At 63.9% G+C, this 57671-nt stretch carries 50 protein-coding genes and 1 pseudogene (1 of these 51 running past the window's edge); 23 read left to right on the top strand and 28 right to left on the bottom strand.

Annotated features, from left to right (window positions below; all coding sequences use genetic code 11):
* Positions 1–257, top strand: a pseudogene (locus DNK49_RS15350) (hypothetical protein); the annotation flags it as partial.
* A 311-nt stretch (positions 258–568) separates the two neighbouring features.
* Here DNK49_RS15350 and DNK49_RS15355 read toward each other — a convergent pair.
* Both DNK49_RS15355 and DNK49_RS15360 read right to left on the bottom strand, forming a co-directional pair.
* The gene (locus DNK49_RS15355; protein ID WP_211170918.1) at positions 569–1891 is read right to left on the bottom strand and encodes a heavy metal sensor histidine kinase; all 1323 of its coding nucleotides are present in this window, start codon (positions 1889–1891) and stop codon (positions 569–571) included.
* 20 nt (positions 1892–1911) lie between these two features.
* Positions 1912–2598 (bottom strand): heavy metal response regulator transcription factor, encoded by a 687-nt coding sequence (locus tag DNK49_RS15360; protein ID WP_110526702.1) that lies wholly within the window; start codon positions 2596–2598, stop codon positions 1912–1914.
* A 142-nt stretch (positions 2599–2740) separates the two neighbouring features.
* Between DNK49_RS15360 and DNK49_RS15365 the strand changes: the two genes are divergently transcribed.
* From DNK49_RS15365 to DNK49_RS15395, 7 genes are all read left to right on the top strand, one after another.
* Positions 2741–3079: a DUF4148 domain-containing protein gene (locus tag DNK49_RS15365; protein WP_110526451.1), complete on the top strand. Its 339-nt coding sequence runs from the start codon at positions 2741–2743 to the stop codon at positions 3077–3079.
* A gap of 95 nt (positions 3080–3174) precedes the next feature.
* Positions 3175–3480, top strand: coding sequence for a hypothetical protein (locus DNK49_RS15370; protein WP_165843345.1), 306 nt, complete (start codon positions 3175–3177; stop codon positions 3478–3480).
* 128 nt (positions 3481–3608) lie between these two features.
* Entirely contained in the window at positions 3609–4877 is a 1269-nt protein-coding gene (locus DNK49_RS15375; RefSeq protein ID WP_110526457.1) for a TolC family protein, read from the top strand.
* A 17-nt stretch (positions 4878–4894) separates the two neighbouring features.
* On the top strand, positions 4895–5461 hold the full coding sequence (locus DNK49_RS15380; protein ID WP_110526460.1) for a hypothetical protein: 567 nt from the start codon (positions 4895–4897) through the stop codon (positions 5459–5461).
* Positions 5458–6570, top strand: coding sequence for an efflux RND transporter periplasmic adaptor subunit (locus DNK49_RS15385; protein WP_110526463.1), 1113 nt, complete (start codon positions 5458–5460; stop codon positions 6568–6570). The genes DNK49_RS15380 and DNK49_RS15385 overlap by 4 nt, the downstream gene beginning before the upstream one ends.
* A gap of 15 nt (positions 6571–6585) precedes the next feature.
* Positions 6586–9705, top strand: a complete 3120-nt coding sequence (locus DNK49_RS15390; RefSeq protein ID WP_110526466.1) for an efflux RND transporter permease subunit — start codon at positions 6586–6588, stop codon at positions 9703–9705.
* A 51-nt stretch (positions 9706–9756) separates the two neighbouring features.
* On the top strand, positions 9757–10143 hold the full coding sequence (locus DNK49_RS15395; protein ID WP_110526469.1) for a hypothetical protein: 387 nt from the start codon (positions 9757–9759) through the stop codon (positions 10141–10143).
* A gap of 230 nt (positions 10144–10373) precedes the next feature.
* Here DNK49_RS15395 and DNK49_RS15405 read toward each other — a convergent pair whose 3' ends face one another.
* Positions 10374–10628, bottom strand: coding sequence for a type II toxin-antitoxin system Phd/YefM family antitoxin (locus DNK49_RS15405; protein WP_110526472.1), 255 nt, complete (start codon positions 10626–10628; stop codon positions 10374–10376).
* A 277-nt stretch (positions 10629–10905) separates the two neighbouring features.
* On the opposite strand from DNK49_RS15405, the gene DNK49_RS15410 reads away from it, so the two are divergent.
* The 4 genes from DNK49_RS15410 to DNK49_RS15425 all read left to right on the top strand — a co-directional run bounded on the left by DNK49_RS15410 (position 10906) and on the right by DNK49_RS15425 (position 18191).
* On the top strand, positions 10906–14778 hold the full coding sequence (locus DNK49_RS15410; protein WP_110526476.1) for a DUF3427 domain-containing protein: 3873 nt from the start codon (positions 10906–10908) through the stop codon (positions 14776–14778).
* Between the two features lie 204 nt (positions 14779–14982).
* Entirely contained in the window at positions 14983–16518 is a 1536-nt protein-coding gene (locus tag DNK49_RS15415) for a cryptochrome/deoxyribodipyrimidine photo-lyase family protein (RefSeq protein WP_110526479.1), read from the top strand.
* A gap of 6 nt (positions 16519–16524) precedes the next feature.
* Positions 16525–16668 (top strand): DUF2256 domain-containing protein, encoded by a 144-nt coding sequence (locus DNK49_RS15420; protein ID WP_211164087.1) that lies wholly within the window; start codon positions 16525–16527, stop codon positions 16666–16668.
* The gene (locus DNK49_RS15425; protein ID WP_110526485.1) at positions 16665–18191 is read left to right on the top strand and encodes a cryptochrome/photolyase family protein; all 1527 of its coding nucleotides are present in this window, start codon (positions 16665–16667) and stop codon (positions 18189–18191) included. Before DNK49_RS15420 ends, DNK49_RS15425 begins: the two co-directional genes overlap by 4 nt.
* Before the next feature lie 9 nt (positions 18192–18200).
* Here the strand turns inward: DNK49_RS15425 and DNK49_RS15430 are convergent, their stop codons facing one another.
* Complete coding sequence (locus tag DNK49_RS15430; RefSeq protein WP_110526488.1) at positions 18201–19067, bottom strand: tRNA nucleotidyltransferase; 867 nt, start codon at positions 19065–19067, stop codon at positions 18201–18203.
* 239 nt (positions 19068–19306) lie between these two features.
* Between DNK49_RS15430 and bfr (DNK49_RS15435) the strand changes: the two genes are divergently transcribed.
* Positions 19307–19792 carry a bacterioferritin gene (bfr, locus tag DNK49_RS15435; RefSeq protein ID WP_110526704.1) on the top strand — a complete coding sequence of 162 codons (486 nt, stop codon included), beginning with the start codon at positions 19307–19309 and terminating at the stop codon, positions 19790–19792.
* 10 nt (positions 19793–19802) lie between these two features.
* Positions 19803–20285, top strand: a complete 483-nt coding sequence (bfr, locus tag DNK49_RS15440; protein WP_110526491.1) for a bacterioferritin — start codon at positions 19803–19805, stop codon at positions 20283–20285.
* A gap of 184 nt (positions 20286–20469) precedes the next feature.
* Here the strand turns inward: bfr (DNK49_RS15440) and DNK49_RS15445 are convergent, their stop codons facing one another.
* From DNK49_RS15445 to DNK49_RS15515, 15 genes are all read right to left on the bottom strand, one after another.
* Positions 20470–21000, bottom strand: a complete 531-nt coding sequence (locus DNK49_RS15445; protein ID WP_110526494.1) for a DUF2946 family protein — start codon at positions 20998–21000, stop codon at positions 20470–20472.
* 71 nt (positions 21001–21071) lie between these two features.
* Positions 21072–22001 (bottom strand): electron transfer flavoprotein subunit alpha/FixB family protein, encoded by a 930-nt coding sequence (locus tag DNK49_RS15450; protein WP_110526497.1) that lies wholly within the window; start codon positions 21999–22001, stop codon positions 21072–21074.
* 2 nt (positions 22002–22003) lie between these two features.
* Positions 22004–22753 carry an electron transfer flavoprotein subunit beta/FixA family protein gene (locus tag DNK49_RS15455; protein ID WP_110526499.1) on the bottom strand — a complete coding sequence of 250 codons (750 nt, stop codon included), beginning with the start codon at positions 22751–22753 and terminating at the stop codon, positions 22004–22006.
* Positions 22754–22822: 69 nt separating this feature from the next.
* On the bottom strand, positions 22823–23599 hold the full coding sequence (locus DNK49_RS15460; RefSeq protein WP_110526502.1) for a ferredoxin--NADP reductase: 777 nt from the start codon (positions 23597–23599) through the stop codon (positions 22823–22825).
* Positions 23600–23617: 18 nt separating this feature from the next.
* Positions 23618–23926, bottom strand: coding sequence for a DUF971 domain-containing protein (locus DNK49_RS15465; protein WP_110526505.1), 309 nt, complete (start codon positions 23924–23926; stop codon positions 23618–23620).
* On the bottom strand, positions 23926–24792 hold the full coding sequence (locus DNK49_RS15470) for an ABC transporter ATP-binding protein (RefSeq protein WP_110526509.1): 867 nt from the start codon (positions 24790–24792) through the stop codon (positions 23926–23928). Before DNK49_RS15470 ends, DNK49_RS15465 begins: the two co-directional genes overlap by 1 nt.
* Positions 24789–25766, bottom strand: a complete 978-nt coding sequence (locus tag DNK49_RS15475; protein WP_207807002.1) for an ABC transporter permease — start codon at positions 25764–25766, stop codon at positions 24789–24791. Before DNK49_RS15475 ends, DNK49_RS15470 begins: the two co-directional genes overlap by 4 nt.
* Positions 25767–25787: 21 nt before the next feature.
* On the bottom strand, positions 25788–27233 hold the full coding sequence (locus DNK49_RS15480) for an ABC transporter substrate-binding protein (RefSeq protein ID WP_110526515.1): 1446 nt from the start codon (positions 27231–27233) through the stop codon (positions 25788–25790).
* A 93-nt stretch (positions 27234–27326) separates the two neighbouring features.
* Positions 27327–27662, bottom strand: coding sequence for a ferredoxin FdxA (gene fdxA, locus DNK49_RS15485; protein ID WP_110526518.1), 336 nt, complete (start codon positions 27660–27662; stop codon positions 27327–27329).
* 10 nt (positions 27663–27672) lie between these two features.
* Positions 27673–28620 (bottom strand): HEAT repeat domain-containing protein, encoded by a 948-nt coding sequence (locus DNK49_RS15490; RefSeq protein WP_110526521.1) that lies wholly within the window; start codon positions 28618–28620, stop codon positions 27673–27675.
* Between the two features lie 10 nt (positions 28621–28630).
* Positions 28631–28864: a 4Fe-4S dicluster domain-containing protein gene (locus DNK49_RS15495; RefSeq protein ID WP_110526524.1), complete on the bottom strand. Its 234-nt coding sequence runs from the start codon at positions 28862–28864 to the stop codon at positions 28631–28633.
* Between the two features lie 38 nt (positions 28865–28902).
* Positions 28903–30633: a fumarate reductase/succinate dehydrogenase flavoprotein subunit gene (locus tag DNK49_RS15500; protein WP_110526527.1), complete on the bottom strand. Its 1731-nt coding sequence runs from the start codon at positions 30631–30633 to the stop codon at positions 28903–28905.
* 88 nt (positions 30634–30721) lie between these two features.
* Positions 30722–31501 carry a GntR family transcriptional regulator gene (locus tag DNK49_RS15505; protein WP_110526530.1) on the bottom strand — a complete coding sequence of 260 codons (780 nt, stop codon included), beginning with the start codon at positions 31499–31501 and terminating at the stop codon, positions 30722–30724.
* Positions 31502–31697: 196 nt separating this feature from the next.
* Positions 31698–32531 (bottom strand): sulfite exporter TauE/SafE family protein, encoded by an 834-nt coding sequence (locus tag DNK49_RS15510; RefSeq protein ID WP_110526533.1) that lies wholly within the window; start codon positions 32529–32531, stop codon positions 31698–31700.
* A 213-nt stretch (positions 32532–32744) separates the two neighbouring features.
* Complete coding sequence (locus DNK49_RS15515; RefSeq protein ID WP_110526535.1) at positions 32745–33743, bottom strand: YeiH family protein; 999 nt, start codon at positions 33741–33743, stop codon at positions 32745–32747.
* 105 nt (positions 33744–33848) lie between these two features.
* Here DNK49_RS15515 and DNK49_RS15520 point away from each other — a divergent pair, with 105 nt between their 5' ends.
* Positions 33849–34748: a LysR substrate-binding domain-containing protein gene (locus tag DNK49_RS15520; RefSeq protein WP_110526536.1), complete on the top strand. Its 900-nt coding sequence runs from the start codon at positions 33849–33851 to the stop codon at positions 34746–34748.
* A gap of 16 nt (positions 34749–34764) precedes the next feature.
* Here DNK49_RS15520 and DNK49_RS15525 read toward each other — a convergent pair whose 3' ends face one another.
* The 5 genes from DNK49_RS15525 to DNK49_RS15545 form a co-directional block, all read right to left on the bottom strand.
* A complete protein-coding gene (locus DNK49_RS15525; RefSeq protein ID WP_110526538.1) occupies positions 34765–36105 on the bottom strand; it encodes a sigma-54-dependent transcriptional regulator in 1341 nt (446 codons plus the stop codon).
* Positions 36105–37922 carry a sensor histidine kinase gene (locus tag DNK49_RS15530; RefSeq protein WP_165843346.1) on the bottom strand — a complete coding sequence of 606 codons (1818 nt, stop codon included), beginning with the start codon at positions 37920–37922 and terminating at the stop codon, positions 36105–36107. Before DNK49_RS15530 ends, DNK49_RS15525 begins: the two co-directional genes overlap by 1 nt.
* Positions 37912–38295 (bottom strand): DUF1850 domain-containing protein, encoded by a 384-nt coding sequence (locus DNK49_RS15535; protein WP_110526542.1) that lies wholly within the window; start codon positions 38293–38295, stop codon positions 37912–37914. Before DNK49_RS15535 ends, DNK49_RS15530 begins: the two co-directional genes overlap by 11 nt.
* A 5-nt stretch (positions 38296–38300) precedes the next feature.
* Entirely contained in the window at positions 38301–40334 is a 2034-nt protein-coding gene (locus DNK49_RS15540; RefSeq protein WP_110526545.1) for a TRAP transporter permease, read from the bottom strand.
* Positions 40335–40443: 109 nt separating this feature from the next.
* The gene (locus DNK49_RS15545) at positions 40444–41394 is read right to left on the bottom strand and encodes a TAXI family TRAP transporter solute-binding subunit (RefSeq protein WP_110526547.1); all 951 of its coding nucleotides are present in this window, start codon (positions 41392–41394) and stop codon (positions 40444–40446) included.
* A 291-nt stretch (positions 41395–41685) separates the two neighbouring features.
* Here DNK49_RS15545 and DNK49_RS15550 point away from each other — a divergent pair, with 291 nt between their 5' ends.
* A complete protein-coding gene (locus DNK49_RS15550) occupies positions 41686–42822 on the top strand; it encodes an NAD(P)/FAD-dependent oxidoreductase (protein WP_279386427.1) in 1137 nt (378 codons plus the stop codon).
* A 97-nt stretch (positions 42823–42919) separates the two neighbouring features.
* Here the strand turns inward: DNK49_RS15550 and DNK49_RS15555 are convergent, their stop codons facing one another.
* The gene (locus DNK49_RS15555; protein WP_110526550.1) at positions 42920–44143 is read right to left on the bottom strand and encodes a CaiB/BaiF CoA transferase family protein; all 1224 of its coding nucleotides are present in this window, start codon (positions 44141–44143) and stop codon (positions 42920–42922) included.
* A gap of 15 nt (positions 44144–44158) precedes the next feature.
* On the bottom strand, positions 44159–45346 hold the full coding sequence (locus tag DNK49_RS15560) for an acyl-CoA dehydrogenase (RefSeq protein ID WP_110526552.1): 1188 nt from the start codon (positions 45344–45346) through the stop codon (positions 44159–44161).
* Positions 45347–45481: 135 nt separating this feature from the next.
* Here DNK49_RS15560 and DNK49_RS15565 point away from each other — a divergent pair, with 135 nt between their 5' ends.
* A complete protein-coding gene (locus tag DNK49_RS15565) occupies positions 45482–46375 on the top strand; it encodes a LysR family transcriptional regulator (RefSeq protein WP_110526554.1) in 894 nt (297 codons plus the stop codon).
* Between the two features lie 11 nt (positions 46376–46386).
* Here the strand turns inward: DNK49_RS15565 and DNK49_RS15570 are convergent, their stop codons facing one another.
* Positions 46387–47526, bottom strand: coding sequence for a CobW family GTP-binding protein (locus DNK49_RS15570; protein WP_110526556.1), 1140 nt, complete (start codon positions 47524–47526; stop codon positions 46387–46389).
* A gap of 123 nt (positions 47527–47649) precedes the next feature.
* Between DNK49_RS15570 and DNK49_RS15575 the strand changes: the two genes are divergently transcribed.
* The 5 genes from DNK49_RS15575 to DNK49_RS15595 all read left to right on the top strand — a co-directional run bounded on the left by DNK49_RS15575 (position 47650) and on the right by DNK49_RS15595 (position 56105).
* Positions 47650–49053 carry an FAD-binding oxidoreductase gene (locus DNK49_RS15575; RefSeq protein WP_110526558.1) on the top strand — a complete coding sequence of 468 codons (1404 nt, stop codon included), beginning with the start codon at positions 47650–47652 and terminating at the stop codon, positions 49051–49053.
* Positions 49054–49446: 393 nt separating this feature from the next.
* A complete protein-coding gene (locus tag DNK49_RS15580) occupies positions 49447–50610 on the top strand; it encodes an HD domain-containing phosphohydrolase (RefSeq protein WP_110526560.1) in 1164 nt (387 codons plus the stop codon).
* Positions 50611–50781: 171 nt separating this feature from the next.
* The gene (locus DNK49_RS15585; RefSeq protein ID WP_110526562.1) at positions 50782–54318 is read left to right on the top strand and encodes an indolepyruvate ferredoxin oxidoreductase family protein; all 3537 of its coding nucleotides are present in this window, start codon (positions 50782–50784) and stop codon (positions 54316–54318) included.
* Between the two features lie 209 nt (positions 54319–54527).
* Entirely contained in the window at positions 54528–55295 is a 768-nt protein-coding gene (locus DNK49_RS15590) for a class I SAM-dependent methyltransferase (RefSeq protein WP_110526706.1), read from the top strand.
* A gap of 99 nt (positions 55296–55394) precedes the next feature.
* Positions 55395–56105, top strand: a complete 711-nt coding sequence (locus tag DNK49_RS15595) for a nucleotide-binding protein (protein WP_110526564.1) — start codon at positions 55395–55397, stop codon at positions 56103–56105.
* A gap of 129 nt (positions 56106–56234) precedes the next feature.
* On the opposite strand, the gene DNK49_RS15600 is transcribed toward DNK49_RS15595, so the two are convergent.
* A complete protein-coding gene (locus DNK49_RS15600) occupies positions 56235–56864 on the bottom strand; it encodes a response regulator transcription factor (RefSeq protein ID WP_110526708.1) in 630 nt (209 codons plus the stop codon).
* A 411-nt stretch (positions 56865–57275) separates the two neighbouring features.
* Here DNK49_RS15600 and DNK49_RS15605 point away from each other — a divergent pair, with 411 nt between their 5' ends.
* Positions 57276–57671, top strand: the 5' end (the start) of a protein-coding gene (locus DNK49_RS15605; protein WP_165843347.1) for an ABC transporter substrate-binding protein. 507 nt of this gene lie beyond the right edge of the window; only the first 396 of its 903 coding nucleotides appear in the window; it begins with the start codon at positions 57276–57278; its stop codon lies off the right edge, out of view.

The following is a 57671-nucleotide window of genomic DNA, read 5'->3' on the forward strand; positions in this document are numbered from 1 at the left end:
CGCAGATGGTCAAGCAAGGCGCCATCGTCATCGATGTCGGCATCAACCGCCTGCCCGACAACCGCATCGTCGGCGATGTGGATTTCGACGGGGTCAAGGAGAAGGCCTCGTGGATCACGCCCGTGCCTGGCGGCGTGGGCCCGATGACGGTGACCATGCTGATCGAGAACACCCTGCGTTCGGCCGAGCGCAGCCTGCAAGGCACGCCGGCCGACCACTACCAGGAATGGGAAGCGCCGATGCTGAAGACGGTCTGAAGAGGCCAAGGCCGCAGACCTGCGCCCAGCCGGTCCAACTGCCGCCATGCTGCCGCCCCATGCGCCGCTGGCTTGCAACCCTCCTGATGGTCTTCATGCCGCTCAAACTGGGTTGGGCGGCGGTGAGCGCCTGTTGCCAGCATAAAACCAGCGCGCCAGCCAACCACTCCGGTCACTCGAGTGTAAGGTCGAGCATACTCAGATAAATGAGGTAGCTTTCGGTGATCAGGCGATAGCAGCACACGTCCTCCAATTCCGGCTTGTGTATCTGGCCAACCGCAGTCCAGATCTCCGCAGTCACTAAGGCAGCATCAAGGGGGAGACGCAGGTAGCTCGAACCCAACAGTCACACAATCATGCGACGATTTGGCAAAAGGCACTCCGCCATGCATTCGTGCAACAGCAGCAACGATGGAAAGCCCAAGTCCATGATTCGCATCGCTCCGCTGGCGTGCAGAATCAACACGGTAGAAGCGATCGAACAGTCTGGGCAAATGCTCTTCGCTAATCGCGGGACCTACATTACTCAATGAAAACCGGATACTTCCGCGAGACGTCGCCTCAATTCGGAACGACATGACCGAACCGCGCTCAGCATAACGGGTTGCGTTCGCAAACAGGTTTGAGAGCGCCCGACGAAGCAACGGCAGATCGAAACGCCCCACCCCATCACCCATGACTCGAACCGTGACACCTGCCTCATGCAGAGCAGCGTCGTGGTATTCGACAACTTCGGAGACCACCTCCGCAAGAGAGCTCACCGGTGAACACCGGGCTAACGCCCCTCGGTCAGCGTTCGAAAGAAACAACATGTCATTCACAAGCCCGGCGAGTCGCTGAAGCTCCTCAAGATTGGAGCCAAGCACATCGCGCAACTGCGCCACCCCACGCTCGCGACTCAACGCCAGTTCCGTCTCACCAATCAGCGTAGCGAGCGGCGTTCTCAGTTCATGGGCCACATCAGCATTAAATCCTTCCAGTTGCTGGTAGGCTCGCTCAACACGGGCCAACAAGGCATTGAATTGAACCACCAGCAAACTCAACTCTTCCGCTTGATCGGAGCCATCCAACGATAGGGATAGGCTGTCAGGAGCAAGTGCCGCCACTCGTTCAGATAAATCACGCACTGGCGCAAAAGCCCGTCGCACCAACCACCAACCTCCCGAACAGACCAATGTTGTTCCTGCCAGCGCGCTGATCAGGAGCGTCCACGCAAGCCGCCGCAACACATCCTCATCCGCGTCGATATCCAGCTTGAGCTCACCCTTGAATGTGCCGGCCGAGGAGCCAAGCCCGCTACTCGAAGGAATCTCGAAATTCGCAGTTCTAGAAGCGCTGACGTGTCTGGATGCTGATTCGCGCAAAAACAGAACGCCTCCCTCACTCGCAGTCAGTTTCAAGGAGAGCGTCGAGTGACCAACCAGAAAATCATCCAGCTTATGTCTCAACTGATCGATATCGCCCTGAACGAGATGCTCATCCAATAGGTGGAGTACGAGAACCCGATACTTCCCTAACTCGTCAAGCTGTCGTGAGGCGAAACTCCAGCTTGTTACGGCATAAACAACAGAACAGACAACCCCAAGCCCAACGAAGGTCAACACCCCCAGCCACCAGGAAAGCCAACTGTTCAATGATCTGGCGCCACGCGGTCTCACCCTGCACGCACCTCCAGAACGTACCCCATGCCCCGTACAGTGTGCAGCAGCTTGGCGTCGAACGAATCGTCGACTTTCCCACGTAAGCGACGGATCGCAACCTCAACGACATTGGTATTGCTATCGAAGTGCATACCCCACACTTGTTCAGCCAGCACGGAACGGGCCAACACCTCCCCCTTTCTGCGCATCAGCAAGCTCAGTAAAGTGAATTCCTTCGGTGTCAGATCAAGCCGTTGGCCACCTCGAGTCGCCTTACGCCCGAGCAAATCCAGCGTCAGGTCCGCAACGACCAACTCGGTAGAAGACCCTCCCGTCAAACGCACCTGTCCGCGCCGCAACAATGCTTGAACGCGCGCAAGCAGTTCTGACAATGCAAAAGGCTTAACAAGATAATCGTCGGCCCCAGCCTGCAACCCTCGAACACGATCATCAACCTGATCACGGGCTGTCAGCATAAGCACAGGAACCGTACTTTTTCGGCGCACCGTCTGAAGAACCGAAAAACCATCCAGTTTCGGCAGCATCACGTCAAGCACGATCAAGTCGTAGTCGTATTCAAGCGCGAAGTAGCACCCTTCCGCTCCGTCATACGCAAGGTCGACAACATAGCTGCTTTCCGTCAGTGCCTTGCGAAGGTATTGAGCAAGCTTAGGCTCATCTTCGATGACAAGAAGTTTCATCGCCTGATTATCACTCTCCCCAGGTACGGCCAGCATTACGTTTTTGTAATCACGATGTTCGTATTTCGACGAGGGCGCTTGTTTAAAGTTTGAGACGTCCCCTGCAAACCCGCACGGCACACTTACCCTACCGGAGTACATCATGAAAAAATATCGCGTTATCGCATTTACATCCTTGCTTGCAGCCCTTTTCACTGCCCCAGCAACAGCCTTGGCATCATCCACTTGGCACACCAACAGCGACGACGTCGGGATCACGTATCACCCCGATCACACTCCAGATACCAAGACTCGCCTTGACGTCCTCCGTGAGCTAGAAGCAGCCAAGGCCGACGGTAGCCTGTACTACCTGCAACGAGCGTTACCCGTCCCCTCTCGCAATATGGGGCCGGGCAAAAGCCGTGAGCAAGTTATCCAAGAACTGAAAGACCTGACAGCCGACGAGCGAGAGAAAATGCGTGAGCTTTATTCAGGCGGCTGAGTCGTCACCTTCCGCCATTCTTGGTAATGAATCACTCCATGCCGCTATACTGCCGCCCCATGCGCCGCTGGCTTGCAATCCTCCTGATGGTCTTCATGCCGCTCCAACTGGGTTGGGCGGCGGTGAGCGTCTATTGCCAGCACGAAACCGGCTCCGCAGCCAAGCATTTCGGGCATCACGAACACGCACACCAGGGCGACTCCAGCGACACCGACGGCGCGTTCAAGTCCGACCCCGACTGCGGCTTCTGCCAGATGGCCAGCCTGGCCGCCATGCCAAGCTGCGCCACGGCGGCGGTGACCAGCGCCATCGAGCCCGTCATCACCCCCCTCGCGCATCCTGCGCCCCGCTCCGCCCCTTCAACCGAGCCCGAACGCCCCAAATGGGGATGCCCTGCCTGATCGGCAGGGTCATCAGTCTTCCCACCCCACTGCGTTGACGCCGTACTGAGCGGCGTTTTCGTGCGTGCCGGACAGTCCGCCTGAAGCGCCTTGCCGATTTTCCGTCCCCATCAATCACGGAGAATTGGATGTTCCATCGCATCTGTCCCCCCTGGCTGCCCGGCGCCCTGATCGCCCTGGCTGCCTGCTCCGCCGGAGCCCAGCCCCTGGCACCCGTGTCGGCGCCCCCGGTGTCGACCCTCAAACAAGCGTTCGATGCGGCCTGGCTGCGGCAGCCCGAAGCCCGGTCCCTGCCCCTGCAGGAAGAGGCCGCCCTGGCCCGGCGGCACAGCGCCGATCGCTGGACGGCCGAGCCGCCTGCCATCGAACTGTCGGGCAAAACCGATCAGATCGACCGCAACACCGGCAGCCGCGAGTATCAAGCCGGCATCGCGCTGCCCCTCTGGCTACCCGGCGAACGCGCTGCCGCAGGTGCGCTGGCCGATGCCGAACTGCAGGCGACCCGTCATCGCCAGCAGGCGGCGCAGTTGCGTACGGCCGCAGCGGTACGCGACGCTTACTGGACATGGCAGGCCGCACACGCCGGTGTTGGGCTGGAACAGGCCCGCCTGGCCAACGCCCGCCAGCTTGCCGTCGACGTTGCCAGACGGGTGCGCGCCGGTGAGCTGGCGCGCGCGGACCAGCATCAGGCCGAAGGTGCCGTGGCGAGCGCAGAAGCCGCACTGGCCGAAGCGCACAGCACCCTGGTCGCTGCCCGCAGCAGCCTGCGGGCGCTGACTGGCCAGCCCGTCGCCACCCCCACAGACGACGTCCCGCCCATCGAGCCCGAGCCCACACTCCCGACCGATGTCAGTGCGCTTGAGGAGACACACCCCCTGCTGTCGGAATGGCAGGCGCGCACCGAACGTGCGCGTCGCGCGCTTGCGCTGGCCGCAGTCCAGACACGCGCCAACCCGGAGCTGAACCTGGCCACCACCCGCGAGCGTGGCGCCTACGGCGAAAACTGGACGCACACCGTCACTGTCGGCCTGCGCCTGCCCTTTGGCGACGACGCCCGCAACCGGGCAAGGATTGCCGACGCCAGCGCCGAAGCCGTCGAGGCCGAAGTCCAGCTTGCGGTGGAGCACGACCGCCTGCTGGCCGAACTCGACACTGCCCGCCACCGCGCCGAAACCGCCCGCCTGCAACTGGAGGCAGCCGAGCGACGCGCCCGGCTGGCAGCGGAATCACGCGCCTTTTTCGACAAGGCCTTCCGCCTGGGCGAAGCCGACCTGCCCACCCGCCTGCGTATCGAGCTGGAAGCCAGCGAGGCCGAACGACAGCTCGCACGCAGCCGCATCCAGCTTGCCGCCGCGCGCTCGGCACTGCGCCAGGCCATTGGCCTGCTCCCCGAATGAATTTCAGGACGCCTTACATGACACACTCTCACACCCTGCTGAGCTGGAGCCTTGCCACGCTGCTGGCGAGCGCTGCCCCCACCACCCTGGCCGGCCCCGGCCATGATCACGGCGACGCGCCGGTCACCACTGCCGGCCCCGCCTTGCCCCGTTTCGCCGCCACCTCCGAGCTGTTCGAGCTGGTGGGCATCGTCGACGGCCCGCACCTGACCCTGTACCTCGACCACTTCGCCGACAACCGTCCGGTCGAGGACGCCCGCCTGGAGCTTGAACTGAATGGCCAGGCAATCACTGTCCTGCCACACGCGCCCGGCGAATTCGAAGCGCAGCTGCAAAGCCCGCTTCAAGCTGGCGTGATCGCGGTCACCGCCACCGTGACCGCGGGCAAGGACATCGATCTGCTCGCAGGCGAGCTCGACCTGCATGACGACGCCTCCGCGCACGACACCCCGCCCGCACAGCCCGGATCCTGGACTAGCAAAGCCGGCTGGATGGGAGCCGGCGCCCTGCTGGCCAGCCTCCTTGGCTGGGCCCTGTCGCGCCGCCGCGCCCCTGCCCGAATCCAGCAAGGGGATGCCGTATGAAATCGACGCTTGCACTTGCCGCGCTGGCCTTCCTGCTGGCCGGCATCAGCACCAGCGCCCTCGCCGGCCCCGGTCACGACCATGGCGACGTTGCCCCTGCTGCCAGCGGCGGCAACGGCCCCTCCCGCCTGCCCGACGGCAGCGTGTTCCTGCCCAAACCTGCCCAGCGCCAGATCGGAGTGCGCACCCTGCTGACCGAAGCGGCCACCCTGCCACGCACCCATGTACTGACCGGCCGCGTCGTGATCGACCCCAATGCCGGCGGCACCGTCCAGGCACTGGTCCCCGGCCGGCTGCTGGCCGGCCCGAACGGGCTGCCCACCCTTGGCCAACCCGTGCGCAAGGGCGACATCCTGGCTTATGTGGAGCCCGCCGTATCCGCTATCGAGCACGCCAACCAGCGTGCCCAGCTGGCAGATCTCCAGGCAGCAGAAGCCCTCGCGCGCAAACGCCTGGCACGCCTGCGCGAACTGGCCGACACCGTCCCGCGCAAGGACATCGAGGCGACCGAAAGCGAACTGAGCAGCCTGACACAACGCGCCCAGGCAGTGGGCGCCAGCCTCGCCAGCCGGGATGCGCTGCGAGCGCCGGTATCCGGCGTGATCGCATCCAGCAACGCCGTCGCCGGTCAGGTGGTCGATGCGGGCGAGCAGGTGTTCGAGGTTGTCGATCCGCAGCGCCTGCAGATCGAAGCGCTTGCCTACGACGCCGCCCTGGCCACCGATATCGCAGGTGCCAGCCTGGCCGTTGGCGAACAGCGGGTGGCGCTGGACTTCATTGGCGCCGCACGCAGCCTGCGCGAGCAGGCCATGCCGCTGGCCTTCCGCGCCCGGGGTGAGGCGCTGGCCGCGCTGGCCGTGGGGCAACCGGTCGACATTCAGGTGCACACCCGCAGCACGGTAACGGGTGTCAGGGTGCCAGCCGCCTCGGTGATGAAGAACCCGGCCAACCAGACCATCGTCTGGGTCAAGACCGCGCCCGAACGCTTCGAGCCGCGCACCGTGACCGTCGTGCCGCTCGATGGCGTCGATGTCGCAGTCACGTCGGGCCTGGCAGGCGGCGAGCGCATCGCCAGCCGTGCAGCCACGCTGATCAACCAGATCCGCTGACCGGAGGCCCGACCCATGTTCAAGTGGCTACTCGACAACAGCCTGGCCAACCGCCTGCTGGTGATCATTGCCAGCGTGGTGCTGATGGCCTACGGCGCCTTCACGCTGTCACGTACCCCGGTTGACGTATTTCCGGACCTCAACAAACCCACGGTCACGCTCATGACCGAGGCTGGCGGCATGGCCGCCGAGGAAGTCGAGCAACTCATCACTTTTCCGCTCGAAACCACCATGAACGGCCTGCCGGGGGTGGAGTCCGTGCGCTCGGTATCCAGCGCCGGCCTGTCCTTCCTGTACGTCACCTTCGACTGGAACATCGACATCTACCGAGCGCGCCAGCTCGTCTCCGAGCGCCTGGCAGCGATGGAGGAGGAGATGGCGCCGGGCGTGGTGCCGCGCATGGGCCCGATCAGCTCGGTCATGGGCGAGATCATGCAGATCGCCATCCCGCTCGATCCGCAGCAGATCAGCCCGATGGCCGTACGCGAATACGCCGACTGGGTGCTGCGCCCGCGGCTGATGTCGGTGCCCGGCGTCGCGCAGGTGATCCCGATCGGTGGCGAGGTGCGCCAGTTTCAGGTGCACGTCGACACCCGGCGGATGGCCGAACTGGGCGTCCCCCTCGACACCCTGGAGGCGGCGCTGCGGGGCTTCTCGTCCAACACATCGGGCGGCTTCCTCGAGCTGAACGGCCGCGAATACCTGATCCGCAACCTCGGACGCACCTCCCGCATGGAAGACTTGCAGAACCTGGCCGTTGGCGTCCGCAACGGTCAGCCCATCCTGCTGCACCAGGTCGCCAGCGTCAGCTTTGCGCCCGCCCCCAAACGCGGCGACGCGGGGTTTGAAGGCAAACCGGCGGTGATCCTGGGCATCCAGAAGCAACCCAGCGCCGACACCATTGCGCTGACCCAGGCCATCGAACACGCCCTCGATGGCCTGCAGACCTCACTGCCCGCCGGCATGGAGGCACCGCGTGTCACCTTCCGCCAGGCCAGCTTCATCGAGGCCTCCATCGCCACACTGCAAGGCAAGCTGATCGGGGCCTCGCTGTTCGTCGCGGTGATCCTGTTCTTCTTTCTTGGCACCGTGCGCCCCACCCTGATTGCACTGACCGCGATTCCGGTATCCATCCTGGTCACCGCGCTGGTGTTCCGCTACTTCGGGCTGTCGATCAACACCATGACCCTGGGCGGTCTGGCCATTGCCATCGGCGGGCTGGTGGATGACGCAGTGGTGGATGTCGAGAACATCCTCCGCCGCCTGAAGGAAGACCGCGCGCGCCACCCCCAGCACCGGCTGCATCCGCTGCAACTGGTGGCAAAGGCGTCGATGGAGGTGCGCTCCGGCATCCTCTACGCCACCGCCATCATCGTGCTGGTGTTCATCCCGCTGTTTGCGCTGCCTGGTCTGGAAGGCCGGCTGTTCCTGCCGCTGGGCGTGGCCTTCATTGCGTCAACGCTGGCCTCGCTGCTGGTGTCGGTAACGGTGACGCCGGTGCTGAGCTACTACCTGCTGCCGCGCCTGAAAACGCTGGACCACGATGACACCCGGCTGCTGGCCTGGCTGAAGGCGCGCTACCGCAGCGGCCTGCAGGCCGTGCTGAACCAACCGCGGGCGGCGCTGGCCACGGCCGGCGTCGCGGTCATGGCCGCGGTGCTGGCCGTCCCCTTCTTTCCCACCACCTTCCTGCCGCCGTTCAACGAGGGCACGCTGTTGGTCGGCCTGCGCCTGAACCCGGGCGTGACCCTGACCGAAAGCTCGGCGCTGGCGCGACAGGCCGAGCTGCGGGTCAGCCAGGTTCCGGAAGTCACCCACGTCGGCCGACGCAGCGGCCGTGCCGAGCTCGACGAACACGCCGAAGGCGTGCATGTCAGCGAGCTGGACGTCGGCATCGTGCCCGCCGCCCAGCTCACCCGCAGCATGGACGCGGTGCGCGCCGACATCCGTGCCCAGCTGGCCAATCTGCCAGCTGCCGTCGAGGTCGGCCAGCCCATCTCTCACCGCATCGACCACATGCTGTCCGGCGTACGCTCGCAGATTGCCATCAAGATCTTCGGCGAGGATCTGGACGTGCTGCGCGCCCAGGCCGACGCCCTGCGCCAACGCCTTGCCGGCGTGCCCGGCATCGCCGACCTGCAGGTTGAAAAGCAGGTGCTGGCACCGCAGGTCCGCATCAACATCGACTACGCGGCCGCAGCCCGCCATGGTGTTCCGGCACCGCAGATCCTGGCCACGCTGCAGACCCTGGTCGAGGGCGAGAAGATCACCCAGGTCGTCGAGGGCGGGCGGCGCTTCGCGCTGGTGCTGCGCCTGCCCGACAGCGCGCGCACGCTGGATGGGCTGGCCAACATCCTGATCGAAACCCCGGGCGGGCCCGTGCCACTGTCCCGGCTGGCCACCATCGAGGACGGCGATGGCCCCAACCAGATCAGCCGCGACGACGGCAAACGCCGCATCGTGCTGTCAGCCAACGCCCAGCAGCGCCCGTTGTCGGACGTCGTGGCGGACATCCGCGCCGTGGTCGCCGGCACCGCGCTGCCCGAAGGCTATTTCATCACCCTGGGCGGCCAGTTCCAGGCACAGGAGGAAGCCTCGCGGGTGGTGGGCCTGCTGTCCATCGTCTCGCTGACGCTGATGTTCGTCGTGCTGTACAGCCGCTACAAGTCGCTGCGGCTGTCGGCGCTGATCATGGCCAACATCCCGCTGGCCCTGGTGGGTGCCGTGCTGGGCCTGTGGCTGTCGGGCCAGCCCTTGTCGGTGGCCGCGCTGATCGGCTTCATCACCCTGGCCGGCATCTCGGTGCGCAACGGCATCCTCAAGGTCAGCCACTACCTCAACCTGATGCGCATCGAAGGCGAACGCTTCGATCACCGGATGATCGTGCGCGGCTCGCTGGAGCGTCTGTCCCCGGTGCTGATGACCGCGCTGGTCACTGCCTTCGCCCTCGCCCCGCTGCTGTTCGAGGCCGAACGCCCCGGCACCGAAGTCCTGCACCCGGTGGCCGTGGTGATCTTCTCCGGCCTGATCAGCTCCACCCTGCTCGACACCTTCCTGACCCCGGCCATGTTCTGGCTGTTCGGCCGCCGCGACGCCGAGCGCCTGCTCAACGACCGTGACGCCGAGGCCTTCTAGCCCCACTCACCTTCACCCATCCCATCACCCCTTCATCACCCAGGAGACACCATGAAACTCATCACCCTGATCACCACCACTGCCCTGCTCGGCAGCCTGCCCGCCTTCGCCGGCGGCAATCACGACCACGCCCACGCACACGACCCCATGCACGGTGGCGTGGTGGTGGAAGTGAAAGACATCGACCTCGAACTGGTGGCCCAAGCCGACCGCATCCAGCTCTACCTGCGCGACCACGGCAAGCCGGTGGACGTCAGCAAGGGCCACGCCAGACTCACCCTGCTGACCGGATCGGACAAGCAGGACATCGAACTCACCCCCGCCGGCGACAAACTGCAAGCCACCGGCACCTTCAAGCTCGATAGCGGCAGCAAGGCTGTCGCGGTGGTGACACTGCCAGGCAAGGCGCCAACCACGGCGCGGTTTGTGCTGAAGTAAGGGCAGGTGCAGCGGCACCGGGTAGGGACGGTGCCGCGTTTCGTTACTTCAGTCGGCAGGAGGTCTACAGGTAGATAGGCTCTTGGTCACCGAACGAACCGCCACGGATGCCCCATTCCCCCAGAAGTCGGCGGCATCGACGCTGCCCGACCATGCCGTCACATTCCCATCGGCCTTACCGAGTCGTACCTTGCGCAGCTCGGATAGCACGTTGGTATCGAGTACATACATCATGAGAGATCAGCCGGCCTGGCTCCAATGGTCACGCGCGGTGGCTCAAACTCGCTATCCTCAACACCCGGCATCGCCAGAGCATCGGCAATGTTGCGCCGCTGCTTCGTCAACCGCTGGTAGTCATCGAAGCTCAACAGCACGTGAGCAGGCTTCCCGCGATCCGTGATGAATACCGGACCGCTCTTGGTGGCCTTCTTTGCTCGCGTCACGTCCTGGTTCAACTCTCGACTAGATAGAGTCGTGATCGTCATAGAGCACCTCCAGAATCAATCAATGTAGAAATGTTTCTACATTAAAAATCGAGGATCAAGGTGATGGAACACGAGCGCGCGACCAACCTGTCCGTTCTCCCTGTCGCGATTCAACGCAGCCTCATGCGATGAACGGGAAACCGGATCGCAGAATAAGCGTGTCAGCAAAATGAAGACACCTTCTCTTCTCAAACGCCTGCGAGTCTTGGCTAAACTGGTCGCAAATCCATCCAAGCGCTTGGTCGTCCTATCCACCTGACCACAAGTATCGATATCGATGTCCAGCACAATCCGCTATTACGACAACAACACAGTCGGCTTCATCGAAAGCACTCTCGATGTCGATATGTCTGAACTGCACGATCGATTCCTAGCCGAAATCACGGAGGGAGGGTTGATTCTGGATGCCGGATGCGGCTCTGGGCGCGACAGCAAAGCGTTTCTTGGGCGTGGTTATCGCATCTGCGCATTTGACGCTTCCACCATGATGGCTAGAGCCGCCGAAGAACTACTCGGTCAGCGGGTCGATGTGCGTCGAATGGAGGATGTCCGCGAACTCGACTGCTACGACGGCATCTGGGCTTGCGCGAGTCTGCTGCACGTACCCGAAGCAGACCTACCCGAAGTGCTTGGGCGGTTATGGGCCAGTCTCAAGCAAGGCGGAATGTTCTATCTGAGCTTCAAACAGGGGGATGGCGAACGTAGCGACGGCGACCGACATTTCACCGACGCAACAGAAACCCGACTGCGTCAGTGGCTTGCGGACCTGGACGATATCGAGCACATCGAGTGCTGGCTGACGCCGGATCGCCGCCCAAACCGCAAAGAGTCTTGGTTAAACGCGCTGGTACGACGGCGCACTCGGCATGTCGTGCCCCCCAATAAGCTTTTCACTGGGGATGCTCGCCACCCATTTCTGCCGCAACTTCGACACGCCATCACCGAGGCAGACGAAATCGATCTTGCGGTGTCCTTCGTCAAAACCACCGGTCTGCGCCTCCTGCTTCCGGACCTCCTCGACGCCTTGACCCGGGATCTGGCGCATACCCGCACACAAGCCCGACTACGCATCCTGACCAGCGACTATCTGGACATCACCGACCCTGAAGCGCTACGCCTTCTGATGCTACTCGCAGAACAAGGCGCCAAGGTACGCATATTCGAAGCAGGCAAAACCAGCTTTCACATGAAGGCCTATCTGTTTGCGCGCTTCCCGGCGCCACAGCGTCTCCAGGGCACCGCTTTTATAGGGTCCAGCAATATCAGCCGCCAAGCCTTAACGGATGGTCTGGAATGGAACTACCGCGTCGACTACCCCGGTGACGACGGCTTTATCGAGGCTCGCGCCCGCTTCGAAGAACTTTTTGCTCACCCCAAAACGGTAGAGTTGACCGATCAGTGGATCGACCGATACGACGCCCGACGCGTCCCACCGCCACGCCCTCTCGCACCCGGTAGCGAGGAGACAGAACCGCTCCCAGTCCCCACGCCCATCCAAACTGATGCCCTCGCTGCCCTCGCAGCGACGCGTCGTGAAGGTTATCAACGAGGCGTGGTCGTTTTGGCCACAGGTTTAGGCAAGACATGGCTTGCTGCCTTCGATGCAGAACAACTCGGCGCACGCCGAATACTCTTCGTGGCCCACCGGGAAGAGATCCTGAACCAAGCCGCAGAGACTTTTATCCGTATCCGGCCACAAGCACGAGTCGGCTTCTACATGGGACAAACTCGCGACACTCAGGTCGATGTGCTATGTGCATCAATCCAGACGATCGGCAAACTGACCCACCTCGACCGCTTTGCGCCGCAGCACTTTGACTATGTCGTGGTCGACGAATTTCACCACGCGGCGGCACCGACTTACCGAAGGCTGCTCGCTCACTTTGCACCGCAATTTCTACTGGGCCTCACCGCTACGCCAGACCGCAGTGACCAGTCAGACATCCTGACCCTGTGCGACGACAACTTGGTGTTCTGCCGCAACTTATTCGACGGCATCGAAGCTGGCTTACTGGCGCCGTTTCATTACTACGGGATCTGGGACAAATCGGTGAACTACCGGGAAATTCCATGGCGAAACGGTCGTTTCGATCCCGAACAACTCTCTAACAAACTTGCGACGCTTGCACGCGCTCGTCATGCACTCAGGCAATGGCAACAACGCGCTCAGGCTCGCACCCTGGCGTTTTGTGTATCGATACGCCACGCCGAGTTCATGGCGACACAGTTTGCCCGCGAAGGCATTGCCGCTGCTGCGGTATACGCCGGCTCAGCCTTAGCGCGCGGCGAGGCACTGGAGCAACTTGCTGACGGACGGCTGCAAGTCATTTTTTCCGTTGACCTATTTAACGAGGGCGTAGATCTACCGGCCATCGACACGGTGCTGATGCTTCGGCCGACAGAATCGAAAATTCTCTTCCTGCAGCAACTCGGACGCGGCCTGCGAAAGTCTCCCGGCAAGGAAAGACTGGTCGTCCTAGACTTTATCGGCAACCACCACAGCTTTCTCCACAAACCGCAGGCTTTAGCGCAAGTTGGAAGCAGCTACAAACAGCTTGCTGCATTTGCCCGGAAACTGGAGAGCCAAAGACTGGAACTGCCTTCGGGTTGCTTCGTCAATTTCGACCTAGAGTTGATCGACTTCTTGAAGTCACTCGACAGCGAAGGCATCTCAAATGACTACCTCGCACTCAAAGCCAGCCTCGGCCGTCGTCCTACACTCGCCGAGTTCTACCGCTCGGGCGCTAACCTGACCCGCATGCGCCAAGAGTTTGGCAGCTGGTTCGGAGTGGTCAAAGCCATGAGCGATTTGAGTCCGTCGGAGGATGCCGTGCTCAACGCTCATCAGGATGCACTGCGTGAGCTAGAAGTCACTGCGATGACCAAGAGTTTCAAGATGGTGCTCATCGAAGCACTGCAAGAACTCGACGGCTGGCGCCACCCTCCACGGCTTTCGGAACTTGCCTACCGCTCATGGCAGGTATTGCAACGTCGCCGTCATCTAGCGTCAGATTTACTGAGCGAGTTCAACGACACGGAGGATGGCCGCAGCAAGGCCTGGCAAGACTACTGGCGTAAACACCCAGTAAACGCTTGGATTGGAGGCAACCGAGACGCAAAAGCCCGTGCTTTCTTTCGCGTACACGACGAGCGTTTCGAAGCGACTTTCAAACTCGCCGAAGACCAGTTGCCTTCCTTCAGCGACATGGCTCAAGAGTTGGTCGACTACCGGCTCGCTGCCTATGAAGCCAGAATCACGATTGACAGCAACTCAAGTAATGTCATCCCACTGCGCCGCTCGCCACCCGAGCGCACCGAACTCCCTTATTTTCCGAACCTACGCATCGCCTGCGGCCACTTCCGCACCGCAAACGCCGACGCCGAAGAGCATCGACAACTTGGCCCCAGCTACGGCCGTCTCGACCCCGCTCGACACTTCATCGCCCGCGCGTCGGGGAACTCGATGAACGGTGGCAAAGCCCCAATCCGCGACGGCGACTATCTGTTACTGGAACTCATTAGCGCAGGCAGCGCGGGCTCAATTACGGGCCACACCATCGCCATCGAGCGCCAAGATCAAACTGGAGACGACCAATACCTGCTACGCGTTGTGAACAAGCAACGTGACGGCAGCTATGTGTTGGTTGCCAACAATCAAGACTATGAGTACATCGTCGTCACCCCAGAAATGACTGAGGAGTTGCGCACACTCGCCCGCTTCAAAGCAGTGATTGACCCGCTAGAACTGGCAGTTGGCGAATCGTTCCTACGCGAAGACATCCCCAACCTATTCGGTGAAACCTTCAACCCCGGCAACTGGAATAGCGGCCACGTCGTCCTTACAAACTGTAAGGCTCATGTCCTGCTGGTAACGCTCAACAAGCAAGGCAAGGCGAAGGATCACCGATATCTGGACCACTGGATCGATGACCACAACTTCCACTGGCAAAGCCAGAACGCCACAACGCCAGAGAGCAAGCGTGGACACGAGATCATTGAGCATGAAAGGCTGGGCATCTCGATTCATTTGTTCGTACGTGAGACCAAACTCGCTGCAGGGAAAGCGGCACCGTTTGAATATTGCGGGCGCGTTCGATACCTGCGGCATAGCGGTAGTGCGCCGATGAGTGTGATTTTTGAGGTGCGATGAATCGAGGCAAGTCCATCATTGCCGACAGAGGGAAGCGAAGTCGCTCGGTCGCAAATTTATTGGATGGCCCATCAAGGTCCCTGTCACCACCACCGAACACCCGCAAACGCCGCTCGGCGTACACATCGCGTCTCATCCGAATCACCTTGACACCCATTTTGTCCAAGACAAAAATAGTTCCACCCCCACCCATGCCCTCACCTCATGCCCTACACCGTCGTCTGGTTCAAACGCGATCTTCGCGTGCAAGACCACGCTGCACTGACGGCAGCGGCGGCGCGGGGGCCGGTGCTGTGCCTGTACATTGTCGAGCCCAGTCTATGTGCTGCGCCTGACGCGGCCCGCCAGCACTACCACTTTGTCCTGGAAAGCTTGCGCGAGGTGTATCGTGCGCTGCGCGCGTTGGGCGGGCGCTTGCACGTGGTGGGTGGCGAGGTGACCGAGGTGCTGGGACGCTTGCATGCGGCGGCACCGCTTGATGCGTTGTATGCCCACGAAGAGACCGGCAATGCATTGAGCTTTGAGCGTGATCTGGCGGTGGCGCGATGGTGTCGGGCACAGGGGGTGGCCTGGCGCGAGTTTGCGCAGTTTGGCGTGGTGCGGCGACTACGCGATCGGGGGGAGTGGCAAGCGCGCTGGGAGACGTTTGTGGCGCAGCCTTGCCTGCCGGTGCCGGCCGCGCTGCGCTTTGTACCTTTGCCCTGGGCCGACACCGCACCACCCGATGCGGATGCGCTGGGCTTGCCGGCAGGCGAGCCGCCCTTACGCCAGCGCGGCGGGCGCGGTGAAGCGATGCGCACGTTGATGGACTTCCTGCAGGCGCGCAGCCAGCAGTATCGGGGCGGCATTTCGTCGCCACTGCGGGCGCCGACGGCCTGCTCGCGCATCTCGCCTTACCTGACCTTCGGGTGCATCAGCCTGCGCGAGGTGGTGCAGGCCACCCGTTTGCAGATTGCCAGCCTGCCACCTTCGGCTACCCGCCACCGCGCGGGCCTGAATGCCTTCATCAGCCGGCTGTACTGGCATTGTCATTTCATCCAGAAGCTGGAGAGCGAGCCGGAACTGGAAACCCGCAACCTGCATCGCGGCTACGACGGCCTGCGCGAGGCCGACTGGAACCCGCAGCACTTTGCTGCGCTGAGCGCAGGGCGCACGGGGTGGCCGCTGGTGGATGCCTGTGTGGCGATGCTGCGCGAAACCGGCTGGCTGAACTTTCGCATGCGGGCCATGCTGGTGTCGGTAGCCGCCTACCCGCTGTGGCTGCATTGGCAACCGGTAGGTGGCTGGCTGGCACGGCAGTTCCTGGATTACGAACCCGGCATTCACTGGCCGCAGATGCAGATGCAGTCGGGCACCACCGGCATCAATGTGCCGCGCATCTACAACCCGATCAAACAGGCCCACGATCAGGATCCGGACGGTCGCTTCGTGCGCCACTGGCTGCCGTGGATGCGACGCGTGCCGGACAGCTGGCTGTTCGAGCCATGGCGGATGCCGGACTCACTGCAGCGCGACCTCGGCCTGCGGCCGGGTGAGGAGATCCCCCGGCCACCGGTCGATCTGGAGCAGGCCACCCGCGTGGCACGCGAGCGCCTGTTCGCGCGTCGTGCCGACCCCATGGTCAGGGCGGCCAAGCCTGCCATTGTCGATAAACACGGTTCACGCAGGCGCACCCCCCGTCCACGGGCCAAGGCGCCAGTGCCCGCCGCCGCTGCCGGCCAGCTGAAGCTGGCCTTCTGAATACGCATGCGCAAGAAAGCCGACCTGCCCACCAAACCCTGCGCGGCCTGCGGCCGCCCCTTTGCCTGGCGCAGGAAGTGGGCGCGCTGCTGGGACGAGGTGCGCTACTGCTCGGAACGCTGCCGCCACGCGGCAAGGAAGACCTCATGACGACCCTGCGCCTGATCCTGGGCGACCAGTTGAACCCCCGGCACAGCTGGTTTGCCAGGCACCGCCCCGATGTGCTTTACGTGCTGATGGAGGTCCGTCAGGAGACCGATTATGTGTTGCATCACGCGCAGAAGATTCTGGCGGTCCTTGCCGCAATGCGCGACTTTGCCGGGCAGCTGACGGCAGCCGGCCATCGGGTGCATTACCTTGCCATCGACGATGCCGGCAACCGCCCGTCGATTCCGGCCAATCTGGATCTGTTGATCGCACATCATGGGGTCACCCGTTTCGAGTACCAGGCGCCGGATGAGTGGCGGCTCGACCAGCAGCTGAGCCGCTACGCCGGCACGCTGGGCATGCCCACCGCAATGGTGGATAGCGAGCACTTCCTCACCGGCCGGGACGATGCCGCCACCCTGTTTGCCAACCGTCGGCAGTGGCTGATGGAGCATTTCTACCGCCACATGCGCAGCCGCCACCAGGTGCTGCTGCAGGACGATGGCCGTCCCCTGGGTGGACAGTGGAACTTTGACCATGACAACCGCCAGGCCTGGCCGGGCCTGCCGCACGAACCCGCCGACTGGCGCCGCGGGCATGACCACCGCGCGTTGTGGCAGCAGATACAGGCGGCGGGCGTGGCGAGTTTTGGCGAGCCCTGTGCCGACGACCTGCGCTGGCCCCTGAACCGGGCCGAGGCGCTGGAACACCTGGACGCGTTCGTCACCCAGGCATTGCCGCATTTCGGCAGCTATCAGGATGCGCTCAGCTACCGTGCCACACGGCTGTTCCACTCACTGCTGTCGTTTGCCCTCAACACCAAGATGCTGCACCCGCGCGAGGTGATTGCCCGCGCCGAGGAAGCCTGCCGTGCCGGCGACGTGAGCTTGCCCGCCGCAGAGGGCTTCATCCGCCAGATACTGGGCTGGCGGGAATATGTGCGTGGGGTGTATTGGGCCAACATGCCGGAATACGAGCAGTTGAACTTCTTCGACCATCGCCGCCCGCTGCCCGCCTGGTTCTGGAACGGGCAGACGCGCATGCGCTGCCTGGCACACAGCATCGGCCAGTCGCTGGCGCAGGCCTATGCGCATCATATCCAGCGCCTGATGGTGATCGGCAACTTCGGCCTGCTGGCAGGGCTGGATCCGGCGGCGCTGCACCGCTGGTATCTGGGAGTGTATGTGGACGCCTTCGAGTGGGTGGAGCTGCCCAACACCCTGGGCATGAGTCAGTTTGCCGATGGCGGCCGGCTGGCGACCAAGCCTTATGTGTCGAGCGCCGCCTACATCGATCGCATGAGCGATTACTGCAAGGGCTGCCACTACGACAAACGCGACCGTACCGGCCCGCGTGCCTGTCCATTCAATGCGCTGTACTGGGACTTCTTTCGCCGCCATCGCGCGCAGCTCGAAGGCCAGCACCGGCTGGCGATGGTGTTCCGCCAGCTCGACCGCATGGATGCCGGCACCTTGTCCGCCATCGAGCACAAGGTGCGCAGCCTGCAGGATTTCGAGACGCTGTAGCGCGCCCTGTCAGCCCGCCGCCTCACCCCAGCGGCTGGAGCGCAAGGCCGCGGCAGCCGCCAGCACCCGCGCTTCAAGCAAGGCTTCGGTATCGTCATCGTCCACGGTCACCGCACGGGCGGCGGCCAGTGCAGTGCTCAGGATGCGCCGCTTGGGGTAGCTCAGGCTGGCACGCCCCGGATAGGCGGAAAAGTCCGCCTCGCAAACCTGCATCAGGCTCTGGAAGTCGTCCTCGTCGACAAAGGCGCCGACCCGCTCGAGCAGCGCCACCAGCGAACCGGCCCGCATCTCGGACGCCCGATGCACGCGCTCGAACTCGGCCAGCACCAGCCCCGCCAGACGCAGAAAACGCTGCGGCAACGCAAACCGGGCACACATCGCCTCGATGCGGGGTAGCGCGCGGTCGTGGTGACGGTAATGGGATGGCAGATGCTCGGGCGGCGAATCCGCCTTGCCAACGTTGGCGACCAGTGCGGCAAAGCGCAGGTCCAGTGGCGCGCGCCGCCGCGCCAGCTCATCCACCCAGCGCAGCTGATGTTCGCCGATGTCGACTGTCGGTGGATCATCGGCACTTTGCGGTACTCCGAACAAGGCATCCAGCTCGGGCAGCACCACGGCCAGCCCGCCACAGGCACGCAGCGCCTGCAGCATGCGGGACGGCACCGCCTCGCTCAGCCCGCGGGCCAGTTCGTGCCACACCGCCGCACCGGACAGGGTGTCGAGCTCGCCGGCATCGACCCGCATCCGCATCATCAGCAGGGTTTCCGGGTCAATCCCGCCCTCACTCGCTGCGGCCATGGCCGCCAGGCGCAACACGCTGGAAGCCGGCATGCCGATGACCTGGCCAAAGACGACCGAAGCGGAAGAACGCGTCATGATCTGCACCCAAATGCACGAAGATAGGCCAAACCGGCAGCAGGAAGCATGCCATTGCCGGATCGCGCCCAAGGCGGCCGCGCATGCACCGTAAAAGTGCCGGCATGCGACAAAACCCGACAATTACCCGACTGTTCGTGTCGGGTAATCGTTCGCATTAACCAAATGCGCCGGAAACATTGATTTTTGGGGCTTTGCGTGCGATTTTGAAAGCACTGGAACACCCTTGCGAGATGGCCATGAAAGGCGACAAGAAAATCATCGATATCCTCAACGATCTGCTCACCGGCGAACTGACTGCGGTGGATCAATACCTGATCCATGGCGAGATGTACGCCGACTTCGGCCTCAATCACCTGGCCGAAAAAGCCCTGCACGAATCAGACCACGAGCGCCAGCACGCCCGCGCGCTGATCCAGCGCATCCTGTTCCTGGAAGGCACGCCCAACCTGGCCAAGCGCGAGGCGCTCAATGTCGGCAAGGATGTGGTCGCAATGCTGAAGGCCGACCTCGAGGTCGAGTACAAGGTCGTCGGCGAGCTCAAGAAGGCCATGGCAGCCTGTGAGAAAGCCAAGGACTATGTCACCCGCGACATGCTCGGTGTTCAGCTTGAAGACACCGAAATGGATCACGCCTACTACCTTGAAAAGCAGCTGCGCCTGATCGAACTGGTCGGTCTGCAGAACTACCAGCAGAGCCAGATGGGCTCGGGCAACCCGGCTTGAGGATCGACACATGAAAGGCGACAAGAAAGTCATCGAGGCCCTGAACAAGGTCCTGAAGAACGAGCTGACCTCGATCAACCAGTACTTCCTGCATGCCCGCATGTTCCGTAACTGGGGCCTGGAAAAGCTCAACGACTACCAGTACAAGCAGTCGATCCGGGTGATGAAGGAAGCCGACGAACTGATCGAGCGCATCCTCTTCCTCGAAGGCCTGCCCAACCTGCAGAACCTGGGCAAGCTGATGATCGGCGAAGACGTGGTCGAGTGCCTGAAGTGTGACCTGAAGTACGAGCGCGAGATCCAGCACCCGCTGCTGGTCGAGACCATCGCGCTGTGCGAGGAAGTGCAGGACTACGTCAGCCGCGACCTGCTCGAAGACCTGCTGGAACACTGCGAAGAAGCCATCGACTGGCTGGAAACCCAGCAGACCCTCATCGACAGCGTCACCCTGCCCAACTATCTGCAGTCGCACATGGAGCCGGGCGAAGGCTGACCGCCGCCCCGGGCGCCCTGCCGCGCCCGTAACGCTTCACGCCCCACACGGGCCGGCACCGGCATCAAACCGGCCGCCGGCCCGTGATCATTTACGCAGTGGGCACTTCTTGCAGCGGGGCTTTTTCTTGCAGCATTTCTTGCTCATGGCAATGCTCCGGTGTGTCTTGATCAGGTTGATCGAATCACAAACCAAACCGGGCGACCAACGCAGCCCGGGTGGCCGCCTCGAGCGGACAGCCGCGCCAGTAGGCCGCAGCCGTCTTCCCCTCCATCAGGCAGGCAAACAGCGCCTCGTCAGCCGGCGCTCCATCCGCCCCGACGCACTCATCCAGAAACGCCGCCAGATCGCGGTCGTCGAGCACGCCGATGCCGGGTCCGGCAAGCAACAACACCGACCCCTCATCATCGACCCACACCGCCTCGACCGGACCGGCGGCCTGGCCGGTGTGGGCCAGCAGGTCGCCGCCTTCGCCCAGACGCCAGACCCAGGGGGTGTATTCCAGGTCCACAAAAACCTGCTGCGGCCCGTTCTGCACCCGCCAGCGTCCACAACCATCAGGGCCATAGTTGGCGTTGATGAAGCGGATCAGACCCTCGTGGCGCACCAACTCACCCTTGAGTCGCCATCCACCACGGCGGTCGAGCGACAACCAGCCGTGGCAGTCGGGCACATCGGGCCAGGCAGTCTGGGCAAGCGGGGCGGTTTGGGTCATGGCAGCAGGCAGGGGGATGGACTGCCCGCATGCTACCTCAGCCCCCGCTTGCCGCGCAGGCGCTTGGGCGCTCAGGCTGCCTGAGCCAGCGCCGGTACCAGTTCGAACAGGTCACCCACCAGCCCGTAGTCGGCCACCTGGAAGATCGGCGCTTCCGGGTCCTTGTTGATCGCCACGATCACCTTGGAATCCTTCATGCCCGCCAGGTGCTGGATGGCCCCGGAGATGCCCACCGCGATGTACAGCTGCGGCGCAACGATCTTGCCGGTCTGGCCCACCTGGTAGTCGTTGGGTACATAGCCCGCATCGACCGCGGCCCGGCTGGCACCGAGCGCGGCGCCCAGCTTGTCGGCCAGCGGCTCGAGCAGGGCGTGGTAGTTCTCGCCGCTGCCCACGCCACGACCACCGGACACGATGATCCTGGCCGCGCCCAGTTCGGGGCGGGCGCTCTTGGTGATCTCGCGACCGACCAGCGCCGACAGGCCCAGGTCGGCGGCTGCCGGGATCGCTTCGACCGCAGCGGCACCGCCCTCGCCCGCCGCTTCGAAGGCGGTGCTGCGCACGGTGATGACCTTGATCGGGTCGGCGCTCCTGACCGTGGCCAGCGCGTTGCCGGCGTAGATCGGGCGCACGAAGGTGTCGGCCGCCTCAATGCCGACGATGTCGCTGATCTGCGCCACATCCAGCTGCGCCGCCACCCGCGGCAGCATGTTCTTGCCTGCGCTGCTGGCCGGGGCCAGCACGTGGCTGTAGTCGCGGGCCAGACCCTTGACCAGTTCGGCCACGTTCTCGGCGCCTTGCGCTTCGTAGTGCGCGGCGTCCGCCACCAGGACCTTGGTCACCCCGGCCACCTTGGCGGCGGCCTGGGCCGCTGCGGCGCAGCCGGCACCGGCGATCAGGACGTGGACGTCGGCACCGAGCTTGAGCGCGGCGGTGACGGTGTTGAGCGTGGCCGCCTTCAGGTTCTGGTTGTCGTGTTCGGCAATGACGAGAATCGGCATGATCAGAGCACCTTTGCTTCGTTCTTGAGTTTGTCGACCAGCTGGGCCACATCGGCCACCCGCACCCCGGCGCTGCGCTTGGGCGGCTCGGCAACCTTCAGCGTGCTCAGCCGCGGGGCCACATCCACGCCCAGCTCGGCCGGCTTGACGGTGTCCAGCGGCTTCTTCTTGGCCTTCATGATGTTGGGCAGCGTCGCGTAGCGCGGCTCGTTCAGGCGCAGGTCGGTGGTGACCACCGCCGGCAGCTGGATCGACAGCGTCTCCAGCCCGCCGTCGATCTCGCGCATGACGCTGGCCTTGCCATCAGACAGGGTCAGCTTCGACGCAAAGGTGGCCTGCGGCCAGCCCGCCAGCGCCGCCAGCATCTGCCCGGTCTGGTTGGCGTCGTCGTCGATCGCCTGCTTGCCGCAGATCACCAGCGTCGGGCCTTCCTTGTCGGCCACCGCCTTCAGCAGCTTGGCCACCGCCAGCGGCTGCAACTCGACATCCGTCTCCACCAGAATGCCGCGGTCCGCGCCGATCGCCATCGCCGCTCGCAGCGTCTCCTGGCACGCGGCCACGCCGCAGCTCACCGCCACCACCTCGGTGGCCACCCCCGCTTCCTTCAGGCGCACGGCTTCTTCCACCGCGATCTCGTCGAACGGGTTCATGCTCATCTTCACGTTGGCAATATCCACGCCGCTACCGTCCGCTTTCACGCGAACCTTCACGTTGTAATCCACCACGCGTTTGACCGGGACCAGAATCTTCAATGCAGTGCTCTCCAAGGGGAAATTGATGCCGCCGGCCGCCCCGGGGCGGCACAGCAGCCAAGCCGGATTCTACTTCTCGACGAAGGCACGCTCGATCACATAGTCTCCACGTTCGCCCTGGCGCGGACTGATGCGGAAACCACGAGCGTCAAGCAGCTTGCAGGTGTCGGCCAGCATCGCCGGACTGCCGCAGATCATGGCGCGGTCGTGCGCGGCGTCGAGCGCAGCCAGGCCAAGGTCGGCACACAGCTTGCCGGAATCGAGCAGATCGGTCAGCCGCCCCTGATTGCGGAAGGGCTCGCGGGTCACCGTCGGGTAGTAAAGCAGCTTCTCGCTGACCACCTCACCAAGGAATTCGTCCTGCGGCAGCTGACGCTCGATGTAATCCACATAGGCCAGCTCGCTGACCTGGCGTACGCCATGCACCAGCACCACGCGTTCGAAGCGCTCGTACGTGTCCGGATCGCGGATGATGCTGAGAAAGGGCGCCAGCCCGGTGCCGGTGGCCAGCAGGAAGAGATTGCGGCCGTCGTTGAGATCGTCGATGACCAGGGTGCCCACCGGCTTGCTGCCAACGATCAGCTCGTCCCCCGGCTGCAGGTGCTGCAAGCGCGAGGTGAGCGGGCCATCGGGCACCTTGATGCTGAAGAACTCCAGGTGTTCGTCATAGTTTGCACTGGCGATGCTATAGGCGCGCAGCAGCGGTTTGCCGTCGTCGGGCAGGCCGATCATGACGAAATGGCCATTGCGGAAGCGCAGCCCGGGGTTACGCGAGGTCCGGAAGCTGAACAGCGATTCGTTCCAGTGATGCACGTGCAGGACACGTTCGACCGAAAGATTGCTCATGATGAAAGCCTCATGTTGTCAGGCGGACTCGTCGCCGAGTTCGCGCAGATATGTCCAGGGATAGATGCCGCGTTCATGGCCGTCGGCAAACACCAGGTTGAGCCCCTTGTCCGCCACCGGCCGGATGGCGGACAGCGCCGCCGGTGGGTCGGGCAGCTGGCCGCTGCGCTGACGCTGGGTACAGGCTGCACAGCGGCAGCGCTGGCGAAGGTCGCCGTGGCGCAGCGAGCTGATCGCACCATCGTCCCACTCGATGACCAGCAAACCGGAGACGCGCCGGTCGGTGATGTGCACCGGCACGCAGGAGGCGGCGAGAACGGCACTCATCACAGCGCCCCCACACCCTGTTCGCCCAGGTGCCAGTCCTGCCCCAGGCCGCCCTCCTTCAGTTCGCCGCCCATGGCCGCCAGGCTCTCCTCGCGGATCAGCGCCTTCAACTGCCGGTGCAGGGCCATGAAGGTGGGCGACGAGGTCATCTCGGCCGTGCGCGGCCGCGGCAGCGGGATGGGGATCTCCGCCTTGATCCGTCCGGGACGCGCGGTCATCACATAGACCTTGTCGGACAGAAAGATGGATTCCTCGATGTCGTGGGTGATGAACAGCACCGACAGGCGCAGTTGCTGCCACATGTTGGTGAGGATCTCCTGCATCACCACCCGGGTCTGGGCATCGAGCGCACCGAAAGGCTCGTCCATCAGCAACACCTGCGGACCGGTGGCCAGCGCGCGGACGATGCCGACACGCTGCTTCATGCCGCCGGAAAGCTGGTCGGGATAATGGTTCTCGAACGACAGCAGCCCCGCCAGCCCGAGCAGGGTGCGCGCCCGCGACTCGCGCTCGGCACGCCCCATACCCTGCATCTTGAGCCCGAACTCGACGTTCTCGCGCACTTTCAACCACGGAAACAGCGAGTACTGCTGGAACACCACGCCACGGTCGGCACCGGGGCCGCTGATCGGCAACCCGTCCACGCGCGCCTCACCCGCACTGGGTTTGAGGAAGCCGGCGACGATATTGAGCAGGGTGGATTTGCCGCAGCCCGAGGGCCCCACCACCGAGACGAACTCTCCCGGCTTCACGTCCAGCGTGACGCCGCGTACCGCATCCAGCGCCGCGCCGTTCTGGGTGAAGCTGACCCGGATGTCGCGCAGGTCGATATGGCCCTTGGCCGCCTTCGCTTCGCTTGCCATCATGCGTTCTCCTTGGTGCCGACGCGCTGCCACGGCATCACCAGCCTGGACAACAGGCGGATGCCGCCGCTGCACAACAGGCCGAGCACGCCGATCACCAGCATGCCGATGACGATGTGGGGGTACTCGATCAGGGAATAGGCTTCCCAGGTGAAGTAGCCGACGCCGAACTGGCCGGAGATCATCTCCGCAGCGATCAGCGACACCCAGGCCACCCCCATGCCGACGGCCAGGCCGGTGAAGATGTGCGGCAGGGCACCGGGCAGGATCACCCGCGTCATCAGCGCCACCTCACCCGCACCCAGGCAGCGTGCGGCGCGAATCAGCACCGGATCCACCGCCGCCACCCCATGCAGGGTGTTGAGCAGGATGGGGAAGAAGGCGCCGATGAAGGTGATGAAGACGATGCTGGTCTCGGTGGTCGGCCACAGCATGATCGAGATCGGCACCCAGGCGATCGCGGGAATCGGCCGCAACACTTCCAGCGCCGGAAACAGCAGGCCCTTGAGCAGCGCATAGCGCCCGCACAGCAGGCCCAGCAGCACGCCCAGCCCGGTGGCGATGCAGAAGCCGAGCATGATGCGTCCCAGGCTGATGCCGATGTTGGCCTGGAACTTGGCGCTGCCGATCAGCCCCATGAACTCGGTATATACCTCGCCCGGCGTCGGCACATTGGTGAAGCGGATGTAAAAGTCCCAGCGATACTCGGTACCCAGGTACCAGAAACCGAGCAGCAGGCCGATCGACAATACGCTGAGCGCCAGCGAGCCCAATTGGGTGCGCAGGCGGCCCAGCAGGCGCGCACCCATTGCAGGCTGCGCAATAGCAGGCGCCATCGGCGGGGCGCCGCCAACGTCGTGGCGCTTGATCGCCAGTGGCGGCGTCATGACCTCTTCCACATTGCGCAGGCTTGCGGGCTGCACCGCCGCTTCCGCGGCGGCAGCGCCCGCAACCGGGGGATCGGCAAGCGATCTCATCCTGATTGCGGTCGCCATGGCTCAGCTCCCCGCCAGCGCAAGCGCTTCGTCGTAGCCGCCCACCTTGCTGCCATTAGTCGCAGCGTAAGCCTCGGCATCCTTCTTCAGCAGGAAGGGCACGATGGAGGCCTTGCCATCCTTGCTACCCAGGGCGTAGAAGGCCTTGTCGGCAAACAGCTTGATGCGGGTGGTCTGGTCGAAGACGAAGGCCACACCCACCTTCTTGCCTTCGCTGCGGGCCTTGTTCACCGCCGCCAGCGTGCATGCCGCCGACTTGTAGGCGGTGATGCCGGCACCGTCGATCCACACTTCACCGGCTTCACGCGGTTTGTCGATGGTGCCGCCGCACAAGGGATCGGTGCCGCTGATCTCGTAGTTGGCAAAGCTGACGCGCTGCTGGTCGTAGTCGCGACCCAGTTCCTTGTAAGCCTGGCGCACATAGGTCTCGTCCACCCAGCTGTCGGCATCGAACTCCTTGACCCGTCCCATGCGCTGCAACACGCCATGGTCGTACTTGATGGTCTCGACCCACTTCGGCTTGATCGTCGGGTCCAGCGTATGTACACCGGATGGGCCGAGGAACATGTAGGCGACCTCCTTCTCCACCCGTGTCCACTCCTCGATCTTGGTCGCCGCCTGCACCGGGTTGCTGCGCACCCAGTCATTGGCCTCGATCAGCGCCTTGATGTAGGCCACCACCACTTCCGGATACTTGGTGGCGAAGTCTTCACGCACCACGACACCGTGGAAGGTCGGTACCTTGGTTTCGACACCATCGAAGATCTTGCGGGCAAAGCCGCGGTAGGGCAGCAGTTCGGCAAACGGCACAAAGTCGGCGTGACCGTCGATGCGCTTTTCCTGAAGGCTGGAGGTGCCGACCTCCGGGCTCTGGCTGGAGAGTTCGAAATCCTCGGCCTTCCAGCCACGATCCTCCAGCGCCTTCAGCAGCATGCCGTGTGCGGCAGAGCCGAAGGGCACCGACAGTTTCTTGCCCTTCAGGTCGGCCAGCTCGTAGTAGGGCGAATCCTTGTGCACCACCACCCCATTGCCGGCACCGTCGGCGTTGTAGGCGATCAGCGCAATCAGCCGGCTGCGGGTAGCGTTGCCGTTCTGAAAGGTGGCGCCATTCACCAGCAGTGGATAGTCGCCCATCATGCCGATCTGCAAGGTGTTGGCGACCATGCCGTTGGTGACCGGTGGGCCGGAGGTGAAGTTCTGCCACTCGAGCTTGTACTGGATGTCCTTGTACTTGCCAGTTTTGGGCAGGTGTTTCTCGAGCAGACCGAGTTCCTTCAGCACGATGCCGCCAGTCACCGTATTGGTGGTGGTGTTCTGCGTGCCGATGCCGATGGTGAGCACTTCGGCCGATACCGGCAGTGCGAGGAAACAGCCGAGCGCAAGTGCGCCAAGCCGGCCGGCAAAGCTTTTGTTGTGGTCCTGAGCCGTGTTGCTGGAATGTGCATTCATGGTTTGCGTCCTTTTCCAGTGAGTCTGTTGGGGCGATACGGGCTACGGGGATTGCTCTGTTGAAACGTGGGGTTGGGGTTTGGGGATCGGCGATCAGCTCGCCACCGTCTCCTCCAGGAACTCGCGCTTGTCCTTCACCTCGGCCCAGGTTTCCGCATCGGGCAGGGGTTCTCGCGCGTCGGTAATCACCGGCCACTCGGTGGCAAGCCGGGCGTTGATCTCGATGAACTCGAGCTGGTCGGGCGGCAGGTCGGCGGCGTCGAAGATGGCGCCGATCGGGCACTCGGGCACGCACACGCCACAGTCGATGCAACCGTCCGGATCGATGACGAGGAAGTTCGGCCCTTCGTGGAAGCAATCCACCGGGCAGACCGACACACAGTCTGTATATTTGCAGCGCACGCAGGCTTCAGTGACGACGAATGCCATGGCGGTCTCCTTACTTCTGCGCCAGGCTGATCGCGGTGAGCGCCAGCCGGGACAGTTTGCGGACATCCGGATCGGGGTCTTCCAGTGCCTTTTCCAGTGCCGGAATCGCACGCGGGTCGGCAATCTGGCCCAGCGCAATTGCCGCTTCCTTGCGCAGGTTGCTGATCGTGTGCGCCAGGGCCTCGACCAGTACCGGCAGGCCCGCGGCCGCCTTCAGCACGCCCAGACTGCGCGCCGCCTTGACCCGCACCTGCCAGTAGTCGTCGGCCATGGCCTTCACCAGGTCGGGGATCGCCGGACCGAGGCCCAGCTTGCCGATGGTCTGGGCAGCTTCGTCACGCACCATCCAGGCGCTGTCATTGAGCGCCCGGGTCAGTGCCGGCAGCACGCTGATCTCGGAGGTGTAGCCCAGGGCGCCCACCGCGATGCGGCGGACTTCGGCATCCGGGTCATGTGCGGCAACCTCGGCCAGTTCGCCCACCGCTTCGGGCCGGCGCAGGTAGCCGAGCACACCGACCGCCTCGCGCCGCACACCGGGGTCGGGGTCGCGCAGCGAGGCCATCGCGGGCTCGAAAGCTGCCGCAACGCGCAGGGCCCTTACCGCACGGAAGGCAAGCATGCGCACCGGCGCAGCGTGCCCGGTGAGATAGGGCAGCAGATGGACGGCAGAAGCGCTCTCCTTCAACTCGGCCAGCACTTCACCCGCGGCATCCCGTACCACTGCATCGTCGTCCAGCAGGCGGGCGGCCAGGGCGGCGACCACCTCGGGCTCTTCAAAGCCTTCGAGGGCGCGCACGGCCTCGGCACGCACCTCGGCAGCCGCGTCGGTCAGCCGCGGCAACAGCAGCGGCACGATGTCATCCTCATCGCTGTAGGGCAGGTCGATGACCGCCAGGCGGCGCACTTCGGCGTCGGCACTGGCAAGGCGTTCGGCCATGGAACTCAGGCTGATGGTCATGGCGGCCTCCTCAGCGCAACAGGTAGGGAATGCTGACCTCGACCGCACCGGTGGGGCAGTCGGTCTCGCAGGGCAGGCAGTACCAGCATTCGTCGAACTGCATGAAGGCTTTCTTCTTGACCAGATCAATGGCCAGCACGTCGAGCGGGCACACATCCACGCACACGGTGCAGCCCTTCTCGGCGATGCATTTGTCTTCGTGCACTTTGACCGGCACCTGGGTCAGGGTCGTCGCGATACTCATGTCGGAATCCTCTGTTCTATGGGGTCGGGGGTGGCGGCTCAGGCGGCTTCGGCCTTGCGCTCGACGCGCAGGCGCTGATAGGCGTCACGCTCTTCTTCGTCGATCGGCACGATGTAGGGCTCGACCGGCTTCTTGCTCATCGCCATCTGGCCGTCGCCGCCCTTGCTCAGCAGGGTGTGGCAGAACCAGTTGGCGTCGTCGCGTTCGGGGTGATCGACGCAGTAGTGGTACAGGCCCCAGCGGCTTTCGGCGCGGAACATCGACGAACGTGCGGCCATTTCGGCGCAGTCGATGATCGAATACGCCTCCATCGCCCGCATCAACTCGTGCGGATTGGTCGCGACCATGGCCGCGGCGTCTTCACGCACCTCGTCGAAGCGGCGCAGGCCGATCTCATACTTGTGCGTGATCTTGGGCGGCTGCAGATAGTCATTGACCAGCCGGCGGGTCTTGTACTCGATCTGGAACGGGGTCAGCCCCTCACTGCGCTCGAGCGGAGCGAACACGCGGGCGCGCTCGGCCGCCACGGCGGACTCGTCAATGGCCGCTGCCGCGGTCGAGCCGCAGTACTCGGCCGCGTTGTAGCCACAGATGCGGCCATAGACGAAGGCGCCGAGCATGTAGTTGTGCGGCACGCTGGCGCAGTCGCCGGCGGCGTACAGGCCAGGCACCGAGGTCTCGCCACGGGCATTGGTCCAGATGCCGGAGGCGCTGTGCCCGCTGCAGAAGCCGATCTCGGAGATATGCATCTCGATCATCTGCTTGCGGTAGTCATTGCCGCGCTTCTCGTGGAAACGGCCACGGCTGGGGCGCTCATTGGTGTGCAGGATGTGCTCGATCTCGCCGATGGTCTCCTCGGCGAGGTGGTCGAGCTTGAGGAAGACCGGGCCATTGCCGCTCTGCAGTTCGCGATAGAACTCGAGCATCATCTGCCCGCTCCAGTAGTCGCACTCGATGAAGCGCTCACCCTTGGCGTTGGCGGTGTAGCCGCCGAACGGACCGGTCACGTAGGCACAGGCAGGGCCGTTGTAGTCCTTGATCAGCGGGTTGATCTGGAAGCACTCGAGGTTGGCCAGCGCCGCCCCGGCGTGATAGGCCATCGCGTGGCCATCACCGGAGTTGGTCGGGTTCTCGTAGGTGCCCATCAGATAGCCAGACGCCGGCAGGCCGATGCGACCGGCGGCACCGGTGGTGATCACCGCTGCCTTGCAGCGAATGACGTAGAAATCGGCCGTGCGGCAGTCGAAGCCCATGACGCCCGTCACCTCGCCCTTGGCACCGGTCAGCAGCCGGGTGACGACAACCCGGTTGGTGATCTCCACCCGTGCGCGCTTGAGCTGGCGGTAGAGGATCTTCTTCATGTGGTGGCCTTCCGGCATCGGCAGCACATAGCTGCCGAGGTGGTGCACCTTGCGCACCGCGTAATCGCCAGTCTCGTCCTTCTCGAACTTGACGCCCCAGCGGTCGAGCTCCTGGATCATGTCGAAGCTGTTGGCGGCATAGGCCATCACCGCCTCCTGATCCACGATGCCGTCGTTGGCAATGGTGATTTCCTTGACGTATTGCTCGGGCGTGGCGTGGCCGGGAATGACGGCATTGTTGAGGCCATCCATGCCCATCGAGATCGCACCGCTGCGCTTCACATGCGCCTTGTCGATCAACAGGACCTTGAGATTCGGGTTCTTTTCCTTTGCCTTGACTGCCGCCATCGGGCCACCGGTGCCACCACCGATCACCACCAGGTCGAATTCCATATCGATTCTGTTCATGATTGCTCCTTGGGGTTGGGAGTGCGTCTTATGGTGCTGCTGACAACGGGCTCCGGTGATCAGGCGAAACCACGCATGGGTTGATGCTTCAGGTTCGGTCAATTCGCAGTCGATACTGGAAGGCATCGCCGCGGTAATAAAGAAATTCAAAATCCACCGGCGTCTCGCCGGCATAGGTCATGCGCTCCATCCTCAACAATGGCGCGCCTTCTGCAATATCAAGATGACGCGCCAGCGATTCGTCTGCGCAGATGGCTTCTAATTGAAGGTCGGCGTGCGTCAGGTTGAGACCAAAGTCATTTTCGAGAATGACGAAGATGTCGCGCGCCGCAAGATCCTCCTGAACCAGGCGCCGGCCAATTTCGACAGGGAAATAGCTGACGTCGACCGATATCGGCTCCCGATTCAGATAACGCAGGCGCTGGATTTCAAATACCTGCGCACCGGGCTTGATTGAAAAGCGTTGTGCAACAACGGCACTGGCCTCGACTTCACGTGCGCTGAGCAATAGTGAATAGGTTTCGTAGCCCGACGGCGACATCGCTTCGCCAAAGCCCTGAAGGCGCGAAAGGCTTTGAAATGCCTTGGGTTTGGCAACAAAGCTGCCCTTGCCCATGACCTTGAAGATGAGCCCTTCCTTTTGCAGGTCACCCAATGCCTGGCGAATGGTGATGCGACTGACACCAAATGAATTCATCATCTGGCTTTCAGAGGGCATTTGCGAATGCGGCGGATACGTGCCGTCCAGAATCTGGCGTCGCAATACCTCGCGGATCTGGGTATGCAGCGGCACCGGCGAAATGGCCGTCACACCACCTGCTGCATTGTCTTCTGCCCGGTTCAATTGCGATTTGCTGGTTGGAGACATCTTGAATCCCTTGTTCGCATAACCTGTTATAACGAGTTCTATCTAGCAATTGAGATGCCAGTTTTTCGCATCGCACAAAAATTTTCAAGTAATTGTTTTTTATAACATTTTCTGAATTTCTTCTAATGCACTGAAATTCAGCTGCCGCCATGCCGCACCTTGACGGTGCGACATGCACCATCATTGGCTCCCCCATTCATCCATGCACCGAAATCGTCTTCATGAATCCAGCCGGATCACGCAAGAAAGGCAGCATTGCCACGGCTCCGGCAATCAGTAGCAGCATCAATACAAGGCGCCGCAACAGGCGCCGTCCAATATTCCGGTACAGCCTCACGCCCAATCCACCACCAATATGAAAAAGAGGAAAAAGCAATGCACCAGCAAGCAGGATGGAATGGGGCATCAAGCCCGAAAGCACCAGAAACGCGCATGACACCGGATACAGCAAGGCAAAGAAGATGACGAAGTTGGCGCGTGCCCGGTACGGGTTCGATTCGATCCCCATCAGGTAGAGGATGGCCGGCGGTCCGCCGACTCCGCTGAAGCCGGTCAGCACACCACTCACGCTACCGATTGCCGCGGATGCGCGAACCGAGCGGATATCCGGCAGACGGGCCCCCGTCATCAGCAACAAGGCACTGAGCATCACCCCGAATCCCACCAACGGTCCGAACACCGCACCCGGTATCTGGGTGGTCAGCCACATGCCTGGCACCAGCCCCACCACCGCAGCCAGACTCAGCGGGCGGACCACCGAGGCGTCCATCTCCTGCCAGGCCAGACGCATGCTGCGGGGGCTGAGGGGGAGAACGTTCAGTACGGTGATCAGACACAAGGTGTCGCGTGCCGACATGACCAGGCTGAACAAGGGCGCCATCAACAAGGCCGCACCAAAACCGGTCAGCCCCCTGACCACGCCTCCCGCCACCACCGCGGCAGCAAGCAAGGCCCAGATGGTGGGCGGGTGGTGAGCAAACTGCGCATGCAAGAAATCCACATCCAGCTCCTGCAGAAAAATGGGGGACATCAACGGGCAGAGCCTCAACGCTCATGACCTGTCATAACAGGTTTGAGCAAGATGCATGCCCCTTGAGCCGAGTCAGCCCATCTTCTGCAAGCGTTTGATTTGAAGCTGTTTTAAGTCAGTCGTCAGGCGACGTGCGGGGCTTGCTGCGGCGCGTCGATGGTGCATGCCCGACAAGGACGCACCAGGGAGGCACGCCCGCCAGACGATCGATCCTTATTGCGCAACCAGCTTGACCAGCACCAGCCCCGCCAGCAGCAGGTAAGCCCACAGCAGCAGGGCCAGCACCCACACTCTGGCGCCAGCCGCACGGACGTCGGCGATGCGGGTGACCATGCCCAGCGCCACCAGCCCCATCGCCAGCAGCGCATCCGCGGCCAACGCACCAGCCTGACGCAGCGCCTCCGGCACGCCACCCGCCAGATTCAGCAACAGCACGCCCAGGAAGACCCACAGAAAGGTCGGCACCCGCACACGTGCGCCACTTGCAGACCGCGCACCACCACACTGCATGGCGATCCACAGCACCGCCGGCGCCAGCAGCATGACGCGCAACATCTTCTCGACCAGCGCGGTGCTGGCAGCGTCGGGCCCCACCATTGCGGCAGCAGCAATCACATGCCCCAGTTCGTGCACCGTCAGACCGATCCACAAACCAAAATCGGCCTCTGACAGGCCGGTCAGCGGCATCAACAGCGGCATCAGGTACATCGCCAGCGTGCCGCAGATCACCACCGCGGCGACCGCCGAGGCCACCTGCCGGGCACGCGCGCTCAACACGCCATCGGCTGCAGCTACCGCTGCCGCGCCGCAGATCGCGCTACCCGCGCCGATCAGCAGCGCCAGTACCGGATCCAGCCCCAGGCGACGCCCCAGCAGACGCGCCAGCAACAGGGTGGAGGCCACAATGGCCAGCGCCAGCATCAGCCCCTGCCAGCCCACCGCAGACAGGTCGGACAGGCCCAGCTTGAGCCCATACAGCGCGATACCGGTACGCATCAGGGCGCCGCGCGCCAGCGACAGCCCCGGCGCCCCCGACTGCGCCAGCGTGGGCCAGAGATTGCCAAGCAGCATGCCGAGCACGATCGCCAGTGGTAGCCAGCCCAGCCCCCTGCTGGCAAAGGCCGGCATCGCCGCAAGCTGTGCAGCAAGCGCGGCCAGCACCAGACAGGCAAGCAGGCCAAGGCGGACATCCGGGCGCAGCACAGCATTCATATTCTTTTTGACGCATAAGGTTAGTCAGGATGGTCATAACGATAAGCGCCGTTCTAGAATTCACATAGGCAATGGAAGTTAATCAAGCATTCCCTGGAGTTATGCATGAACCTGCACTTGCTCAAGGTCTTTGTCCGCGTGGTGGAGGCCAGCAGCTTCTCGCGCGCAGCGGACCAGCTCGGCATCAGCCAGCCGGCAGCGTCCAAGGCGGTACGCGAGCTGGAGACCCAGCTCGATACCGTGCTGCTCGAGCGCCGCGGGCGCTTCTTTGAACCCACCGAAGCCGGCACGGTATTGCTCGAGTACGGTCGCAGCCTGTTCGCGCTGGCGCGCGAGGCGGACGAGGCGCTGCTGGCATTCAACGGTCTGGCCCGTGGTCGCTTGCGTATTGGTGCCAGCACAACCATCGCCAGCTACTGGCTGCCGGACTTCCTGCGCCGCTTCCACCAGCAGCACCCTGGCGTTGCGCTGCAGGTGGTGGCCGCCAACACGCAGGCGATTGCCGGACAGCTGCTCGACTACCGCCTGGATGTGGCGCTGGTCGAGGGTGAGGTCGATGACGCCCGGCTGGAGATCCGCGCCTGGCGCACCGAGGAGATGATCGTGATTTCGCCGCGTGAGCTGCCACAGATCAGTGCGACCGATCCGGCCACCTTTGGCGATGGTGCAACCTGGATCATGCGCGAGCGCGGATCAGGCAGTCGCGATGCCACCGAGGCACTGTTGCGGCAGTTGGGCATCCGGGCAGGAGACGTCATCGAAGTCGGCAGCAATGAGGCTATCGTGCAAGCCGTCGCGGCGGGCATCGGCCTGGGCGTGGTGCCGCGGATCTGCGCCCGCGACCCACTCGCCCTGGGCCGTGTCCGCCGTCACGTCCCCGCCACCGGCCCCATCCGCCGTCAGCTCTACCGCCTGCGCCTGCCGCAGCGCCCGGTCAGCCCCGCCGCGCTTGCGTTCGAGGCCCTGCTGGCAATGCCCGACACGGTGGCGGAGCCGGCGGATTGAGTGCTGGCGACCGGACTCAACTGCCCCGGTAACGCTCGACATCCACCCGGTATTTGGACAGCTTGTCGTACAAGGTCTTGCGTGGCAGACCCAGGGCCTCGGCGGCGGCCGCGACATCGCCACTGCTGCGGCGCAGGGCACCTTCGATCAAGGACAGTTCGAAGCCCGCGACACGCTGCGCCAGGCTGTTGGGACCGTTGCCTGCAGTGTCGGTGTTGACCCGCCACAGGCCCAGCACGAAGCGGTCAGCGGCGTGCTGCAGCTCGCGCACATTGCCGGGCCAGTCCTGCGCCATCAGCCAGTCGAACAGTTCCACCGACAGGTCAGGCTGCGGGCGGCGGTAGCGCTCGGCCGCCTGCTGGCAGAAGGCGGCGAACAGCTGCGGGATGTCTTCGCGCCGGTCGCGCAGCGGGGGCAGCACCATCGACACCACATTGAGGCGGTAGTACAGGTCGGCGCGAAAGCGCCCGGCCGCAGCCTCGGCAGCAAGGTCGAGCTTGGTGGCGGCGACGATGCGACAATCGACCGGGATCAGGCGGTTGGAGCCGAGGCGCTCGACCACCCGCTCCTGCAGCACACGCAGCAGCTTGGCCTGCAGCGGCAACGCCATGCCCTCGATCTCGTCCAGAAACAAGGTGCCGCCGCTGGCGTACTCGACCTTGCCGGCGCGGCTGCGGGTCGCGCCGGTATAGGCGCCGGGCTCGACGCCAAACATCTCGCTCTCGAACACACTCTCGGGCAATGCCGCACAGTTGATCGCAACAAAATTGCCCTTGTGCCGGCGGCCAGCCGCGTGCAGGCCGCGCGCAACCCGCTCCTTGCCAGTACCGGTCTCGCCGAAAACCAGCACGTCGACATCGGTGTCGCCCAGCTCGCTGACCAGGCGACGTACTTCACGCATGGGTGCACTGTCGCCAATCAGCGCCTCGACCTCGTCATTGCTTGCCAGCCGCGCCTTCAGCGCCCGGTTCTCGAGCACCAGCCGGCGCTTGTCGATGGCACGCTGCACGACCTCGACCAGGCGCTCGGGCGCAAACGGCTTCTCGATGAAATCATAGGCGCCCAGACGCATTGCCTCGACCGCCATGCGAACGTCGCCATGGCCAGTCACCAGGATCACCGGCAGGTCGGCATCGATCGCGCGCACCTGCTGCAGCAGGCTCATGCCATCGATGCCGGGCAGGCGCACATCGGTCACCACCACGACCGGAGCGCCGGTGGTCAGGCTGACCAGGGCCGGCTCGGCACGCGGGAAATCGGTGACCGGGATGTCGGCCAGCACGAAGGTCTGCCTTGCGGCCGCCCGCAAGGCGTCGTCGTCTTCAACCAGGATCACCTGGACCGGTTGCTCACTCATCACACATCCTTTTCTGCCTGCTGCGCCGTTGCCGCATCCCATGAGACCCGCATCACCGTCCCCCCTCCTTCACGTGCCGCGACTTCCAGCCGCCCACCCGAGCCGCCAACCAGATCGCTGACGATGGACAGCCCCAACCCCAGGCCCTGACCGAGCGGTTTGGTGGAGAAGAAGGGCTGCAGTATGCGCTCCCGTACGTCGGGATCGATGCCCGGACCATTGTCCTCGACCTCGAGCCATAGCCGGCCATCCTGCAACCCGGTGCGGATGACGATGCGTCCATCGCCGCGGCCATCGAGGGCATCCACCGCATTGCCGACCAGGTTCGACAGCACCTGCTCCAGTGCCTGGGATTGCAGCGGAAAGGCGTGGTCCTCACCCTGCAACTCCAGCACGATGCGGGCGCGATCCAGGCGCTCGCGCAGCCAGCCCGCCACCACCTGCGTCGCCGCGCGCGCCGACGCACTGCCACCGGTGGTCTGCTGGCGCGAGGCAAACACTTTCAGCTGCGAAGTCAGCCGTGCCATGCGCTCGACCAGACCGATCATCTGCTGCAGATTGTCCCGCAGCGCCTCGGTCTTGTGCCGGTCGAGCAGGATCAGGCCATTGCCGGCGAAGGTGCGCAGCGCTGCCAGCGGCTGGTTGAGTTCATGCGCCACCCCGGCGGCCATCTGCCCGAGGGCGGCGAGACGGTCGGCCTCGATCAAGGCGCGCTGGGCACCGCGCAGCTTCTGCTCGGCACTGACGCGCTCGGCGATCTCGCGGGTCAGGCGGGCGTTGCTGTCGGCAAGGTCGGCGGTGCGCTCGGCCACCGTCCGTTCAAGCACGCCCTGTGCCGCCAGGCGCTCGCGCATGCGGCGCGCACGCAAGCGCAGATACAGCACCACAACCACCAGCACGCTCAACACCAACGCAACCGCCAGCACGGTGCTCCAGGCCGCCCGCCGCGCGGCGCCGGTATCGTTGAGCATCAGCATCTCCCAGTCCACCCAAGGTACCGGACGGGCGACGGTGAGGAACTCCTTGCCCGACAGGCTCAGCCGGCGGCCGTCGAGCCATTCCAGCGGCAGCGGATTCAGGGGCGCGGTGAAATACTGCCGCGTCTGATCCAGTACCCGGCGGGACGTCTCGGCCAGTGGCGCCAGCGCAGCGAAGCGCCACGCTGCGACCGACGACAACGCAACCACCCCGTGCCGATCGACCACCATGACCGACTCACCCCCCGCCGCCCAGGTGTTTTCAAGCTGATCCAGCTCGATCTTGACCGCAATCACCCCCAGCACCCGGTCACCGTCGCGCACCGGATGGGCAATGAAGAAGCCCGGCACCCGGGTCGTGGCACCCACCGCGAAGAACTGGCCAACGCCGCCGTCGATCGCCTGCTGAAAATACGGCCGGAAGGCGTAGTTCTCGCCAACGAAGGAATCGGGGCGGCGCCAATTGCTGGCTGCCAGGGTGTTGCCCCCGGGGTCGATCAGGTAGAGCATGCCGGCGCCGGTACGGTCATTGACGCTCTCGAGCAGGCGGTTGGTCAGATCAATCTGTGCTGCGTCATAAGGGTCGAGCAGCAAGGTCTTGAGTTGCGGGTGCTGGGCGAGTACCGCCGGCAGGCTTTCGAAACGCAGCAACTCGGCATCCAGACTGGCCGACAGCAAGGCAAGACGCTGCTGCGCATGCGTGGCGACAGCATCGAGTTCGAGCTTGAAACGGTAGCTATGCGCTGCCCAGAACACTGGCAGTACCAGCAGCAAGGCCACCAGCAGGCGCTGCAGACGACCGCCACGTGGGCCGCCGGAATGCAGGCGTTCAGCGTCCATCGACTGGCTCCGCGCCACACGGCCGCACAAGGGTGATCCCGCCATCCGAGGGCAGGACAGCCGCCATCGGACGGCAGCCACGGCCGGGCTCGCACCAGTCGTAGTCAGCAGTATGTTCGGAGCGGGTCAGTCGAAGTTCGGCATGCACGCCGCGAGGGTGCCACTGCCACACCCCATCACGCAAGACGGCGTCGGCGGGGGGCTCCATGCCGGCACCGTGGCCCCGTACCCGCACCGCATCAAGCACCAGCTGGCCGGCCTCGACCCGCCAGTCCTCTTCCCAGCGGACCTTCTCGATCGAGTGCGTCCAGCCCAGGGTGAAGGCCTGCACCGCCACCACCACGGTGGCGGCAGTGCTCAGGCAGATGGGCATCGCGCTTACACAGTCAGCGCCTGCGCCGAGCGCGAGCGCCAGATGTGCCAGCCCAGTACCACTGCGGCCAGACCAAAGCCGATCTCGTCGGTGATCGGCATTGCCACCACCAGGCAGGAGGCGGCAACAAAGGCCAGCACGCGCTCGATGACATTCATCGGGGAGCGGAAGTACCCGACCACCGCAATGCCCCACAGCGTGACCGCGAGCAGCGCCTTGAACACCACATAGACGGTGGCATCCAGCCCCTTGTCACCCTGCAGCATCAGTTCCGGTGCATACACCGCCATATAGGGCACGATGAACCCCGCGATCGCGATCTGCACGGCCTTCATCCCGATCTTCAGCCCGGTTTCCTTGGCAATCGGCGCTGCAGCGAAAGCAGCCAGTGCAACCGGTGGGGTCAGATCGGCCATGATGCCGAAATAGAACACGAACATGTGCGACACGATCAGCGGTACACCCAGTTCAAGCAGGGCGGGCGCCGCGATCGAGCTGGTGATGATGTAGTTGGGAATGGTCGGAATGCCCATGCCCAGTACCAGGCAGGTCAGCATGGTCAGCACCAGCGACAGGAACAGGCTGCTGGCACCGATCTGGATGATGTAGCCGGCAAAAGTGGTGGCGCCGCCGGTCAGGGTCAGCGAACCGATGATGACCCCCACCAGCGCACACGCCACACCGACCGGCATCGCATGCAGCGCGCCCTCGACCAGCGCGGTTACCGCCACCTTGAGGGTATCGCGACCTTCGCGACGTACGGCCAGCAGCACCGCCAGCGCCGCGACCACCACCACCACCGAGATGATGCCGACCTTGGCAAAGGCCGAGCAGGCCAGACCCAGCGCGATCCAGAAGATCAGCCGCAGCGAGGTACCATTGAGCCGCCGCGCCAGCGACGCGCCGAAGATCAACACCACGGTCAGCGCCAGGCCGACCATGCCGGCAAACATCGGCGTGAATCCTGCGAACAGCAGATAGACCAGACCGATCAATGGCAGCAGCAGATACCAGCGTTGGCGCACCGCCACCCAGGGATCGGGACACTCTTCCTTGGGCAGGCCCTTCAGCCCGGCACGCCCCGCCTCCAGATGCACCATCCAGAACACGGTAAAGAAGTAGAGCAGTGCCGGAATCGCCGCCGCCTTGGCAATCTCGACGTAGGGCACGTTGATGGTTTCGGCCATGATGAAGGCCACCGCCCCCATCACCGGCGGCATGATCTGTCCGCCCATCGAGCTGGTAGCCTCGACGGCGCCGGCAAAGGCTGGCTTGTAGCCGAACTTCTTCATCAGCGGAATGGTGAACTGGCCGGTGGTCACCACATTGGCCACCCCGGAGCCGTTGATCGTCCCCATCAAACCGGACGACACCACCGACACCTTGGCCGGCCCCCCCTTGGTGTGACCGACCGTACCGAGTGCGAAGTCGGTAAACAGCGTGATCATGCCGGCCTGTTCGAGAAAGGCACCGAACAGGATGAACAGGAAGATGTAGGACGAGGACACATAGGTCGGTGTGCCATAAATGCCTTCGGTACCGAAGGCGAGCTGGCCGACCACCTGGTCCAGGCCATAGCCGCGATGCCCGAGCGCGCCGGGCAGGTGCTCGCCAAACAGCGCATAGCCCAGAAAGGCGAGGCAGATCAGCGGCAACGCCGGCCCCATGACGCGGCGTGCAGCTTCAAAAACAAGTGCAATGGTGACGATGCCCACCGCCATGTCGGCATCGGTCAGCTCGCCGGCACGCGCCACCAGATCCGCTTCGTAGATCCAGTGATAGGTGGCCAGCGCCAGGGCACCGAAGCCCACCAGTTTGGTGATGATGCTGGTCGGCCCCTGGCCGCCGCGCACCGGGTAGAGCAGGAAGGTCAGCAACAGCAGGAAGCCGACGTGGAGCGCACGCACGACGGTGCTCGACAACGGGCTGAAGGCCGAGGAGACGAGCTGGAAGACGGAAAACAGGATGGCGCTGAAGAAAACGACGCGCAGCATCCGCTTGCCCGCATCGACAGCGGGCGAATCGGCGGCTTGAATCATGGGAACTCCGGATCAGGCAGGCGGGACGATGGCGACCCCGGCGCAGTCGCCGGCCGGTCGACACGGGGCCGGGGCCACGCCAAGCGCCGCCCCGGTGTTGCAACAGCCCTTACTTGAGCACGCCTTTCTCGCGGTAGTACTTTTCGGCACCCGGGTGCAGCGGAATCGGCAGATCCTTGGCTGCGCCCTCGAGCTTGATCTGACGCGCGGCCGAGTGCGAGTTGCCCAGGCGCTCGAGGTTTTCGAAGATGCCCTTGGTCATCTCGTAGGCCACGGCGTCGGACACCTTGTCATGGGTCACGAGCAGGTTGTTGATTGCGACCGTCGGTACATCGGCGGTCTGGCCTTCGTAGGTGTTGGCCGGCACTGCAGCGGGCTGATACGCCGCATCACCCACCTTGGCCACCACATCGGCCGGTACCGGGACGAAGTTCACCTTGACTGCGGCAGACAGGTCGCGCAGTGCAGCCACGCCCAGGCCTGCGGACTGCAGGGTGACATCGATCTGGCGGTTCTTCATCAGTTCGACCGACTCGCCGAAGGGCAGGTATTCGACCTTGGCGAAATCGCTGTAGGACAGGCCAGCGGCCTTCAGGATGGCCCGAGCATTGAGTTCGGTACCCGAACGCGGCGCCCCCACCGAGATGCGCTTGCCCTTGAGGTCGGCCAGCGACTTGATGTTGGCGTCGGACAGGGCGACGATCTGGATGTAGTTGGGATAGACCGATGCGATCGCGCGCAGCTTGTCGAGTGGCTTGGCGAAGCCGGCTTCGGCATTGCCCTTCCAGGCGTCGGATACCGAATCGCCCAGCGAGAAGCCAATCTCGCCACGCCCGGCCTGCAGCAGGTTGAGGTTTTCGGCCGAGGCCTTGGTGGCCTGTACCTGGACCTTGCTATCGGGGATCTTCTCACCGTAGATCTGCGACAGGGTGACGCCCAGCGGGTAGTACACCCCGCTGGTGCCGCCGGTCAGCACATTGACGAAGGTCGTCGCCGAGGCTGCGGTGCTCAAGGCCAGGACCATGCCACCAATGGCACATTTGCGGATCAGGGATTTCATCGGAAGTCTCCTCATTAATTAGTGTGAGTGATGCAGCCATAAGCAGGCTCTCTCATTTAGCAAGGCTGATGCCAGCCCCCCGAGCTTGATGATCAACACCTTTTCACTTTATTTTCAGCATCTTGCGTTTAACCCCCAGTACCACTTCCGTACCATGCTGGCGGAAGTCCGGAATCCACCCTTTCCCGCTGTCGGCGCATTCGCACACTGCAATGCAGCATTCCGGACGAGCGCGCGTCTCGTGATCTCTCACGGACTTCCGCTCCCGCCGCTGCTCTGTTAAAACGCCGCCTGCAACTACAAAAATGTCAGGAGCACAGCCGGATGGAGACAGTGGATGTCGTGGTGATCGGTGCAGGCGTGGTCGGCCTGGCCTGCGCAAGCGCACTGGCTGCGGCTGGTCGCGAAGTATTGATCGTGGAGCGCGAGGCCTGCTTCGGCAGTGGCATCAGCGCACGCAACAGCGAGGTCATCCACGCGGGCCTGTACTACCCGCCCGGCTCGTTGAAGGCGCGCCTGTGCGTCGAGGGACGGCAGCAGTTGTACGCCTACTGCGAGCAACGCGGCGTGGCACATGCCCGCTGCGGCAAGCTGGTGGTGGCGGGTCGCAGTACCCAGGTCGATGCACTGCAGGCCATCGCCAACCGGGCACGACAGAATGGCGTCGATGACCTGCGTCTGCTTGAGCGCACTGAGATCGCCGCACTCGAACCCGCGCTCGACGCCCATGCCGCACTGCTGTCGCCTTCCACCGGCATCGTCGATAGTCACGGCCTGATGCTGGCACTGCTTGGCGACGCCGAACGTCACGGCGCCATGCTGGCGCTGGGCAGCCCGGTGACGGGTGGTGTCGCAGACGGAGACGGCGTGGTGCTGGAAATCGGCGGCGAAGCCCCGATGACCCTGCGTGCCCACTGGGTGATCAATGCAGCAGGGCTGGATGCCGTTGCGCTGGGTAGTGCCATCCGCAGCGCGGCATCGACACAAGCCCCCCGCGCACGGTTCGCACGCGGAGTGTATTTCAGTTACAGCGGCAAGGCACCGTTCTCGCGCCTGATCTACCCCATCCCCGAACCCGGCGGACTGGGCGTGCATCTGACACTGGATCTGGGCGGGCAAGCCAAGTTCGGCCCCGATGTGGAGTGGATAGACCAGCCCGATTACCACGTCGATCCGGCACGGGTCGGCCGTTTTGCCGAAGCCATCCGCAGCTGGTGGCCGGCGCTGGAACCAGACCGCCTGCAGCCCGGCTACGCCGGCGTGCGCCCCAAGATTGTTGGCCCGGGCGAGGCCGACGCGGACTTCCGCATCGACGGCCCGGCACAGCATGGTGTGGCCGGACTGATCCACCTTTACGGCATCGAGTCGCCCGGCCTGACCGCCTCACTGGCGATCGGAAATCATGTCGCGACGCTGGTGACGGCCTGACGTAGAAAAGCGGCCCGGCCGTCAGGAGGCTGCCGGACTTGAGCAATCGTGGCGAGCCGCGTGGGAGATCAGCCTCGAGTCCGACAAGCTCCCGGGCTCAGACCACGCCCTGTTCGCGCAGCAGGGCGATGTCGTGGGCGTCCAGCCCCAGCGTGCCGGCCAGCACCTCATCGGTGTGCTCACCCAGCATCGGCGGCGGCAGGCGGTAATCCACCGGGGTCGCGGACAGTCGCATCGGGCTGGCGACCAGTGGCACTTCGCCGGCGACCGGATGGGGCATCGTCACCTTCAGCCCACGTGCCTGCACCTGCGGATCGGCAAAGACATCCGCCAGGGTATTGATCGGCCCGCAAGGCACGGCCTGGGCTTCGAGCGCGGCAATCCAGTCGGCAGTACTGCGGTCAACAGTGAGCTTTTTCAGCAACGGGATCAGCACTGCACGGTTCTCTACCCGGGCACGGTTGGTGGCAAAACGCACGTCTGCGGCCAGCTCAGGCTGGCCTGCCTCGGCGCAGAAGCGGGCAAACTGGCCGTCATTGCCGATGGCCAGGATCATGTAGCCGTCTGCAGTCGGGAAATCCTGATAGGGCACGATGCTGGGATGGGCGTTACCCAGCCGCCTGGGGTTCTGCCCGGCCGCCAGATAGTTCGAGGCCTGATTGGCCAGGCAGGCGACCTGCACATCGAGTAGCGCCATATCGATATGCTGCCCCTCGCCGCTGCGGTCGCGCCAGGCCAGTGCGGCCAGCACCGCATTGGTGGCGTACAGGCCGGTCAGGATATCGGTCAGCGCAACACCGACCTTCATCGGCCCGCCCCCCGCCTCGCCATCCGGCAAGCCGGTCAGGCTCATCAGCCCACCCAGACCCTGGATCAGAAAATCGTAGCCGGCACGCGGGGCATACGGTCCGTCCTGGCCAAAGCCGGTGATCGAGCAGTACACCAGACGCGGGTTGACCGCCTTCAGGCTGTCGTAATCCAGGCCGTATTGCTTGAGGCCACCAAGCTTGAAGTTCTCCAGCACCACGTCCGAATCGGCCGCCAGCCGACGCACCAGCGCCTGGCCCTCCGGTCGGGTGATGTCGATGGTGACCGAGCGCTTGTTGCGGTTGGCGCACAGATAGTAGGCCGCAACCTGAGTGTCGGTGCCCTGCTCGTCCTTCAGCCAGGGGGGACCCCAGCCGCGGGTGTCATCCCCGGCGCCGGGGCGTTCGACCTTGATGACGTCGGCCCCCAGGTCGGCCAGCATCTGGCCCGCCCATGGACCCGCGAGAATGCGGGAAAGGTCGAGCACACGGATATGCGACAGGGCGCCGGACATGACGGTAGTGGCCTCTTAGTTGCTGAATGCGGCGATGCCGGTGATGGCACGGCCCAGGATCAGCGCATGCACATCGTGGGTGCCTTCGTAGGTGTTGACCACCTCCAGGTTCACCAGATGACGCGCCACGCAGAATTCGTCCGAGATGCCGTTGCCGCCGAGCATGTCGCGCGCCACCCGGGCAATGTCCAGCGCCTTGCCGCAGCTGTTGCGCTTGACGATCGAGGTGATCTCCACCGGCGCAATCCCTTCGTCCTTCATCCGCCCCACGCGCAGCACGCTCTGCAGCCCCAGGGTGATCTCGGTCAGCATGTCGGCCAGCTTCTTCTGCACCAGCTGGTTGGCCGCCAGCGGACGGCCGAACTGCTTGCGGTCCATGGTGTACTGGCGGGCGGTCTCGTAGCAGGCCTCGGCCGCGCCCAGCGCACCCCAGGCAATACCGTAGCGGGCCGAGTTCAGGCAGGTGAAGGGGCCCTTCAGGCCGCGCACCGTCGGGAAGGCGTTCTCTTCCGGGCAGAACACTTCGTCCATGACGATCTCGCCGGTAATCGACGCACGCAGGCCCACCTTGCCGTGGATCGCCGGTGCCGACAGCCCCTTCCAGCCCTTTTCCAGAATGAAGCCGCGAATCTGGCCTTCGTCGTCCTTGGCCCACACCACGAACACGTCGGCGATCGGGCTGTTGGTGATCCACATCTTGCTGCCCGACAGGCTGTAGCCGCCATCGACCTTCTTCGCCCGCGTGATCATGCTGCCCGGATCCGAGCCGTGGTTGGGTTCGGTCAGGCCAAAGCAGCCCACCCATTCGCCAGTGGCGAGCTTGGGCAGGTATTTCTGTTTCTGCGCTTCGGTGCCGAATTCGTTGATCGGCACCATCACCAGCGAGCTCTGCACGCTCATCATCGAGCGGTAGCCGGAGTCGACACGCTCGACTTCACGTGCAATCAGGCCGTAGCAGACGTAGTTCATGCCCGAGCCGCCGTATTGCTCGGGGATGGTCGGACCCAGCAGGCCGAGTTCGCCCATCTCGTTGAAGATCTCGCGGTCGGTGCGCTCGTGGCGAAAGGCTTCCTGCACGCGCGGCAGCAGCTTTTCCTGGCAGTAGGCACGGGCGGTGTCGCGCACCATGCGCTCCACGTCGGTCAGCTGTTGATCCAGCAGAAACGGGTCTTCCCAGTTGAACGTCGCCTTGTTCGATGCCATGCCTTCCTCCGTTGTCGTCTGTGGTGACCGGCGATTGCCGATCTGTGCATGACACGCATCTTAGGAAGCATACGAGCCAGACTCAAACGCTATTTATGCAGTAACCTGTGCATTTTCCTCACTCCGAGATCTTGCATGCGCAAGAAAATCCCCAGCACCGCCGCATTGATGGCGTTCGAGGCCGCGGCACGGCACGAGAGCTTCACCCGCGCCGCCGACGAGCTGGCCCTGACCCAGAGCGCGATCTGCCGCCAGATCGCAGGCCTCGAGGATTTTCTCGGGGTCGCCCTGTTCCGCCGCACCCGACGTGGTGTGCAGCTGAGCGAGGCGGGAATGCGCTATGCACGCCAGATCACCCCGCGTCTGGACGCAATCGAACGTGACACCCTGGCGGTGATGGCACAGCACGGCAGCGGCAGCACCATCGAACTCGCCGTCGTCCCGACCTTTGCCACCCGCTGGCTGATGCCACGGCTGGCGGACTTCCGCTCCCGCCATCCTGAGGTGCAGATCAATATGAGCACGCAGACCCGGCCTTTCCTGTTCGACCAGACCGAGTTCGATGCCGCGATCTACTTTGGCGAAGCCGGCTGGCCGGGTACCGAGGCGCACTTCCTGATGCGGGAGTTTCCAGTGCCGGTATGCAGCCCCGCACTGCCGGGCGCTCAGGCCGGACTGCCCCCCGAAGCAATCGCCCGCCTGCCCTTGCTGCAGCAGACCACGCGCCCTTATGCGTGGCGGCAGTGGTTCGAGGCGGCAGGCGTCAGCGCGCCGCAGGACATGGCCGGCATGCGCCTGGAGCTGTTCTCGATGCTCGCCCAGGCTGCGATCGAGCGCATGGGTGTGGCACTGATCCCGCCCTTCCTGATCGAGCAGGAGTTGCAGGCCGGCCGACTGATGATCCCCTGCGAACGCAGCCTGGCCAGCCAGCGCGCCTACTACCTGATCATGCCGGAGCACAAGGCCGAGCGCCCCGAGCTGAGCGCCTTCCGCAGCTGGCTGATCGAGACCGCCGCCGCGCCCGCCTGAGGCGACCCCGATCAGGCTTCCGGATCGGCCGGTACACCGCCGATGCTGAAGAACAGCTCGGTGACCGCATCGCGCGGCAGTTCGCGCACGATGAACACCAGCCGGCTGCGGCGGTCGTGGTAAGGCGCCTCGTCCGGCCACGCCGGCAGGCTGGTGGGCGGATAGACCGAGTGCTGCACGCATTGCACGATGCGCGGCTGCGGATCACCGATGACGTTGAGCAGGCCCTTGATGCGCAGGATGCGCTCGCCATAGACCTGCAGCAACAGACCGAGTGCATCGGAAAAGGCAAACCAGTTCAACGGCTCGGAAAAAGTCAGCACATAGCTGCGCACACCTTCGTCGTGACGCGCCGGGGCCGTCGGGGCGACGATGGGCTGGCCGCTCTTGCGCCACGCCATCGGCGCCGAACGCGCCGCCGCTACGGCCTGCTGCGTGCGCACCCGCTCCTCGCCCAGCCAGGCAGCGACGTCGGGCGCCTTGCCACTGACGTCATACAGACCACAACCGAACACCACAGCCGGATCGACCACGCCGCCGGTGATCTCGATCTGCTCCGCCCCCGGGTTGAGCGCCGCCACCCGCGCGGCGACCTCGGCCCGCATCGCGGCATCGGCCAGATCGCACTTGGTGATCAGCAGACGGTCGGCCATCGCCACCTGCCGCACCGCTTCACGGTTGTCGCCGAGCTGGCCGACTGCATGGGTGGCATCGACCGCCGTGATCACGCCATCGCAGCGGTAGCGTTCGGCAATGAAGGGCTCCTCCATCACGGTATGAACGACCGGCACCGGGTCGGCGAGACCGGTGGTTTCGATCAGGACTCGGGTGACCGGCGGAATCTCCTTGCGCAAGGCGCGCATGAAGATCCCCTTGAGCGCCTTCACCAGATCACCCTGCACACTGCAACAGATGCAGCCGGAGTCGAGCAGCACCACCGAGTCGTCGACCTGCTCGACCAGATGGTGATCGACCCCGACCTCGCCAAACTCGTTGATCAGCACCGCGGCACCAGCCATCTGCGGCTGTTTGAGCAGGTAGTTGAGCAGCGTGGTCTTGCCGGCACCGAGAAAGCCGGTAAGGATGGTGACCGGAATACGGCGGTCTTCTTCGACGGGTTGCATGAAACCCGGCAAGGCGGAGTCGGTCATGATATGGACGGGCGATCGCCCCGGACGGAGAACGGACCGCGATGTTAGCAGCCCGCCGGTCGACTCGCGAATCCGCGCACGAGCAACGATAATCCAAGGACAACAACACCCTACGAGACAGCCATGAACGCCCCCGAATCCCTCCGCAAGCCGCTGCCACAAGCCTTCATCGACACCCTGTCGTCACGCTTCGGCGACCGCTTCACCATTTCAGCCGGCGTTTGCGCCCATCATGGCCATGACGAATCGCACTTCCCGGATGCGCTGCCGGATGCAGTTGTATTTCCGCACACGACCGACGAAGTCGTGATCGTCGTCGAAACCTGCCGCGAACATCAGGTGCCGATCATCCCCTATGGCGTGGGCAGTTCGCTGGAAGGCCACATTCTCGCCATCCATGGCGGCATCTCGATCGATTTCAGCCAGATGAACCGGATCGTCGAACTCCATGCCGAAGACATGGATGTGGTCGTGCAACCGGGTGTGACCCGCAAGCAGCTCAATGCCGAGCTGCATGGCACGGGGCTGTTCTTTCCGATCGATCCGGGTGCGGACGCCAGCCTGGGGGGCATGGCAGCAACCCGTGCCTCCGGCACCAATGCGGTTCGCTATGGCACCATGCGTGAAAACGTGCTGGGCCTCACCGCGGTGATGGCGGACGGCCGCGTGATCCGTACCGGCGGGCGGGCACGCAAGTCGTCGGCAGGCTACGACCTGACCCGCCTGCTGGTCGGCTCGGAAGGGACGCTCGGCATCATCACCGAACTGACCATCAAACTGCACCCCCTGCCCGAGGCGGTTTCCGCCGCCACCTGCGCGTTTCCCGATGTGGTCGCCGCGGTCAACACCGTGATCCAGACCATCCAGCTCGGCATTCCCATTGCGCGTATCGAACTGGTCGATGCGCTGACGGTGCAGGCGATCAATCGCTACAGCAAGACCACGTTGCGCGAGGTGCCAATGCTGTTTTTCGAGTTCCACGGCTCGGAAGCCGGCGTGGAGGAGCAAGCCCGCACCGTGCAGGACATTGCCCGTGAACATGGCGGTCTGGACTTCGAGTGGGCCAGCCGGCCGGAAGACCGCAGCCGGTTGTGGGCGGCCCGCCACGATGTGTACTTTGCCAGCCTGAACCTGCGCCCCGGCAGCCGCGGCATCACCACCGACGTCTGCGTGCCGATCTCGCGGCTGGCCGATTGCGTCGCCGCCACCCGGGCAGAGATTGATGCCTCCGGCTTCATCGCGCCCATCGTCGGCCATGTGGGTGACGGCAACTTCCACACCGTGATCCTGGTCGATCCCGAAAACCCGGAGGAAATCGATCGGGCAGAAGCATTGAACCACCGCATCGTGCGCCGCGCACTCGAGATGGGCGGCACCTGCACCGGCGAACACGGCATCGGCCTGGGCAAGCAGGCCTTCCTGCTGGAGGAGCATGGCGCTGCAGCAATCGACGCCATGCGACTGATCAAGCAGGCGCTGGACCCGGACGATCTGCTGAACCCGGGCAAGATCCTGCCGGCCGTCTGAACACCCTCAATAGTACAGCCACCGCATCCTCCTGCCTCGACGAGGCAGGAGGATCAATCTGGCAAATCACTGAATAAGCGCAATAAATTCAAGCGACCGAGGCATTCAAAACAAACGCATACCCACAATGGGCAGTCATGCTCAATATCTGGACTATTGCGTTGGAATCGTGACATAGTTGCGGCCGCACGATGCTGCAACGCATCAGCGCTACGCTAGAATGCCGGTATTGTGGTTAACACGTAAACCCATAGCCAGATCTCGTCGCTCGCCGGCAGCAACCATCCGTCGTCGCGACGTCGACCACGATCCGCCCCACACAGGCTCAGCCCGAAAACCGCATAGCCTGCCAGGGCGCACGACAATCGCAACCGGATCAAGCCAGAACCGCATATGATGACCAGAGCCTCGGGCACCAACACGAACTACCTGCCACCTGGTGCGCCGATGATCGGCGAGACCCTGTCCGAACGCCTGAGCAACCTGCACCAGGTCATCGCCACCCGGCACCCGGAGATCAACCGGGTTGCGCTTGCGATCCACGATCCCGACACCGATCTGCTGAAAACCTATGTCCAGAGCTCCGCCCCCGGGGTGGAAGGCCTGTTCCGTTACGAGGCCCGGCTGAGCGACGTCCCTTCACTGCTGCGTCTGGCACAGACCGGTGAAAAACGAATCATCCACGACCTGAAGGCCGAACTGGGTGGTCGTCAATCGGCACACAGCCGCTGGGCCCTGGATAACGCGTTGCTGAGCAGCTACACCGTACCGGTGTTCAACGGCGAACGCTTTGTCGCCTTCCTGTTCTTCGACGCCAATCAGGTCGGGGTGTTCACCCCTGAAGTGGTCACCTACCTGGATTTGCTGGGCTACCTGGCAGCACAGATGTACCTGACCAGTCTGCTTGCGGTCCGGACCCTGACCCGTACCGTCGATGTAGTGCGCGGCCTGACCCGCATCCGCGACATCGAAACCGGCCATCATCTTGACCGCATCGCCCACTACACGCGGATCATCACCCGCGGCCTCAGCGGCCGCCCCGGTCTGGACGACGAGTTCACCGAACACGTCTTCCTGTTTGCCCCGCTGCACGACATCGGCAAGATCGGCATCCCTGACAGCATCCTGCAGAAGCCGGGGCGTCTGACCCTGGAAGAACGTCACATCATGCAGCGCCATGTCGAGATCGGCGTGGAAGCGTTTGACCGCATCATCGCCGACATGAGCCTGAGCGAGGATCGCGCCGTCACCATCATGCGCAACATCATTGCCTACCATCACGAGACCCTGGACGGCCAGGGCTATCCATATGGTATCGGCGGCAATGATCTCCCGCTCGAGGCCCGCATCGTCGCCGTCGCCGACGTCTTCGACGCGCTGACCAGCGAGCGTCCGTACAAGCGCAAATGGACCAACGAAGAGGCCTTTGCCGAACTTCTCGCCATGGTTGAACGCGGCAAGCTCGATGCGGAATGCGTCACCAGCTTCATCGACAACCTGCCGCTGATCGAGGAAACCCAGCTTCGCTTCACCGAGCACGAGGTGCTGAGTCCCTGAACTCAGCACGAAAGCTGCGCAACCTTCCCCGGGTTAGGGTATCCAAGGATTGAGTCCCCCTTCAGGGGCGACTAAGCTGCTTGCCAGGCTCCACGTCCGCTCACGAGGCAGACCGATGGGGTCTTCCAGGACAAGACACCAAGAACACGATTTTTGGCAGGAGACGACCCCATGGCGGAAAGCGATCCGCTGGTGCGCACCCTTGCGCCCAGCCTCGAAGACAAATACACCGTTGATCACGGCCGGGTCTATCTGACCGGGTATCAGGCGCTGGTACGCCTGTTGATGATCCAGCGCGAACGCGATCGTGCGGCAGGCTTGAATACCGGCGGCTTTGTCTCCGGCTATCGCGGGTCGCCGCTGGGCGGCCTGGATCAGACCTTGTGGAAGGCGAAGCAGCATCTCGCCGCGCACGACATCGTGTTCCAGCCCGGTGTCAATGAAGACCTGGCGGCCACTGCGGTATGGGGTAGCCAGCAGGTCACGCTCTCACCCGCGGCCACCGTCGATGGGGTGTTCGCGATGTGGTACGGCAAGGGGCCCGGGGTGGATCGCTGCGGTGATGTGTTCCGCCACGCCAACGCCGCCGGCAGTTCGAAGCATGGCGGGGTGCTGGTCATTGCCGGTGACGATCACGCCGCCAAGTCGTCCACCCTGCCACACCAGACCGATCACTTCTTCAAGTCGATGATGATGCCGGTGCTGGCACCGGCCGGCGTGCAGGAATACATCGACTTTGGCGTGCACGGCTACGCGCTGTCGCGTTACTCGGGTTGCTGGGTCGCGTTCAAGGCACTGGCCGACACGGTGGAGACCTCGGCCTCGGTGGACATCGATCCACAACGCGTCCGCATCAGCCTGCCTACCGACTTTGCCCTGCCACCCGACGGCCTCAACCTGCGCTGGCCCGACCCACCGCTGATACAGGAAAAGCGGCTGCTGCATTTCAAGCTTTATGCCGCGCTCGCCTATTGTCGTGCCAACCGGCTGAACAAGGTGGTGATCGATTCGCCCACGCCACGGCTGGGCATCATCACCAGTGGCAAGAGCTATCTGGACGTGCGCCAGGCGTTTGACGATCTTGGCATCGACGAGACGCTGGCGGCGGAAATCGGCATCCGGCTGTACAAGGTCGGCATGGTCTGGCCGCTGGAGGCCGATGGCGTGCGCGCGTTTGCCGAAGGCCTGGACGAGATCCTGGTGGTGGAGGAAAAACGCCAGCTGCTCGAATATCAGCTGAAGGAAGAACTCTATAACTGGCGTGAAGATGTCCGCCCGCGGGTGATCGGGAAGTTCGACGAGAAAGGCGAGTGGGCACATGTGCTGCGTGCCGACGGCAGCATCGATCACGGCGACTGGCTGCTGCCTGCCGCCGGTGAGCTGACCCCGGCGATGATTGCGCGGGTCATCGCGGCACGCGTCGGTCGCTTCTTCACCTCTGACCGCATCGAGGCACGACTGGCCTTCCTCCATGCAAAGGAGCGGACACTGGCAGAGCGCACGTTCAAGATCGACCGCGTACCCACCTTCTGCTCTGGCTGCCCGCACAATACCTCGACGCATGTGCCCGAAGGAAGCCGCGCGCTGGCCGGCATCGGCTGCCACTACATGGTCACCTGGATGCCCGAACGTCGCACCGGCACCTTCACCCAGATGGGCGGCGAAGGTGTGCCCTGGGTGGGGCAGGCGCCGTTTACCCGCGAACAGCACATCTTTGCCAATCTTGGCGACGGCACCTACTTCCACTCCGGCCTGCTGGCTATCCGGCAGTCAGTCGCAGCCAGGGTGAACATCACCTACAAGATCCTGTTCAACGACGCAGTCGCAATGACCGGGGGGCAACCCCATGATGGCGTGCTGAACGTACCGAGGATCGTGCGCCAGCTACAGGCCGAGGGCGTGCATAACATCGTCGTCGTCACCGATGGTACCGAGCGCAACTATGGTCCGTCCGATATCCCCCATGTCCCGATCCGCCATCGCGATGAACTCGATGCGGTTCAGCGCGAGTTGCGCGCATCCGGTGGCGTCACCGCACTGATCTATGACCAGACCTGCGCGGCCGAGAAGCGACGCCGGCGCAAGCGTGGCACCTTCCCCGACCCGGCACGCCGGGTTTTCATCAACGAAGCGGTATGCGAAGGCTGCGGCGACTGCGGCACGCAGTCCAACTGCATGTCCATCCTGCCGGTGGAAACCGAGTTCGGACGCAAGCGACGCATCGATCAATCTTCCTGCAACAAGGACTACTCCTGCCTGAACGGCTTCTGCCCCAGCTTCGTCACGATTGAAGGTGGCCGGGTGCGCAAGGGTCAGGCGCTGCAGGCCGACGAGTCACGTTTCAACGTCTTGCCCGACCCCATGCTGCCTGCCACCAACCGACCCTACGGCATCATGGTGACCGGGGTTGGCGGCACCGGGGTCGTGACCATCGGCGCGCTGATCGGCATGGCCGCCCATCTCGATGGCAAGGGCGTCACCGTGCTCGACATGACCGGCCTGGCACAGAAGGGCGGCTCGGTGTTCAGCCACATCCGCCTTGCCGACCACCCGGAAGATCTCCATGCGGTGCGGATCGCCGCAGGCGAGGCAGATGCGGTCATCGGCGGCGATGCGGTCGTCAGCGCCAGTGTCGAGGCGCTGGCCAAGATGGCAGCAGGACGTACCCGGGCCGTGATCAACATTGCCGAAACCCCGACCTCGGACTTTACTCACGACCCCGACTGGCAGTTCCCCCTGGCGCGGATGCAGGCTGCAATCCGCGAGGCAACCGGCGACGGAAACGCCGACTTCCTCGACGCCCAAGGGCTGGCCACCACCCTGATGGGCGATGCAATCGCCACCAACCTGTTCCTGCTGGGGTATGCCTGGCAGAAAGGCATGGTGCCGGTATCGCATGCCGCACTGATGAAGGCAATCGATCTGAACGGGGTTTCCCTGGAGATGAACCGCAAGGCTTTCCTGTGGGGACGCCGGGCAGCGCACGACCTGAGCACGGTGGAGCACTTTGCCCGTCCGCCGGCCCCTACCCCGCTGCGTGCGCAGACGCTGGACGACCTGATCGAACGTCGCGCCGCAACGCTGACGGCCTATCAGGACGCAGCCTACGCCGGGCGCTATCGCATGCTGGTTGCGCGCGTGCTCGAAGTCGAACAGCGCAAGGTCGGCGACGGCAGCAGCCAGCTGGCCGAAGCAGTGGCGCACAACTACTTCAAGCTATTGGCGTACAAGGACGAATACGAAGTCGCCCGCCTGTATACCGATCCAGCATTCTGGCAACAGCTCGACGCCACCTTCGACGGTGATTATGAAGTCCGCTTCCACATGGCGCCGCCACTGGTCGCGCGCCTCGATCCACGCACCGGCCGCATACCCAAGAAGGCCTTCGGTGCCGGCCTGATGCATGTGCTGCGCCTGCTCACCCGCCTGAAGGGACTGCGCGGAACACGCTGGGACCTCTTCGGCTACACCGCCGAACGCCGGGCAGAGCGTGCACTGATCACGCAATATGAAAAAGACATCGCCGAGTTGCTGGACACACTCAGCTACCCCCGCCTCGAACTCGCACTTGCCATCGCCAGCCTGCCCCAACAGATACGGGGGTTCGGTCATGTGAAGGCCAGGGCCATGGCGCAGGCTGCTGCCCAACGGGAGGCCTTGCTGACGCGTTGGAGAAGAGTGGACACAGGCATCGAGCGCGCCGCGTAAGGCATCGCCTCCCACAGCGGCAAGCGGGCGGGATGGCATTCCCGCCACCGAGCCCCCCACCGCCCTCGCCGATCCAGCACTCGACGCACGGGTGCTCCGGGGCGCCCGGGGGCAAGATGCCAGCCAGGACTTGGGCAGACCATGCAGCGCCAGCAGGCGAGCCACGCGTATGATGAGAAACCTCGCCTCCTTCCGCTCGACAACCCTTGATTCCACCCGCCTTCAAAGCCCTGCTTGCCCAGCTTCTCGCCTGCGTGGTGGCCTATGTTGCCGGACGCAGTGGCATGCTGCCGCCCGGCCTGTGGCCCTTGGTGCTGAGCCAGGCACTGGCTGCCGTGATGATCGCCACAATCCTGCGCAGCGCGCGCTGGTGGCTGCCGATCCACCTCGCCTTCATGCCCACTACTGTCGCGGCCCTGCAGCTGGAGATCTCGCCGGGGTGGTATCTGGGCGCCTTCATCTTGCTCGCGCTGGTGTACTGGAGCAGCTTCCGCACCCAGGTCCCGCTCTACCTGAGCAACCGCAAGACCGCCGAACAGCTGTCCACCCTGCTGCCCACCGATCGTCCGGCAACCGTGCTGGACATCGGCAGCGGCACTGGATCGCTGCTGCGCATGCTGGCCCGGCTGCGGCCGGACTGCCACTACACGGGCATCGAGGCAGCCCCGGCCCCATGGGCGCTGGGCTGGCTGCTGGGACGCCGGGTACGGTCGCTGGAATGGCATCTTGGCGACTTTTTCACGAGCCCCTGGCAGGCGTACGATGTGGTGTATGCCTTCCTGTCGCCGGTACCGATGACGCAGGTTTGGACCAAGGCACAGTCCGAGATGAAGCCCGGCAGCCTGCTGGTCAGCAACAGCTTTGCGATTCCCGGGCGCGAACCTGACGAGATCGTGCAGGTCGATGATGGACGCAGGACACGATTGCTGATCTACCGGATAGGAGCACCGGGGCATACTGCCCAAGCGCGGAATTAGCCTGACGAAGCGCCGCTTTTCCGCGCCTGAGTCCACCGGCATGAGGAGAATAATGCAAGCGTACGACACCCCCATGCCAAAACGCTGAGGAATGGATTCATGGCTGAGATCATCTGTGTGATCGGCAACAAGGGCGGTACCGGCAAGACGACGCTCTCGCACATGCTGTGCCAGGGTCTCGGCCTGCTCGGCCACCGTTCTGCATGTGTGCTGACCGACACCTCACGAGAACCGCTGTCCCCGGAAGGGAGACGCTACATCACGGCCGACGCACGCACCCGCGACGCGTTGACCAAAGTCATCGACAAACTGCGCACCCTCGACGACTGGATCGGCGTCATCGATGGTGGCGGCAACCGTACCGAAATGGACCGCAAGCTTTACGCGTTGTCGGACATCGTGTTGCTGCCGTTCCGCGAGTCACACGAAGACATCCGGACCGTCATCCGCGACCTGGAGATGTTTCCACGCGCATACGCGGTCCCGTCGCAATGGCCGAGCAACTCGTGGCAGCGCGACTCGGCAGACCGTAGCGTCGCGCAACTGATGAGCGCCTACCGACACCGCATCCTGCGCCCGGTTGGCGCGCTGTCAGCCTCCAAGCTGCTGCTGCAGAAGCAGGTACCCGAGCACCTGCCGACACCACTGGCCAACGCCTGCCGATCACTCGGGCGCCAGGTCCTTGAGGTGCTGGAGATCGATGTGATCGACGACAGCCAGCTACAGACGCCGGAGATCGAGCCCGAAGACAGGTTACCGCCTGCTGAAATGCCGCTGCGCTTCAATCAGGGAACGCGTCGCACGCATTGAACGACAGGCGCCGGCGGATTGTGCCCGGCGGCGCCTGCCAATCCCGGCATCGAGCCCAGTCGAGGTCCGGAGCGTCGACGTGCTGGATCAGTCGAACACCGAGCGCCCACGGGGGCGGCCGACAAACGCTCAGAGACGGGTGCCGTGACGCGAAATCACCACCAGCGCCTGCGCCCGGTTGGATACGCCCAAGGCACGGAAGATGGCCGACATATGGACCTTGACCGTACCTTCCGACAAGCCCAGCAGATCAGCAATTTCACGGTTGGTCTTGCCTTGAGCAAGCAGTTCAAGCACGCGCGTCTGCGCCGCAGTGAGACCAAAACGCTCGCTGACGGGAGCGCCGGAACGGCGGGAGTTGCCGCGATCGCTGGTCTCTGGTGTATGCACGCCCCCCTCCAGCACTACACGGACGGCCTGCAGCATTTCCTCGCCCGAACTGGACTTGGAGACAAAACCGGAGGCACCGCCCTTGATCGCTCGCCGAATCGACGCATCGTCGTCCATTGCCGACACGACAATGGCCGGAACATCGGGAAAGCGCTTGGCGAGCACCGCCAGCAGGGAAAAGCCGTTCATGTCCGGCAACATCAGATCGATGATCGCCAGATCCCAGTCCGGCGAGGCCTCAAGCTTGGCCAGTGCATCGTCCGCGCCCTTGGCCTGGACACACTCGACATCATCCGTAAGCCTGGCCAGCGTGTGCGCCATGGCCTCACGTACCAGGGTGTGGTCTTCAACGATCAGGATCTTCGTCACATACTGCTCCATCATTCTTCCGGCTGGCCGCACAATGCGTGAAGCATAGCATGAAGTGCTAAACTGACCATTCCTCCCTCTATCAGGGGAGCAAAAAACCAGCGAGAATCGCAGCTGAGCGAAATGTCGAACCGCAGCACCGTGAATCCTCGTGCCCCCACCCCTTCAGCGACCCTTGCCTCGTTGCGGACCTTATCCGGACGGGGCGCCGGCTCGCAACCCGTCGCGACTGCAATGATGCACGCACTCCATGCAGATGGCGAGTATCGGAATGAAAACAGTTCCGGACGTGTGAATCGCCCGCCCGTCACCGGTGGCGGCCAGACATCATGCACCCGCAGCATCGCGGATACAGGCTACCCGCATATGACGGGCTGAGCACTGATGGCGCGCGTGCTGAGGCTCTTCTGCATGATCCTGTTCTTCGCACACGGCAGTGTCGTGAGCGCGAACGAACGCATGCGGATCGCCGTCGTGCTGGACGCATCCGACAGCGCGCATGCCGAAGTGGCAACGGTGCTGCGCGGCCAGTTGAACCAGGCGCTTCCCTCAGCAAGCGTCGATGAGATCGACCTTGGCCGGATCAACTCGGCCACCCTGGGGGATGCTCGGTTGATCATCACCCTTGGCTCCCAGGCAGCACGCCGTACCTTGCAATTGGCGCCACGCCAGCGCATCGTCCATAGCCTGATCCCGGCCAGCACCCAGCAGGCCTTGCCTGCGCGCCCACCAGACAGCGCCGCCAGCAACAGCGTGGTCCTGGATCAACCCGCCTCCAGGCAGATCGCGTTGTTACGCCTGGCGCTC

The sequence above is a fragment of the Parazoarcus communis SWub3 = DSM 12120 genome, from assembly GCF_003226565.1.
Lineage (GTDB): Bacteria > Pseudomonadota > Gammaproteobacteria > Burkholderiales > Rhodocyclaceae > Parazoarcus > Parazoarcus communis.

Bases quoted from the DNA above. Each gene is read 5' to 3' on its own strand.
- DNK49_RS15425 (WP_110526485.1), top strand. From the start codon at position 16,665: ATGACGACCCTGCGCCTGATCCTGGGCGACCAGTTGAACCCCCGGCAC.
- DNK49_RS15525 (WP_110526538.1), bottom strand. From the start codon at position 36,105: ATGAGTGAGCAACCGGTCCAGGTGATCCTGGTTGAAGACGACGACGCC.
- DNK49_RS15415 (WP_110526479.1), top strand. From the start codon at position 14,983: ATGCCCTACACCGTCGTCTGGTTCAAACGCGATCTTCGCGTGCAAGAC.
- DNK49_RS15395 (WP_110526469.1), top strand. From the start codon at position 9,757: ATGAAACTCATCACCCTGATCACCACCACTGCCCTGCTCGGCAGCCTG.
- DNK49_RS15390 (WP_110526466.1), top strand. From the start codon at position 6,586: ATGTTCAAGTGGCTACTCGACAACAGCCTGGCCAACCGCCTGCTGGTG.
- DNK49_RS15495 (WP_110526524.1), bottom strand. From the start codon at position 28,864: ATGAGTATCGCGACGACCCTGACCCAGGTGCCGGTCAAAGTGCACGAA.
- DNK49_RS15375 (WP_110526457.1), top strand. From the start codon at position 3,609: ATGTTCCATCGCATCTGTCCCCCCTGGCTGCCCGGCGCCCTGATCGCC.
- DNK49_RS15545 (WP_110526547.1), bottom strand. From the start codon at position 41,394: ATGAAATCCCTGATCCGCAAATGTGCCATTGGTGGCATGGTCCTGGCC.
- DNK49_RS15560 (WP_110526552.1), bottom strand. From the start codon at position 45,346: ATGGCATCGAACAAGGCGACGTTCAACTGGGAAGACCCGTTTCTGCTG.
- bfr (WP_110526704.1), top strand. From the start codon at position 19,307: ATGAAAGGCGACAAGAAAATCATCGATATCCTCAACGATCTGCTCACC.
- DNK49_RS15360 (WP_110526702.1), bottom strand. From the start codon at position 2,598: ATGAAACTTCTTGTCATCGAAGATGAGCCTAAGCTTGCTCAATACCTT.
- DNK49_RS15465 (WP_110526505.1), bottom strand. From the start codon at position 23,926: ATGAGTGCCGTTCTCGCCGCCTCCTGCGTGCCGGTGCACATCACCGAC.
- DNK49_RS15410 (WP_110526476.1), top strand. From the start codon at position 10,906: ATGTCCAGCACAATCCGCTATTACGACAACAACACAGTCGGCTTCATC.
- DNK49_RS15515 (WP_110526535.1), bottom strand. From the start codon at position 33,743: ATGAATGCTGTGCTGCGCCCGGATGTCCGCCTTGGCCTGCTTGCCTGT.
- DNK49_RS15540 (WP_110526545.1), bottom strand. From the start codon at position 40,334: ATGATTCAAGCCGCCGATTCGCCCGCTGTCGATGCGGGCAAGCGGATG.
- DNK49_RS15490 (WP_110526521.1), bottom strand. From the start codon at position 28,620: ATGACCATCAGCCTGAGTTCCATGGCCGAACGCCTTGCCAGTGCCGAC.
- DNK49_RS15510 (WP_110526533.1), bottom strand. From the start codon at position 32,531: ATGTCCCCCATTTTTCTGCAGGAGCTGGATGTGGATTTCTTGCATGCG.
- DNK49_RS15470 (WP_110526509.1), bottom strand. From the start codon at position 24,792: ATGATGGCAAGCGAAGCGAAGGCGGCCAAGGGCCATATCGACCTGCGC.
- DNK49_RS15380 (WP_110526460.1), top strand. From the start codon at position 4,895: ATGACACACTCTCACACCCTGCTGAGCTGGAGCCTTGCCACGCTGCTG.
- DNK49_RS15420 (WP_211164087.1), top strand. From the start codon at position 16,525: ATGCGCAAGAAAGCCGACCTGCCCACCAAACCCTGCGCGGCCTGCGGC.
- DNK49_RS15530 (WP_165843346.1), bottom strand. From the start codon at position 37,922: ATGGACGCTGAACGCCTGCATTCCGGCGGCCCACGTGGCGGTCGTCTG.
- DNK49_RS15385 (WP_110526463.1), top strand. From the start codon at position 5,458: ATGAAATCGACGCTTGCACTTGCCGCGCTGGCCTTCCTGCTGGCCGGC.
- DNK49_RS15450 (WP_110526497.1), bottom strand. From the start codon at position 22,001: ATGCCGATTCTCGTCATTGCCGAACACGACAACCAGAACCTGAAGGCG.
- DNK49_RS15445 (WP_110526494.1), bottom strand. From the start codon at position 21,000: ATGACCCAAACCGCCCCGCTTGCCCAGACTGCCTGGCCCGATGTGCCC.
- DNK49_RS15575 (WP_110526558.1), top strand. From the start codon at position 47,650: ATGAACGCCCCCGAATCCCTCCGCAAGCCGCTGCCACAAGCCTTCATC.
- DNK49_RS15475 (WP_207807002.1), bottom strand. From the start codon at position 25,766: ATGAGATCGCTTGCCGATCCCCCGGTTGCGGGCGCTGCCGCCGCGGAA.
- DNK49_RS15480 (WP_110526515.1), bottom strand. From the start codon at position 27,233: ATGAATGCACATTCCAGCAACACGGCTCAGGACCACAACAAAAGCTTT.
- DNK49_RS15520 (WP_110526536.1), top strand. From the start codon at position 33,849: ATGAACCTGCACTTGCTCAAGGTCTTTGTCCGCGTGGTGGAGGCCAGC.
- DNK49_RS15505 (WP_110526530.1), bottom strand. From the start codon at position 31,501: ATGTCTCCAACCAGCAAATCGCAATTGAACCGGGCAGAAGACAATGCA.
- DNK49_RS15365 (WP_110526451.1), top strand. From the start codon at position 2,741: ATGAAAAAATATCGCGTTATCGCATTTACATCCTTGCTTGCAGCCCTT.
- DNK49_RS15570 (WP_110526556.1), bottom strand. From the start codon at position 47,526: ATGACCGACTCCGCCTTGCCGGGTTTCATGCAACCCGTCGAAGAAGAC.
- DNK49_RS15460 (WP_110526502.1), bottom strand. From the start codon at position 23,599: ATGAGCAATCTTTCGGTCGAACGTGTCCTGCACGTGCATCACTGGAAC.
- DNK49_RS15595 (WP_110526564.1), top strand. From the start codon at position 55,395: ATGGCTGAGATCATCTGTGTGATCGGCAACAAGGGCGGTACCGGCAAG.
- fdxA (WP_110526518.1), bottom strand. From the start codon at position 27,662: ATGGCATTCGTCGTCACTGAAGCCTGCGTGCGCTGCAAATATACAGAC.
- DNK49_RS15500 (WP_110526527.1), bottom strand. From the start codon at position 30,633: ATGAACAGAATCGATATGGAATTCGACCTGGTGGTGATCGGTGGTGGC.
- DNK49_RS15580 (WP_110526560.1), top strand. From the start codon at position 49,447: ATGATGACCAGAGCCTCGGGCACCAACACGAACTACCTGCCACCTGGT.
- bfr (WP_110526491.1), top strand. From the start codon at position 19,803: ATGAAAGGCGACAAGAAAGTCATCGAGGCCCTGAACAAGGTCCTGAAG.
- DNK49_RS15405 (WP_110526472.1), bottom strand. From the start codon at position 10,628: ATGACGATCACGACTCTATCTAGTCGAGAGTTGAACCAGGACGTGACG.
- DNK49_RS15370 (WP_165843345.1), top strand. From the start codon at position 3,175: ATGCCGCTCCAACTGGGTTGGGCGGCGGTGAGCGTCTATTGCCAGCAC.
- DNK49_RS15555 (WP_110526550.1), bottom strand. From the start codon at position 44,143: ATGTCCGGCGCCCTGTCGCATATCCGTGTGCTCGACCTTTCCCGCATT.
- DNK49_RS15535 (WP_110526542.1), bottom strand. From the start codon at position 38,295: ATGCCCATCTGCCTGAGCACTGCCGCCACCGTGGTGGTGGCGGTGCAG.
- DNK49_RS15585 (WP_110526562.1), top strand. From the start codon at position 50,782: ATGGCGGAAAGCGATCCGCTGGTGCGCACCCTTGCGCCCAGCCTCGAA.
- DNK49_RS15430 (WP_110526488.1), bottom strand. From the start codon at position 19,067: ATGACGCGTTCTTCCGCTTCGGTCGTCTTTGGCCAGGTCATCGGCATG.
- DNK49_RS15565 (WP_110526554.1), top strand. From the start codon at position 45,482: ATGCGCAAGAAAATCCCCAGCACCGCCGCATTGATGGCGTTCGAGGCC.